Origin of the sequence: Streptomyces sp. NPDC093149 (assembly GCF_044754145.1) — a bacterium.
In the GTDB taxonomy this organism is placed as follows: domain Bacteria; phylum Actinomycetota; class Actinomycetes; order Streptomycetales; family Streptomycetaceae; genus Streptomyces.
This window is the reverse complement of the sequence record NZ_JBIVON010000013.1, coordinates 116,781-173,973: the sequence shown is the minus strand read 5'-3', so window position 1 is coordinate 173,973 and position 57,193 is coordinate 116,781. Positions and strand designations below refer to the sequence as shown.

Genomic DNA, 57,193 nt, shown 5'->3' with positions numbered 1-57,193 from the left:
GAACTTCCGGGCCTTCGCGATGCGGTCCGCGTACTTCGTGGCGTCCAGCGACAGGCCCTGTACTGCCAGAGCGGCGGAGTTCACGGAGTCGCCGGAGGCGCCGGGGAAGCCGCCGTCCGCCAGCTGCCGGTCGGCCAGCCAGGCGAGGGCCTTGTCCACGGCCGCCTGCGAGTCGGCGTCGGGCAGCAGGTCCAGGGTCATGGCCGCCATCGCGGTGGAGTCGACCTCGATGTCGCTCTTCTCGCCGATCAGGCTCGGCCAGGCCCCCGAGGGGTCCTGGAGGCCCTTGAGGTAGGCGATCGGTTCGGCCGCGGCGGTCGTCTCGCCCGCACGGACCTGGGCCATGACCCCGAGCGACTGGGAGAAGACGGACGTGGCATAGGTGTAATTTCCTTTGGCCGCGCAGGGCCGCGGCGTCGGCGTCTTCTCCGGGCAGATCGCCTTGGCCAGCGCGCCGATCAAGTCCTGCCCGCCGAAGTTGCGGGGATCGCGGCCCACGACCTCGGCCAGAACGGCCGTCTTGCCGATGAAGCCGCCGCCCGCGTACTTGGTCCCGATCAGGGTCCAGTCGTGGATTCCGCGGCCCTTGCCGTCCTTGCCGCCCTTGCCGAGGAAATCGACGATGCTGCGAAGGGCGGCGTTGTCGTGGCCGGTCGCGGCGAGCGCGTAGGCGCCGTCGATGGTCAGGCCGTAGTCGGCGAACCCGGATCCCTGCGCGTTCTCGTAGTAGTGGCCCTGGATCAGCCGTTTGTGATCGGTGAGATAGGCACTGCCCTTCTTCAGGTCGGGCCCTTCACCGGCCGGAGGAGCGGTCGTCGGGTCCGGGGTGGGCGTGGTCGGTGGGTCTGCCTTCTTGGCGGTGAGTGCGACCAGGTCGCTCTTGGCGCCCGCGACGACCACCGGGGTGGTGGCGAACAACCGAGGGTCGGTCTCGCCCTCCTCGAAGCCGAAGCCGCCCGCGGGCAGTTGCTGCTTGGAGAGCCAGGAGACACCTGCGTCGGCGCGGTCCGCGTTGCCCAGGGAGCGCAGGGCCTGTGCCGCCCAGCCGGTGGGGCCGGCGCTGCCGGTCGTCAGATACGAGGCGGAGGGCCAGGCGCCGGTCGGAAGCTGGGACTTCTTGAGGTAGGCCCGCGCCTTCTCGACCACCGCGCCGTGGCCGCCGGCCCGATTGAGGGCCAGGGCTATCAGCCCGGTGGAGCTCGCGTCGCTGTCGCACCACTCGCCGGCACGGACGAGGATGCCCGTGAAGCCGCCGTCCTCGCACTGGAGTCCGGTCAGCCGGGTCACGGCGTCGGCCGGGGGTGCCACATCGCCGTTCAGCAGGGCGATGACGGCCATGGCCTGGGCGTCGGCCTGTCCGGTGCTGCGGAAGTCGCCCTTCGTGAGGCAGCCGGGGATCGTCTCGCCGTCGCCGACGTCCCTCGGGCAGACGTACTTGACGAGGTCCCCGAGAAGGTCGTGGCCGCCGAAGTCGCGCGGGTCCTTGCCGGTGGCCTCGGCTACGAGCGCCAGACGGGCGGAGGCGGAGGCATCGGGAATCCCGTCCTTGTCGGCCGGGTATGCGTACGCGTCCGTCTGCGCCGGCAAGGCGAGGAACGAGGCGGCCTTCTGCGCCACCCGGCTCTTGGGGTCGGCGGCGGCCAGGGCGTAGACGACCTCGGTGGTGAGCATGTGGTCCACAGCGGTGGCGCCCTCGTCGACGACCCGCTCTCCGTCCGTCAGCAGCCCGGTGAGCCAGCGGGTGGCCGCAGCTACGTCGACCGAGGCCGGAGGGGTGGTCGGGTCTGTGGGATCGGTCGGGTCCGTGGCGGGGAGGCCGCCCTCGGCCCGTACGTCGTCGGGGGAGAAGGTGGGCTTGCCGGTGGTGCCGCCGACATCGGTGCCGCCGAACACCCAGGCGTCCACGTCGCCGTCCTTGGGGGTGCGGGACATGGCGCCGAGCGGGCTGTAGGTCCAGTTCTTCTGCCCGGGGGAGGCGATCCAGTACGACCAGTAGGCGGTGGCCTGCGGGGTGAGGAAGCAGTCCTCCTTGGCCGGAGTCGGGTACTGCGTAACGGAGTTGAAGGATTCGTTGCCAATGCGGCAGATGAATCCGTCGCCGTCGTGGACGGTACCGGTGGTGCTGAACCCGCCCTCGTGCAGCAGCTCGTAGCCGGTCGTGGGCGTGGTGTCGCAACCGCGCACAACCGGGCCGCCGAAGGGGCCGAAGTCAACGGCGACAATGGCGCCGGTCGTGGCGGTGCACTGCTCGACGGGGTCGGCGTTCGCCGGCGAAGCGGTGAAGAACGCCACTCCCGCACCGAACGTCAGAAAGGAAGCGGTCAGAAGGGACAGTAGCCGCCGTGCCCTGCTGATCCGCCGTTTCGCCTGCTGTTCGGTCCCCACCGCGGCCCCCTGTCTCTGCCGGGCGGCTGCGTACGTGGCGATTCGCCCCCACAGGGCTGCTGCGCCATGGGGAGGCCGGACGACCACGCCGTAGTCCGCGACGGCGTTCCTCGTGTTCTGTCCCAGCTCCAGGCATTCCGGCTCACCCGGAACGAGCCCGGGTCCACGGTTGCGGGTCAGCGCCGGAATTCGACCGGCTTCCCCTGCTGCTGAGTGCTTGTCAGCCGGAGTGCAACACGGATCCGTCCGGACCGTCAAGGTGGTGTGCGTCTCACCGGGCGGTTCCCGGACATCCGGGAACCGCCCTCGTCCGAACGGCTGGCGGAGCCCTGACTGCTCGGGTAGCGTCCTGGGCTGCCACATGGGGGAATCCGGTGTGAATCCGGAGCTGACGCGCAGCGGTATGGGACGGCGGGGGCCGTGTCCGAGCCCGAATGCCCATGCGGCGAGCAGTACAAGAAGCCGTACCACGCGATTCGGACGGCGGCTTTCGACCATGCCCGGCCGTGTCCCTGCACGGAGAAGTCCGGCCATGCACTGGAGGCCGGCGTCCGCCGATCCCAGGAGCAGGCCATGCCCCGTTTTCGTACGTCCCGCCGCCTCGCACTCGCCCTGCCCGCGGCGTTCAGCGCCCTCGCCCTCACCACGCTGCCCGCTTTCGCGACCTCCAGCCCCGCCCAGATAGCCACGTCCAGGACCAACGGCGTCAGCTATCTCAAGTCACTCCAGGCGGCGGACGGTTCGTACGCGGGTTCTGGTCTGTCCAACGAGTGGGCGTTCAGCGCCTTCGCGGCGTCCGGCACCGCCGTCGTCGATGTCGCCCCGGGCGGCGACACCACGAAGAACGCCCGCACCGTCTACCGCAATCTGCTGTCCACATCAGGCTGGCCCTCCGCCTCCCCGGTGGTCACCGACTACGAGCGGGGCACACTGAACGCGTACGCCGCCGGCATCGACCCGGCCCGCGTCTCGGCCTCCCGCAACCTCGTCGCCGACATCTACTCCTACTGGCAGACCACCGAGCCCGGTTACTTCGGCCCGTCCGGAAACTTCAACGGCACCGTTTTCGCGGCACTCGCGCTCGGCGGCGCCAAGACGCAGGCCGGCGGCGCCCGCGTCCCGCAAGCGCTGACCGACTCGATGGTCACCCGTATCCGGGCCAACCAGCACGTCGACGGCGGCTGGACCTACAGCAAGGCCGAGGGCGATCCCACCGCGCTCAACTCCGCGAGCGACGTCGACATGACCGGCGCCGCGATGGCCGCGCTCTGCGCCTCGGGCGTTCCCACCACCGACGCGGGTGTCGTCAGGGCCAAGAACTTCCTCAAAGGTAAACTGGCCGCCACCACCGGCGCGTTCAACTCCCTCTACGGGGTCAACACCAGCTCCAACGGCTGGAGCGTGGCAGGACTGAACGCCTGCGGAATCAACCCGCAGACCGGCGACTTCCTCACCGCCAACGGCAAGACTCCGATCGATTTCCTGATCGCCAACCAGTACAACCCGGGGGGTGGTTTTAAGTACCAGCCGTCCGACACCGCGCCGTCAAGCTACTCCTCGATCGACGCGCTTCGCGCGGTCGCCGGCGGCGGCTTCACGGCCGCCCCGCCGGTCCCGGTCACCCCGGGTGTCCCGCAGTGGGTCGCCCAGCCCACTTTCACCGCGGGCACTGCCGCCAGACTCGCGCTGACCCTTGACGACGGCACCGGCAGCCTCAAGGCGTGCTCAGTGACCTTCACCCCGACCGGGACGACCACGACCCTCGGTGACGTCCTGACCGCTGCGACGAGCGCCGCCACTCCGGCGGGCTGCGTCACGAGCGTGACCCCCTCGTCGGGCACCGGCATCGTCACCGCGGTCAACGGCAAGGCCAACAGCGGCTCCAACACCTGGAAAGCCAGCGTCGACGGCTCCGCCTTCGCCGGCGCTGTGCGCGAGAAGGTGATCAAGGTGGGCGACACCATCGCCCTGCGCTGGGGAGCCTGATCCCCACGGGTGAGGGCCTCGCCGCAGGGCCCTCACCCGCGCTCGGCCGCGAGGTGCTGACCGCACGTCGCGGTCGGTGAGACCGGAGACCGTCGGGGAGAGGGGTACGGCGATGTCGCACAAGCATGATGCGCAGCTGGTGGCTCGGCGCCGCGGGTCGCGTACCCGTGCCCGTATGTCCACACTGCCGACGAATCACTCGCGTCACATCTGAGGGACGTCCCGTACCACGACCGGCGCCGCCGCCGGGATTCGGGGCAGGGCCAGCTCTTCGCCGGTACCGGCGTCTTGGGCTCCCAGGAGCCCGCTGCTTCTACTTCGGCCTCGTGTAAGCCCGTAGTCGCTCCTCGCGGCTCGTCAGACAACAGCTCGCACAGCGGACCGCCTCCGCACTCGTGTAGTACAGACAGCAGGTGTTGCGCAGATAGACCAGCCGTTCCGGGCCGTCCGGCGCCCGTCGGATCCGCACCACCTCGCCCAGCGTTTCGAGTCCACCGGGTGCGGTGTCCACGAAATGCCGCCAGCGGGCGGCCAGCAGATCCACCCGGCTGCCGTACGCGCACAGCGCCGTGGCGCAGCCATGGGCGATCCCTCCGCTCAACTGTCTGGCCCCGGCGCGGGTACGACGGTGCAGCGCATCGGCGATGGGCAGCAGATGCCCGCCGAGCACGGTGCGGTGCAGCAGCCGTACGGCGTCCTCCCCGGCCCGGGGCAGCAGCAGCCGGGCCCTGCGCACCCGGACTCCGCCGATCCCGTGCGTGGCGGGGCGCACCAGGACATTGCCGGACCGCATGTCCGGGACCTCGTCGTGCAGCGCCCAATGGAGCACGGCGGCGGCAGTGACCCAGCCCGCGTACACCGCCATCAGGGTCAGCGCGGTCGCATGACCGGTGCGGTGGCCGCTGCCGGTGCGCTCGCTCTCCAGCAGACTGGACAGCTCCACGCCCGCCGGATCGGCCAGCCGGTCGGCTGCCAGCCACAGCCCTGCTTCGTTCGCTGGCGGTTCGCCTTCGGTGACCTGCCAGCGTGGTCCGTGCGGCAAGGGTGTCCAGACGGGGGAAGTCTTGCCGCTCATGAGAGCGGGAGGTAGACGACATTGGGGGAGCCGGTGACCGGGTGGACGCCGACCCGGGTTCGTATCCCGTAGACCTCGGCCAGCAGTTCTTCCGTCAGTACCGCGTGCGGGGAGCCGGATGCCACCAGTCGTCCGGCGCTGAGGACGAACAGCCGGTCGCAGTAGGAAGCGGCCAGGTTGAGGTCGTGCAGCACCAGAAGATTGGTGGTGCCCAGCGTTCTCACCAGGCCGAGGATCTCCAGCTGGTAGCGGATGTCCAGATGGTTCGTGGGTTCGTCGAGCGCCATCAGCCCCGGTTCCTGGACCAGGGCGCGGGCGATCAAGGCCCGTTGCCGTTCCCCGCCGGACAGCTCTTCGAACCGCCGGTCGGCCAGGGGCGCCGCCCCGACGCGCCGCAGCGACTCGTCGATGTGGCGGGCGTCGTCGGCGTCGTCCTGCTCCCAGAACCGTTTGTGTGGGCTTCGGCCCATCGCCACGACCTGGCGTACGGTCAGGCCGAAGGTGCCAGGGCTGTCCTGCGGTACGACGGCGACGCGGCGGGCCCGCTCCTTCACACCGAGGCCCGCGGCGTCCGCTCCGTCCAGCAGGATTCGACCCGCTGCGGGGCGCAGGGCGCCGTAGACGCAGCGCAGGAAGGTGGTCTTGCCGCTGCCGTTCGGCCCGACCAGGCCGACCGTCTCGCCGGGGGCGGCGTCCAGCGTGACCGCGTCGAGCAGGGTGTGACCGGCCACCTCGTAGCTGATCCCTTCGGCGGCGAGCGCCGTCGGGGACGGTGCCGGGCTCATCCGGTGATCCCTTCGGTACGGCTGGAGCGGCGCAGCAGCCAGAGGAAGAACGGGCCGCCCACCAGGGCGGTGATCACCCCGGCGGGAATCTCTTCGGGGGCTGCCACGGTCCGCGCCAGCAGATCGGCCAGCAGCAGGAAGGCGGCCCCGCCGAGCGCCGCCACCGGCAGCAGTCTGCGATGGGACGCGCCGACGATCATTCGGGCGGCGTGCGGAATCATCAGGCCGACGAAGCCGATCGCCCCGCTGTAGGCGACCAGTACGCCGATGATCAGTGACACCAGCACGAAGACCCCGCCCCGGAAGCGCCCGGGGTCCAGGCCGAGGCTGCGTGCCCCTTCCTCCCCGGTCAGCAGCAGATCCAGTGGACGGGCCAGGCTGATCAGGAGTACGGCCCCGAAGCCCAATATTGAGGCAGGAAGCGCCAGTTGGTCCCAGCGGGCGCCACCCAGCCCGCCCAGTGTCCAGAACAGGATCGCCCGCACATGCTCGGCCCGGGCGGACAGGACCAGGATCAGGCTGGTGAACGCGGACAGCACGTACTGGATCGCCACCCCGGCCAGAATCAGCCGGCCCGTTGTCATGGTGCCGCCGCGCCGGGCCATCGCGTAGACGGCGACCAGCGCGGCCATGGACCCGGCGAACGCAGCAATGGGCAGGGCCACGTCGGTGGCCGCCCCGGCGCCGACCCCCAGCACGACGACCACGGCAGCACCCGCTGATGCCCCGGACGAGGCGCCCAGCAGAAACGGATCGGCCAACGGGTTACGCACCAGCGCCTGGAGCACCGTGCCCGACAGGGCCAGCCCGGCGCCGACGACGGCCCCGAGCAGCACCCTCGGCAGTCGTACCTCCCACACGATCGTCGGGTACGCACCAGTGCGTTCACCACCCAGGACCGTACTCAGTACCTCGCCCGGCGGGATCCGTACCGGGCCGAGCGCCAGACCGGCCACCGCCGCAGCGAGCAGCAGCACCATGAGAACGCCGATCACGACGGGGGGCGAGCGGAGGACGGACTTCGGACCGGGGCGGGCGTACTCCGCGCTCACGGAGTGCCGGGGTGCAACTGCCCGGCCAGGTCCTGCACGGCGTCGGCGACGCGGACACCGAGCACGGCCGAGGACAGCGGGAGTACCGCGAACTTCTTGTTCTTGATCGCCGGCACGTCCGCGAGCGCCGGATCGTTCATCAGCCGCTTCTTCTTGGCCGCCACCGAGGTGCCTCCGTAGTCGTAGATCACGACCACCTCGGGCTTGCGCTTGATGACCTGCTCCCAGGCCACGTCGCCGAAGGTGGCGTCGAGGTCCGCGAAGACGTTCCTGCCCCCGGCGAGCCGGACGATCTCGTTGCCGATGCCCTTACCGCCAGCGGTGAACGCGGAGCTGTCGCCGGAGTCGTACACGAACACCGAGGGACGCGAGAAGCCCTTGAGATCTGCCTCGACCGCCGCGATCTTCTGCCGCTCCTCGGCAAGCAGCTTCTTGCCGCGCTCCGCTACGCCGAAGGTCCTGGCGACTTGGGTGATCTCGGTGGCGAGCTGATCGATACCGACCTTGCCCTGGGTGCAGTTCTCGATGTTCAGCCGGGTGTTGATGCCGTCCTTCTGGAGCCCCGCCCGGTCCTGGCCCTTGGCCTTGTCGAAGGCGCTGCTGTACCCGCCGTACACGAAGTCGGGGTTGGCGCCGAGCAGCACCTCCCGGGAGGGGTACTCCTTCGCGAGCACCTTGGTCCTGGCGTACGCGGACCGGTACTTCGGCAGGATTCTGTCGTCCAGGTAGGCCGTTCCGGCCAGCCGGTCCTGGAGCCCGAGGGCCAGCATGATCTCGGTGACGTGCTGGTTCATGGTGACGACTCGCTTCGGCGGGGCGTCGAAGGTTGTCTTCGTACCGCAGTTGGTGACCGTGTAGGGAAAACCGTTGGCGGCCGGTACGGCCTCTGCCTTGCCCTCACCGCCCGTGCCGGAACCGCAACCGGTGAGCGACAGCAGAAGCAGCGGTATGAACGCGAGTGGTACACGGCGGATCCGGGGCATGGCCGAGCCTTTCCGGGGGATGTCCTCGTCCCCTGGGTTGTACGAGAAGGCGGCGCGGCCAGTATCTGGCTTCCGGACTGCTGCAGCCCGGTCACAGTGGCGGGACCGTACCGGATTCACACCGGTTTCCTGACGCGCGTCGCCTGAGTTTCGGAGCCCATTCTGTCAGACCGCGTATTCAGGCAGGGCCTGCCCCTCGCACTGTTGGTCCCGATCCACCCCGGACGCCGATGTCCGCGACGACCGAGGGTACACAGCCAGAGGGGCTGGTAGCCGACCTCGTCGACCACAAGGACGCTCGGTCGCAAGCAGGTGCCGAGCTTGTTCGCCAGCCGCCCGGTGGTTTGGGCGCTGTCAGATCCCAACGGCCCATACAGCCACCCTGCCCCCAACACCCCACCCACGTCCGAAGATCCGAGAAACAGTGCCTCTAGCACTCCAGTCGTGCTTCTCCATTTGTCCTGGTCACAGGGACCCTTTTGAAGCCTATTGGGCTGACACTCTGTCAGGGTAGCGGTGGTTCGTGACTCACTCGATCACGGCGCGTTGAACCAGTCATGGAGACGGAGAGCGATGTCGAAGTTGGTCTGTGGGATGCCGAGTTGGACTCGCTGCTGCTGCGGGTGGGAGAGCGGTTCGGTCGGGCCGAGCCGCGGCGGCGGATGCGGGACCACGTGCGCGGCTTGCTGGGCTCGGTGGGCCGCAAGAACAGCTGGCAGATAGCCGAGCACGCGGGCCAGGACACTCCGTACGGGCTGCAGCGGCTGCTGTCGTGGCGCCAGTAGGACCCGGATGAGATCCGCGACGACCTGCGGGACAACATAGCCGAGCGGCTCGGTCGGCCGGACGGCGTGCTGATCGTCGACGACACCGGTTTCCTGAAGAAGGGCACCGTCTCCGCCGGGGTGCAACGGCAATAATCCGGCACCGTCGACCACACGGAGAACTGCCGGATCGCGGTATTCGCCGCCTATGCCTCCGCCAAGGGCCGGGCGCTGGTGGACCGCGAACTCTATCCGCCCAAGTCCTGGACCGAGGATCCCGCGGCACATCGGAGCTCCGGTGGTCGGGTGACCTGGGAGGTTCCCTTGATCACCGGAGCTTCGTTGCGTGCGCCGCCGTGGTGAAGGTTCGTCACATCCCTGTGACCTGCTGGTTCTCGGAGCCGCCAGGACTATGAATCAGCCCTGGGAGATGAGCGTCGGCGCGCCGTGGGGAGGGCTTGGCGCCGTCGATCGACGCGGAGCCAGGTGCTCGACTCATGCGGAACGCGGCCGTCTATACAACCTGCTTGTCTACGCGCATCATTGAGTTGCTTCGCTCGGACAGCCATCCTCGGCCGGAACGCGGTCGTCTCCCTTTGACGTGTTGCGGCGGCGGCCGAGCCAGAGATTGTCATGTACTCGTCAAATCAAAAGAAAGGCAACACGATGGCTTGCGGATCAACCAGCCTGTGGGCCGGTGAAACCAGCTGGTTCTGCTGCGGCAACGCCTGGGGCCCGTGCTCCAGCGCCGGCGGCGGCGCCTGCGGTAACTGCCAGTCCAGCGCGTACCACGGCGCGTGGCCCAACGCCTCACAGGCATGCTGGAACATCACCCGGCCCGACCTCTGTGGCGAGAACATACCCAGACGGGGCTGCGGTGCGGTGATGAACGTCAAGCACCAGTGTTCAGGCGCGACGGTGTGCATCACCATCACCGACTGCGGCCCGCGCACCAAGGACTGGTGCGGCGAGGCGACTTGCTGCAACGGCACCTGCCGCACCAACCGTGTCCTCGACCTCACCCCGGCAGCCTTCTCGGCGATCGGCAACCTGAGTTCGGGCAAGCTGCCGGTCTACATCTACGAGTGAGGAGCGCCGACATGACCGTACGACACGACCGGGCCGACGGGATGCGCAGGCGGCGCTTCCTCACCAACGCCGCGCTGGGTGGGGCGACCATCATCGGCGCGACCGCGCTCGGCGGACTTGACGCCGAGGCCGCCTTCGCCGCGGAACCCTCGCTCGACCCCGCGATAGCAACGTCCACCTTCGTGGAGGGGCGGATCACGGGCATCACCGGCAGCATTCTGGAGGTGGCCGGGTCCAACGGCGGCCATTCCCGGGTTCAGATGACCAACGTCACCAGCGTGTGGAAAGTCCGCGCCACCACGGCCGAAGTGATCGAGGTCGGCGACGGGCTCTACGCGCGCGGCGTCACGATGCCCGACGGCACCGTGGCCGCCGACGCGGTGTGGGTGAACATCGTCAATCTGGACACGCAGATCCGCGGCATCGCGAAGAACCGGCTGCACCTCGCCCACGGCCGGCACGAACTGGTCGGTCACGTCGCCCCGGACGCCAGCGCCTCCTACGCCGGCCGCGCGCTGACGTCCGACCTGTCCCGGCTGCGCATCGGACAGAGCGCCCAAGTGCTCGGCGCCTGGCGGCCGTCCGACAACTCCGTGGATGTCGTCCGCATCTCCGTCGGGCACTGATGCGGGCCCAAGGACACAGGGAGAGGAAGAGATGCTGTCACTGACAACGGGCCTGGCCCCGCTGGTCCTCGCGGGCCTGCTCGGGTGGACCGGAGCGGTCAAGATGTTCAGCCGAGGCACCGCACAGCAGGCGCCGAAGACGGCACTGGCTCGCATTCTGCGCAGCAGTGAGCGGGCTACGACAGTGCTGCGCGCGACCGGCGCGGGTGAACTCCTGATCGCCGCGGGTCTGCTGATGACGCCGGCGAACCCGGTGCCGGGGGCTGCCGCAGCGGTCCTCGGGGCGGGCTTCCTCGTCTACCTCGGCTATGGCCGGACCATGGCGCCGGAGTCCTCCTGCGGCTGTTCGGCAAGTGAGGACACCCCCATCACCTGGCGGGCGTTCGCACGGGCGGCGGTCGTGGTCATCGGCGGGGTCACGGTGGCGGTGACACAGGGCACCTGGTGGTCGGCGATCTCCGAGCGGCCTGCCGGCGCCCTGGTCCTCCTGGCCGGGGCGGCGGCGGTTCTGGTCGCCCTCTCGGCCGACCTCGACCGATGGTGGCTGCTGCCGCTGCGCCGGACGAGGCTGCGTGTCTTCGGCCACCCGCTCCTGGGAACCGTCGGCAGGGACCGGGTGCCGGTCGCGGCGAGTGTCGAACTCCTGGAGAACTCCCTCGCCTGGCAGGCCGCCGCACCAGTGGTCCGGTCCGCCTTGCTGGACCACTGGGAGGAGGACGGCTGGCGCATTCTCCAGTACTCGGGTGTGTACGGGGACCGGGAGAACGCGCGCCCGGTCGCCGTGGTGTTCGCACTCGACGCCACGGCCGGGCGGGACACCGGTGACGACCCGATCGTCCGTGTCAGTTACGTCGACATGGACAGCGGGGAGGCGGTGGCCATGGACGAACTTCACGCGGTGCCGTCGCGGAGGGCCCTGCCGATGGCGGGCTGACGCCACGTACGGTTGCCCCGGCCCGGTTCGGTCGTTCGGTCACCTCACGGCGGCACGGGTGCCCTGACCTGCTGATCCCGATCGCCGAGCACCACAGTGCCCGCGAGATCGCGGTCGGCGGCAGGTCCGGGCACGAGCAGGCAGGCACCTGGACCGGACGTGTGCCGGCGGCGGAGGACGGGAAGCGACCGCCCGTCCCGTCCCGTCCTCCGCACGTGTGCGGTGGGTGGCGTCCTTCGACCACGTGCGGGGAACCGGCGAAGGCGGTGTGGTCGCGGTTCGGGGTGCCGCATGCCGAAACGCACGCCCCGCTCGACCGGCATGGCGAGGTCGCCCTGCGGGTTTCGGACCAGCGGCCGTGATCCGGCCGAGGGGGTCGACGCGCTCCCGCGGTGACGCGCAGACTGCTGTCACCGCGGCGCCCTCAGGAACCACCACCGCCACTGGGCCACCACGACTACCGGCCGCGCCCGTCGCCGCCCACGGGAGCAGCCTCCCCTTCGGCAAAGACGACGACCGCGTCCTTCGAGCCGAACACGAGCGGGGCCGATTTCGACGGGTTGAGGAAGATGCCGTAGTTGGGAGGCTCCTCACCGCGCCTGGCGAGCCGATAGCCGATGGCGGTCTCCCCCCGTCGCCGTGCGGCCTCGATCACCGTGGCGAAATTGGCTTCGGCACCAGGGACCACATAGTCGGATGCCGGCTTGATGTAGATCTCCGAGCCTTCCGGGTTGAACAGATCGGTGAACACGGCGTGCAGATGGCGGTTCTCGGTGAGCTGGGTGAGCAGCAAGCTGATCACCTTGGTGCTCACGATGAAGTCGTCGGCCTTGGTGACCTGGGCGACCTCACGGTTGCCGTCGTCGTTCATCTCCGTGACGATCGAATACGGGTCACCGAGCGACTCCTCGATGTCCCGCAGATGGAGCAGGGTCACCAGGGTCCGGTCGTCTGCGGGGCCGGAGGCGATGGTGTCATCCGAGAGCACGACGATGTGCTGGTAGCCGCCCAAGTCCAGGGCCTCCAGCGAGGACCTCCGCGTCGGCTCGCAGGCCTTGAACCCCACCGTGAGATTGGCGAGCGTGTCGTTCAGGGCGGCCTCCGGCCGTCGTGGCGCGGCGATGTCCAGCGTCGAACCGGGTTGAACGAAGCTGTCCAGCAGCGTGACCAGCTTCGCCGTACGGGAGTTCTCGCCGATCAGGATGGTCCGGTCGAGCGTCGGTGACTGCGCCGGAGCCGATGTGATGGCCGACTCGACGATCGCCGGGCGGGCCTCGCACAGCCGGATGAGCAGATCGTCTTCGGCGACGACGAGTATCTGGTCTCCGGGGCCGATGACGGTGTCCATCGGCGGATTGACCAGTACGTCTCCCATGTCGACGCACAGCCCGACCGGGACACCGAGGTCGAAGGCGTTCAAGGCGTGCCCGTACGTCGAACCCACCAGGGCGGGCTCCTCGTGGAAGTAGAACTCGTTGCCGACGAAACTCAGCAGTTCGTTGAAGACGGTCGAAAGGCCCGTCTGCCGGTGTGCCTGCGCGATGAGGCGGACCGCGATGTCCTCGGCGTCAATCACCAGGGCGCTCCTGCCGGCGGCCAGTCGGGCCGCCGCCAGGTTCTCCGAGTCGTGGACGGCGGCGACGATTTGTGGGCGGCTCCCGGCCCACTGGCGGCTGTGCAGCAGGAGGAGGGCCTTGATGACGTCGACGTCACGGTCATCGCCCACAGGTGGCAGCACCATGATCGACTTCGCCGTGTCCGGGCTGACCAGTTCCAGGTCCGCCCGCACGAGAGGGTTTCCGGAGCGGCAGATGACGCGTGTGCTGCCGGTGTCGGGGATGCGGGCCCGGATCGCGTCCTCCATGGAAACCTTGTCCCGGTCCGCGAGGATCACCACGCACGAGCGGCGTTGGCTCTGATTCGCTTCGACGAGCTCGGAGATCACGGTGAAGACCTGGTCCGACCAGCCCAGAACGATGGTGTGCCCGCGCTCGATGAGCTGCGACTGGCCCTTGCGCAGCTCCTGGAGCTTCTGGTTCAGACCAGTGGTCAGGACACCGATGAGCGCGCTGACGATGAAGATGCCGCCGAGCGTCACCGCCAGCATCAGGCCGAGAAACACCGGGCCGCCGGTGTCCCCGCCCATGGTTCCGGCGTCGAGGGTCCGCAGGAGGCTCATCCATGCGACACCCAGCCAGCCGCCGTTGGCCTCCGCGTCCGTATCCGTGAACAGGACGACCAAGGTCGAGGCCAGCGCGATGAGCGCGACCGAGGAGAGCGCCAACCAGCTGATCAGGGCCGGCGTTCCCCGGTCCATGGTGCCGTCGAACCAATACCGGAACCGGGTCCGCAACCTGTCTCTCATCCCCTGCCCTCCCCTTCTCCCACGGCCTCCGGACGGGCCGTGAAATCCGTCGTCACGGCCATGACGAAGCACAGTTGATCATTCTCCCAGTCCGATCGGGGATCCCACTCAAGGGGCCGCGCATAAGGGCCGGTTCAGGCCATGCAGTCAAGGGAGCGAAAAGAGCCAGGAAGGAGCTGTCGGGTAGCGGAGGGCTTGGCTGTACGCCGACAATGCGGTCACCCTTCACCGTTCGGGGGCCACCGGGCTCCCGGATCGAACAGAGAGGACCGACCATCATCATGCGCAAGCCTCTCCTCGCCACCCTCGCCGCCATTGCCCTTGGTGCCGCCGTCTTGACAGGCGCAACGGGCACCGCAGCCGCAGCACCCAACCGAGTGAGCGGGGCGACCCCCACTGCTGCGTCGGCCGCCGCGCATCCTGACAGCGCGCTCGCCCCGGTGACGGCCTCCTCCTTCGCCGGTACCGTGGCGCTCAGTAACTGCTCAGGCTCCCTGATCCGCATGCCGAACTCGCAGGCGACGGACCCGGGGCTGGTCATGACGAACGGGCACTGCCTCGAAACCGGCTTCCCGAGCGCGGGCCAGGTCATCACCAACCAGCCCTCCACCCGCAGCTTCACGCTGCTCAATGCCTCGGCCGGCACCGCAGGAACGCTCAAGGCGAACAAAGTCGTCTACGCGACAATGACCGACACCGACGTCACGCTGTACCAACTGACCAAGACCTACGCCCAGATACAGCAGTCCACAGGAATCGCGCCGCTGACGCTGTCCGGGACCCACCCGGTGCAGGGGCACGCGATCGACGTGGTCTCCGGTTACTGGAAGCGGGTCTACTCCTGCTCCGTCGACGGATTTGCGTACCGTCTGAAGGAGGGCCAGTGGACATGGAAGGACGCCGTCCGCTACACCCCGGACTGCCAGGTCATCGGGGGCACATCGGGGTCCCCGGTCATCGACACCACGACAGGGCAGGTCACGGCGATCAACAACACCACCAACGAGAACGGCGAAAGCTGCACCCTTGACAATCCCTGCGAGGTATCTGAGCAGGGAGCCGTCACCATCCGCCAGGGAACCGGATACGCCCAGGAGACCTACGGCATTCCCGCCTGCTTCACGACGGGCAACAAGCTCAACCTGTCGGCCACAGGCTGCACGCTCGCGAAGCCGACAGCGTCAGCGGCACGCTGAGTTGACACCTGAGGGTGCAAGCAGCGCTCGTCCACGGGCGGTCGGGCCACCGCGCCGTGCGCAGCCGGCACACCGCCGGAAGGCGGCTGTTCCGGCTCAGTAGCGTCCCGCCACATCTTGTATGAGACGTGACCAACCATGCTGCAGCCCCTGACACCTCGGATCTCTGCCGATGTCTCCTTCCGGGCACAACGTGGGGCTGGTGGGGCACAGCGAGGATTCGGTGGTGTGCCCCACCAGCGTCAGTAGCCTGTCACGGCTTGGGAGCCGTGCAGGCCACGGTGCCTTGGACGCATCGGAGTGCGCGAAACGGGGGAGTCCACCCAGTATTGGTCCTTGTCCGGCACCCGGTACTCGGTCGAGAAGCTCGTCGAGCCGAACGCCCCACCCAGCGAGGTCGACGAGGATGCCGCCTGCGGGAGCGCAGACGTCGAAGACCTGATCGCCGCCATGCCGGACGACCGGACAAGCGCCCGGGCCGCTCCTACGTCGCCGACACCACGCACCGCCTCCGGCCGTCGGGTGCGATGCCCACCGTCCCTGGCAGCACGAAGATCCCTGCCAGGTCGTCGAGAGGGCAGCGCGGACCGACCTGCGTTGTCAGTGGCCCTCGTTAGTCTCCCTTCGTATCGCAGTTCAGGGGCTTTGTGGCCCATGGTTCGGGCTGCGCCGGCATCTGATGGACAGGCGGAGGGGCACAGCTGATGGCGTGGCTGACAGCGGGTGAGGGGTACGAGATCACCCTCGAGGATGGGCGTGTGGTCGCACGGCGCGCCGGGGGGCGGCAGTTGAAGGCGCTGCCGAAAATGTTGCGCGACAGTCCCGAGGTCGACCGGCTGAGGCAGTTGGCCGAGTGGCTGGACAGGCACGCCGCTTCGTGCGTGGCTCAGGTGGACGCCTGGATGGTGTCGTCACTTCCGGTTCCGACCGAGCTGATCGCGCGGGTGTGGCCGGACGAGGCGTGGCAGTCGGCGCTGCGTGACATGGCCGTCGTGGGTGACGATCCGGACGAGGTCGGCTTCCTGCGGGACGTCTCCGGCGACGGGGAGCTCAAGGTGGTCGACCTCGACGGTGAGACCGTGCGGCTTTCGCCGCGCACGGTGACGCTTCCCCACCCCGTGCTGCTGCCGGACCTGGACGACGTACGGGACTTCGCGGCCGACCTCGGCATCACCCAGAAGGTGGAGCAGATCCACCGGGCGACCTGGGCAAAGCCGGACGGGTCGGATGCCGGGCATCCGGAGACGGCGACGGAGATACGGGACTACGCGGGCGGGAAGTTCGCCTCGCGGTTCGGTCTCGCGGCGCGCGCCACGGGCCTCGGCTACCGGGTGTCCGGTGGCTACGCCACGTGCAAGGTGCGTGATGGGGGCCGCAGCACGCAGGCGTCGGTGTGGATCGGCGAGCCGTACTGGGACGGGGAGTCGGAGACCGGCGGGCTGAGCTGGCACGACGAGGACGGCCGCGCGGTGCGGCTGACCGAGGTCGGGCCGGTGGCCTGGTCCGAGGGGATGCGCATGGCCGCTGCGCTGTACGCCGGCCGCACGATCGAAAAGGGTGGGGACGCGTGACCAGGACGGGTGGAGACGACAACAAGGAGCTGCTCGCGGCAGGCGCGGTCCTCCCGGCCGACGCGCGGGGTGCGGGTCCTTCAGCGATCGAGCTGACCGCGCGGGCCTATCGCCACGCGGTGTTCGGCGAGGATCGGGTCGTCGTGCGGCTGGCCGCGGCCGAACTGGGCCCCGCCGAGGACCTCGCAGCCGGCTTCCTCGGTCTCGAGCCGCAGGGCGAGCCGGCCGTGGTAGGTCTCGGTCGGCGCCGGGAACTCGGCTTTCCCGAGTGGGTGCTGGTGCACCACCCCCAGGACGGGCACCACGCCCTGGCGGTCGTGCCGGAGCTGGACCGGCTGGCCCGGCAGGCCAGGACCAAGCCCAAGGCCGCCCTGGACGCCTGCCACGAGCTGGCCGGGCGGCTCGCCTCGGCCGTCCCGCACTTCCTGCCCGTCTTCTACGAGCAGGCCGCGCGGGTCTTCCTCGGCGTCGAGAACAGCACGTACGCCGGTCAGCTGTTCGGCCGTGCCCGCACGAGCGAGGCGCAACACGGGCTGACGGTCGACGAGGACCGGCTCGACGCCGTGTTCCTGGAGTTCGCCCTGGCCGGCGCGCTGCCGGTGAAGGTCCTGACCGGTTACGGCAAGGACCTGTCGACCCGGCTCGCACCCGTCGAGGCGTACGAGCGGTTCCGGCGGCTGTGTGTGCGCCGGACCGCCGGCGGCCTCGCGCCGTCCGCCCAGGCCGCGGTGGAGCTGAGGCGGCTCGCCCGCGCTGCGGCCATGTCCGGCAACGAGGCGGAGCAGGACTACCTCGCTGAGATCCTTCCGCTGCCGGCCACCTTGCGAGCCGCCGCCGGTTGGTGGAAGTCGCACCGCGCCGCGCTGGTCGCGCTGGCCCGGCGCGTTCCCTCCGTACGGGGCACGCTGCTGTCGATGATTCCGCCCGGCGACAGCGGGGAGATGACCGAGCTGTGGCTGGGGATCCTGGCGGAGTCGGGGGCCGACGCGGGTCTCGCTGACGCCGGCCTGCCGCAGGAGGAGCGGTGCTCCGACGGCGCGGCGGGCTGGCTGGAGCGTTTCCACAGTGCCCGGCATCGCGGTTGGGGGCCGCGCCCGACGCCGCCCGCCCTGCTGGAGCTGGTCGAGCGGGCGGCCGGCCGGCTGCGTGCCGATCTGGCGGCACGGCCCGAGGGCGAGCGGATACTGAGGATCGGTGTCGAGGACGTGAACCTGCTTGACCTCCTGCTCTCGCTGGAGATCGCGGTCGCCGACCCCGAGGAGAAGTCCGCCCACCACCAGCGCGGCAACGCCCTGAACCTGTCGGACTGGGCGCGTGGCGAGGAGCCGCGGGACCTGGTCGGACTGGCAGCCGACTCGCGCTTCCGGCCCGCCTTCGGGCGCGGGGCGAACAGCTACAACAACGCGTCCTCCGGTGCGGACGTGATGCGGCGGCTGGCCGCCTCGCCCGGCGGCCGCCCGATGCTCACCGAGTGGATGCGCGAGGTGGCCGCCTCGTCGGTGGCGGCCGGGCTGCCCGGACTGCCGAAGGCGATCGAGCGGCTTTCGTGGCTGCCCTCCGAGGCTCTCGTGCTCGCGCCGCAGGAGGTCGCGGCCGCGGCCGGTGCCGATCTCGGCGAAGCCGTGGCGCGCACGCTTCGGGGCGGTCTGTGGGAGGAACTGCGCTGGCCGGCATGGGAGGAGGCGCTGACGGAGCTGGCGCCGGGGCGCCACACCACCGAGGGTCTGACGGTCGTCGAGGCCTGGCCGTATCTGATCGTGGCCAACACGACGCAGGTGCGCGTCATCGACGCCGACTCCACCGTTCTCGTGCACGATCTGCGGGTGCCCACCACGAACGTGTGGCGGACGGGCTTCCACTACGTGGACGGTGAGCTGCTGGTGTTCTGGAGCACGTACGGTCGCGGCGAGCCGCAAGGCTACTGGCACACCGCGCCCGACACGGTGTTCGCTCTCGCCGGCGCCGACACCTGGGCCATGCGTTCGGATCACCCCAGCCTGCAACTGCCCGGCGGCGGCCGCACCACCGGCGGCGGGGTCCTCCACAGCGGCGACACGAAGCTGCCCGCAGAGCGCGCGCTGCTGTCCGACGGCACGTCGTACTGGGTGTGGCAGGACAAGGGCGGAGAGGACAAGGGCGGCTGGCTCGAGTACGACCCCGTGGGCGGCGCGTACGGCCGGCGCTCGCAGCCCGGTTTCCTCGCCGACGCGCTGCTGCGGCGCGCACCCGGGGCCGAGTTGGCGGCCGGCTCGTGCTGGCTGAGGCCCGCCCCGGCGGTGGCGGGCTCGGCCCAGGGGACGTCCGCGGACGGACTCCTCGGCTGGCGTGTCGTGCGCCTGCCCGACGGCAGCCACCACGGCGAGGACACCACCGGACGGGTCGTCACCCTTCCGAAGGGCGCCGACAGGCCGGTCGCCGCGCTGACGTTTCCCGGCGACGACCGGCCGCGGGCACTGACCCAGCAGTGGCGCGAGCTTTCGCTCAGCGACCCGGAGGGCATGGTCACGACGTCGACCCGGCGCGACCACCGCAACGAGCTGTACGGGACCGCGGCTCAGGCCCTGCCGCCGCTGCCGTACCTGCACATGCTGCGCCCGCGTGATCCGCAGGGGTCGGCGGCGCTGCGGGGCGCCGACTCGGAGTCGGCCGGCGTCCTGCTGAAGGCGGCCGTGCTCGCGGAGCGGGTGGCGGACCTGCCCGAGCTGGTGAGCGCCGCGCTGCCCCAGGTCTCGGCACCCGAGCTGATCGCCGGCGTGGTGAAGGTGCTGCGCTTCGCGGTGCGACAGCAGAAGGCGCTGGACGCCGTGGCCGCACGGCTCGACCCCGCCGCCGAGCCCACGGAGGTCCGGGGCCAGGGACCGAGCGACCACGTGCTTGCCCAGGCGCTGCACGGCATCGTCAATACCGACTACTACCGCTACGGCGCGGACACCGACGTGACTTGCCGTTACCTGGAGTCTTTGGCCTCCGCGCGCACGGACACCGCCGCCACGGCGCTGCCGGGCCGGCTGCACTTCGATCTGCCATCGCTGCCCTACTCGGGACTGCCGTTCGTCTCGCTCCTGGACGAGCCGGCCGCGATCGCCTACCGGACCGTCGCGCCCGGCAGCGACCCGGCACACCGGGCAGCCCTGCTCGAAGTCCTCGGCCGGGTGGACGCGCTGGGGCTGGCCTCGACGGCGGCCTCGGCCGGTCACTGGCGCCGGGTCCTGGTCCGCCTGGCGACGTCCCACCTGGACATGCCGGACGGCCAGCGGCGCAACGTCGCGCACCGCAGTGTGCTGCCCCTGGGCGGCGGAGCTGCGCTCGGCATCACCGAGCACAACTCCGGCGTCGACGACGGGTGGGAGTTCGGCGCGCTGCTCCACGACCCGAGCGGCCGTTTCGAGGTGCCCGGCCCCTACACCGTGAGCGGTGAAGCGCCGGTGGGCGACCGGGTGCGCGGCGCCGACTGGCTGACCGACTTCCTCGGGGAGGCGCGGTCCCATGAGGCGATGCCCTTCCTGCCGGAGGCCGCTGACGAGTTCAGCCGTCTCACCGGTGTGTCCCGGGCGCTGGCCCGGATCGTTCTCGCGGGCATGCCCGACGTGGACAGCTGGGAGAACAACTTCCTGCCGGCCGAACTGCGCAAGACGCTCGGGCTGAAGGTCGCCGAGGCGGGGCACGCCCGCGACGAACTGCGCGCGCTCCCGGTCGAGGTACGCCGGGCGCTGCTCGCGGCGCTCCTGCCCGACGACCCGGCACGGCTGTGGAACGAGGGCCCGGACGTGGCGTCGGCGGCAGCCGTGTGGAACGAGAAGGTGGGACGGCGCCGACAGGTGCCCGACTGGCTGGCGGTGGAGGCCGCGCGTGCCGTGAGCAGCGGCTGGCCCGTGCACCGGGCGCTCCTGGCGCTGCTGGAACCGGCGTCGTCGCCGGAGCTCGGCGTCGACGTGCCATGGCGCATCGAGGGCGATCACCCGGCGACGGCGTCCCCCGCCGATGCGCCGTTCACCTCGGCGGTGCTGGTCGGCTCGATGAGCCTGACGGCCTGGCTGGCCCACCGGCTGCCCGTCGGCGATCCGGTACGTGCGGCGCTGCCGAGTGCGCTGACCGCCGTGCGGCAGCGGCTTGCGGCACCCGAACTGCTGCTCTCCGCCGGGCACTACACGAGCCTTGCGGACTTCCGGAAGGTGGCCGGCGCCCCTACGGAGACGGCACCGGACCACGAGCGGTACGGCGCGGTGCTCATGGCCACGCAGGACGGCCAGCCCCAGCCGGCCGTACGGCCCGCCCTGCTGGACTCCACCGGCTCCGACCCATACCTGGTGGCACTGCGCGGCGCCGATCAGCAGCCGACCGGGGTCGAGGCGGCCCTGCGGCGGGCGCACGACCCGGCATTCGCACGGCTGCTGGCCGACCCGGGCGCACCTGCGGCCGGCGCGGCGGACGACGAGGGCCTGTGGTGGCCGCAGGATCCGTCCCGTTCGGTTCCCGAGCGAGTGGCCGAGGTCGCCGAGGCACGCGGTCTGACCGCCGACGCGGCGACGCTGTACCTGATGCTGCTGGCCATGCCCGACCCGACGGACCGCAACACCGCCCGATGGACGGGATGGAAGCCGGCCCGTCTCAAGGCGGCGCGGGCCGAACTGGCCGAGACCGACCTGGTGGTGTCGGCCGTACGGACCCGGGCGGGACGCTCGCTGTTCCTGCCGGGCGCCTGGGCGGAGCAGTCGGCGCCCGTCCTGCCCGTCGAGCAGTGGAAGCTGCCGATGTACGGGGTGGCCACGGGCGGCCGGCCGGTGCTGGGTGCCCTGGTACCGACCGAACCGGCCGCGGAGCTGTTCGCACGGGCCTGGCAGCGGATCCTCGACGGCGACCTCCCGCGCTTCGAGGAGCTGAAGGTGCGGCGTACGAGGCGCCGCCGCTGAGGCACCGTCACTGTGACGCCGCCGAACGGCACCTGAGCCGCCGCTGACCGGCCGCCCGTCGTCAGCGCGGCGCGGCGCCCCGCCCTCGGGTGCGCCGCGCCGGCCCCCCCGACCTGTACGCACACCTGTCGAACCATGACGAAGGAAACCCGCATGACCGTCACCGAACAGACCGCACCCGTCCGGCAGGGCCAGCCGGCCGAGGAGCGCCACGCCGCCGAACTCGCTTTCCTCGCTGCCCAGGACCCCGGGCCGCGGCCGCCCGGTTGGGCGCTCACTCCTCGCGCGGTGGTTACGTTCGTCTGCGGCAGCGACGGCGTGGAGCTGGCCCTGCCCCGGCGTCGCGCCGGTCTGCCGTCGAAGCTGGTGATCGCCCCGAAGTTCGTCGGCGAGCGCGCGTTGGTCGAACGCTGTGTGGTCACCCTCGCCGGAGAGCGCGGGCTGCTGCTCACCGGAGAGCCCGGTACGGCCAAGTCGATGCTGTCGGAGCTGCTCGCGGCCGCTGTCAGCGGGACCAGCGCCCTGACGGTGCAGGGCACGGCGGGCACCACCGAGGATGCGTTCCGCTACGGATGGAACTACGCCCTGCTGCTCGCCCAGGGCCCCTCCCCGCAGGCCCTGGTGGACTCCCCGGTCCTCGCCGCCATGCGGGCCGGACGGGTGGTGCGGGTCGAGGAGATCACCCGCTGCCTGCCCGAGGTTCAGGACGCCCTCGTCTCCATCCTGTCGGACCGGCGGATCAGCGTACCCGAGCTGACCTCCACCGAGGACGCGGTCGTCCGCGCCGCCCCCGGCTTCACCGTCATCGCCACCGCCAACCTGCGCGACCGGGGCGTCTCCGAGATGTCGGCCGCGCTGAAGCGCCGTTTCAACTTCGAGACCGTCGACCCGATCGCCGACGCCGACGCCGAGGCGGTCCTGATACGCCGCCAGGCTGTCGCCGCCGTGCAGCGGGCGGGCGCGGCCTTCGCCGTCGATGACGCCGTCCTCGACGCCCTCGTCACCGTCTTCCGCGATCTGCGCTCCGGACGCTCCAACGAGGGCTGGGACGTGGAGCGGCCGGGCACGGTCATGTCCACCGCCGAGGCCGTCCAGGTGGCGGCGTCGCTGGGGGTCGCGGCCGCCTACCTGCCCGGCGAGGACGTGCTCGACCTGCTGCCGGGACATCTGCTCGGCGTGGTCCGCAAGGACGACCCCGCCGACCACGCACGGCTGCTGGGCTACTGGGACGGCCCGGTGCGCCGCCGCGCCGAGAACGGCTCGGCGATGTGGCGCCGGCTCTGGGACCTGCGCGGGAGCCTGCGTTGACGACCGTCGATCCACGGACGGCAGTGGACGCACTGGCCGCATCGCGTGCGCCGTACCTGCTGGGAGTGCGCCACCACAGTCCGGCGCTGGCCGCGGTGGTACCCGCCCTGCTGGAAGAGGCGCGGGCCGAGGTGGTCTGCGTCGAGCTGCCGACCGACTTCCAGCCCTGGCTGGAACACCTGGCGGACCCCGAAACCGTCACCCCGGTCGCCCTGGCCGGGGCGGGCGAGGGAGGACAGCTTTCGTTCTACCCGTTCGCGGACTTCTCACCGGAGCTCGCCGCGGTCCGCTGGGCCAGAAGCCGCGGGGTGGAGGTCGTGTGCTGCGACCTTCCCCTCGGCGACCCGCGCTGGTCGGCGGGGGCACTCGGGCCGGTGCGCGAGCAGGACGGGAGCGAGGCCGTACGTCCGGAGGCCGATGCGCCCCTGGGGGCCACGGGTGCGCTCGACGCCAGTCCTGACCCTGCTCCCCGCGACGGGACGACGCGGGTGCGGCGCTCGTACGCCGAGGCGCTCGCCGCCGCCGGGACCGGCCGGGACGGTGACGATTTGTGGGACCGCGCGGTGGAGGTGCTGGCTCCGGGGTGCGCTCCGGACGCGGTGCGCCGAGCCGCACTGGGCGTGGGCTGGGCCCTGCGCGCCGACGCCGCCGTACCCGCCGCCGACCTGGCGCGGGAGGAACGGATGCGGCAGGTGATCGCCTCCGCCTCGGCGGACGGGCGCCAGGTGGCAGCCGTGGTCGGCGCGTTCCACGCACCCGCGCTTCTCGCGTCCACGGAGGCGGATGCCGGAGCGGATGCCGGGGCCGGGACGGCGGGTGTCTCCGGCGCTACGGGGCGGGCGGCCGTCCCGTCCGAGGCCGCGCCGCGCGGTGCGGGGCCCCGCACGTGGGGGCCCGGTACGGACGCGACAGGGGTTTGGGCGGCCGGCAGGGCCGGGGAAGACGGCGCCGCCGCGACCCAGGGCTCGGCGGTGACCTCCCTCGTGCCGTACTCCTTCGACCTGCTCGACTCCCGGTCCGGCTACCCGGCCGGAATCCGCGACCCGCTGTGGCAGCAGACGGTGCTCACCGCCGCCGGCGATCCGGAACGGATCCGGGAGGCGGCCGCCGACGCGGTGACCGGCCTGTGTCGAGAGATGCGCCGCAGCGGTCACACCGCAGGGACCGGCGAGGCCGCCGAGACGCTGCGCCTGGCCTGCGACCTGGCCGCCCTGCGCGGACTGCCCGCGCCCGGACGCGGCGAACTCCTGGAGGCCGTCACCACCGTCCTCGGCCAGGGCGAACCCCTCGGCCGGGGCCGGGCCCTGGCCCGCGCGCTGGAAGCCGTGTTCATCGGCACCGCACGCGGCCGGATCAGCCCGCACGCGCCCCGGTCCGGTCTCGGCCCCTCGGTCGAGGCCGAACTCGCGGAACTGCGGCTGCCCCGACCGGACGACCCCGACCGCCGCGACCTGCGCCTCGACCCGCTCCGTTCGCCGCTGGACGGTCGCCGAGAAGTGCTGCTCCAGCGGCTGTTGGTGATCGGCGCCTCGTACGGCGAACCCCTGGACGTGGCGAGCACGGGCGACGGCACCGCGCTCGGCACCAGGTGGCGTATGACGTGGACGCCGTCCGTGCCCGCGCGCCTCGACCTCGCGGGTGTGCGCGGGGTGACCGCGGCCCAGGCCGCCGCCGGCACGCTCGCCGCGACCGCGCGCCATGAGGCCGCCGAGGGCGGCCCCACCCCGGCCCAGATCCTCACCGGGCTGACCGCCGCCGCGCGCTGCTGCCTGCCCGAACTGGTCGACGCGCGCCTGCGCGAGGCCTCCGCCGTGCTGCCCGACAGCGCCGACCTGCCCGAGCTCCTCCAGGCCCTGGACCTGTTGGAGGGATTGCGGCGTGGCCACTACCCCGGCACGACGCAGGGCGCCCGCACGACGGCCGCCGCGCTCACGGAGGAACTCCTCGAGGCCGCGGTCCGGTCCCTGCCCGGCCTCGCCGGGAGCGACAGCGGCGCCGACGCCGGGGCGCTGGTGGCGCTGGCGGACAGGACGGCCGCCCGCCATCTGGGTCTGCGACTGGACCGGGCGCTCGCCGAGCTGGTCGCCGAGGGATCCCCGCTCATCCAGGGCGCGGCCCTGGCCGTACGCGTGCTGCTCGACCTGGACGACGCGGCCGGGCTGGGCGAGCGTGCGGCCGGCTGGATCGACGGGGCCACGGCTCCGGACACGCGCCGGGCGCTGGCGAAGCGCCTTGCCGGGCTGCTCACGGCCGCCGGACCCCTGCTCCAAGCGTCGCCGGACGCGCTCGGCCTGCTCATGGACCGGGTTGACGCGCTGGCCGACCAGGACTTCCTCGACCGGCTCCCGGCCCTGCGCGGCGGCTTCGACACGCTGGCCCCGGCCGCGCGCGACAGGCTGCTCACCACCGTGACGGAGCGGCTCGGCGACCGGCTCGACCTGTCGCTCGACGCCCCGCCCGAGCTGCTCGCCCTGTGGGCGGCCGCCGACGCGGCCGGATCGGCAGCGCTGAAGGCCATGGGGCTGCCGGGCGCGGACGCCGACGCGGGAACGGACCCGGGCCCGGACTCGGCCGACAAACCCCGTCCCGCATCCCCACCCGCAGCGAACAGCGCCGCCACGGACGACGCGGGCCGACGGCTCGGCCGTGCCGACCGCTGGCGGCTGCTGCTAGGGCGCCACAAGGATCGGCTCACCGGCGACGCGCGCCGCTACGCCCACGCCCTGGACGAGCTCTACGGCCGCGGGCGCGGCGAAGGCGCCCAGGACCTGGACAACAACACACCAGGTCAAGGCGGCGGTCAGGACCCGTCCTTCCCCACCGCGCGGGAGTGGGCGCAGGAGCTGGAGGCCCTCTTCGGCACCGACGTACGCGAGGAGGTCCTCGCGGAGGCCGCCGACGCGGGTCGCACCGATGTGCTCGCACAGCTCGATCCGGCGTCGGTACGCCCGTCCGTGGAGCTGCTCGGTTCGGTGCTGTCCCTGGCCGGAGGCATGCCCGAGGCTCAACTCGCCCGGCTGCGTCCGCTGGTGAAGCGGCTCGTCGACGAGCTGTCCCGGGAGCTGGCCACCCGCCTGCGCCCGGCGCTCACCGGTCTGGCCACCCCGCGCCCGACCCGACGGCCCGGCGGGCGCCTCGACCTCGCCCGTACCCTGCGGGCCAATCTCGCCCACACCCGCCGGACGGAGGACGGCCGGCTCGTCGTCGTACCGGAGCGCCCGCTGTTCAGCACGCGGGCGAGCAAGGAGGCGGACTGGCGCCTGGTCCTCGTCGTCGATGTCTCCGGCTCGATGGAGGCGTCGGTGATCTGGTCGGCGCTGACGGCCGCGGTCCTCGGCGGGGTTCCGACCCTGTCCACGCACTTTCTGGCCTTCTCCACGCAGGTGATCGACCTGACCGACCGGGTCGAGGATCCGCTGTCACTGCTGCTGGAGGTCCGGGTCGGCGGCGGTACACACATAGCGGCCGGTCTCGCGCACGCACGTTCGCTGATCACCGTGCCGAGCCGCACCCTCGTCGTCGTGGTCAGCGACTTCGAGGAGGGCGCACCGCTCGGCGGGCTGCTGGGTGAGGTGCGTGCCCTGGCGTCCTCCGGCGCCCACCTGCTGGGCTGCGCGGCGCTCGACGACACCGGCACGCCGCGCTACTCGGTGTCCGTGGCGCGCCGACTCGTCGCGGCCGGTATGCCGGTGGCCGCCCTCAGCCCGCTCGAACTCGCCCGCTGGGTGGGCGACCGCCTCCGTGGAGAACACCGTTGAGCAACGCACTCCTGCCTCCCGTCGCCCCTGACGTCCTCGCCGACGCCGTGGAGCAGCTCAGCGCACGGCTGCGCAAGAAACTCGACGCGGCGATCCCGGGTTGCGCCGACCAGGCCTCCGCCATGGCCGACGGGGCGGTCGAGGTCCACTTCGGCGAGGACACCACGGTCATGCTGCGCCCGGGCCCGTCCGGCGTGGTCACGAACGCGGAACAGGCCGTGTGCACCTGCCTGTTGGCCCCACGCTGCCTGCACCGGGCCGCGGTCCTGGGCGCGGCACCCATCGCCGACGGGGAGGGCGACGCGGGCGGGGGGCACGACTCGGGTACGAGTGAGGCCGCAGGCTCGGGCACAACATCCGACACGGGCGCGGCGCGCGAGGAGGCCGCGCCCGCTGCCCGCGCCGCCGACGTTGCGGCCACGGCGGTCGCGCCCGTCGGCCTCACCGCGGCGCAGGTCGTTGCCGGCACGGCGCTGTGGGAAGCCGCCGCCGAGGCCCTGTCCGCCGGCGTCACGGCGGGTGGCGCCGTGGTGCAGGCCGAGCTCCTGCGAGCCGCCCACACTGCGCGGCTGGCCGGGCTGCCGCGGGCCGAGGCGGCCGCGCTGCGAGTCGTACGGAGCCTGAGGGCCGCGCGGGAGCGGAGCGAGGGACAGGGTCTCGCCGACCTCACCGGAGCCTTCCGTGAGCTGCTGGCCGGCACCGCCCTGCTCGTCTCCGGGTCGGCCGACACGGAAGTGGCGGGTTCCACGCGCCGGCTCTACGAACAGGGCGGCAGCCTGCGGGTGTACGGCCTGTGCCGGGAGCCGGTGCTGTCCGCGACGGGGTACGGCGGAGTGACCACGCACCTGGTCGGTTCGGACGGCGCCGGCTACACCGTGTCCGACGTGCGCCCCGGTGGCCTCGCCCGCGTGAAGGGCGCGGGGTCCGCGTCCGTGGCGCTCGGCGGTGCCGTCCTCGACCACGCCGGTCTGGCGCGCGGGGGGCTGCGGATCGTCGGCGCCACCGTCTCCGCGGACGGGCGTCTCGGGGCAGGGCGGGGGGTAAGCGCTACGCCACTGCGCGGGGTGGACTGGTCCGAGGAACCCGCTGCCGCCCTCTTCACCCGACCGGTGCAGGAGGCGATGGCCGCCGTGCTCGCCGACGGCGCGCCCGAGACGGGCGGGCCCGGCAGCACGGCGCGGGGTCTGCTGGGCTGCGACGTCGAGGTGATCGGTGCGGCCGGCGACTCTGTCGTCGTCCGAGTCGCCGGTGAGGGACCGCTGCTGCGGCTCCGTCCCGCACACCCCCACCCGGAGTTGCCGCACGCCGCCAACCTGCGCCGGATCGCCGAACACCCGGGGCTCGCCCTGCGTGTGCTCGGCCGTCCCGACCTCGACCGGGCGGCGACGCTCCGGTCGCTGGCGGTCGGGCCGGTTCCGGGGGCGTCCGCCACGCTGCGGCTGCCGGAGGCGTGGATGGGCCGTGCCGACCTGGGCTACGACCGGCTCCAGGGCGAGCACTTCCCACGCGAAGCGGCGGGACCAGCGGCCTGCGGGCCGGTCGCCGCGGGCCCCGACCCGCTGGCGGAGGCACCGCTGTGGCGTGTCCGGCGCCTGCTGGAGACGGGCGTCGCGGGCGGTCGCCGTGCCGTGGCTGAGGCCGGCCGCGGGACGGATGCTGCCTCGCTCCTCGCCCGCCTGACCCGGGCGGAACTCGGCGGAGCGGCCCACCTCGCACGGGCCTTGACCACGGAGGCGGGCCGCCGCCCCCGCGACGCCTTCGGCCGCCTGGCCGACCCCTCGGCCGATGCCTACGCGAGGGCCTGGCTCGCCTCGGCCGTGCACCTGGCGGCCGCGGAACGTTCGCTGGTGGCCGCGTCCTGGTCGTGACCTGCCGCAGCCTCGACCTGCCGGGCCCGGACATCGCGTATCTGGCACGCGGCTTCGCCTGCAACGCGGTCGACGTGAAGGACGTGGAGGACGTGGAGCGGGAGTTCGTGGCCGCGCTGCGCGCGGACATGCCGACGGTCGTCGTCGTGCCGACCGCAGCAGGAAAGGCGATGTTGTGAGTCGGGGCTCGAGTATTTCGCCCTACTGCTTGATTGCGGGCGATGAAGGGCGCCCGGCTGGGAATTTCCCCAGCTCAGGCGCCCTTTTCCATGCCTTTTAGAAGAAGCCCAGCTTCTTCGGCGAGTAGCTCACCAGTAGATTCTTTGTCTGCTGGTAGTGCTCCAGCATCATCTTGTGGTTCTCGCGGCCGATCCCCGACTGCTTGTAGCCACCGAAGGCGGCGTGGGCCGGGTACGCGTGGTAGCAGTTCGTCCAGACCCTGCCTGCCTGGATGGCACGGCCGGCCCGGTACGCGGTGTTGATGTCGCGGGTCCACACGCCCGCGCCGAGCCCGTAGAGCGTGTCGTTCGCCGTTCTGATCGCGTCGTCGAAGTCCGAGAAGGATGTGACCGCCACGACCGGGCCGAAGATCTCCTCCTGGAAGACCCGCATCCGGTTGTCGCCCTCGAAGATGGTCGGCTGGACGTAGTAGCCGCCCGCCAGCTCCCCGTCGTACTCGATCCGCTGACCGCCCGTGAGGACCTTCGCCCCCTCCTGCTGGCCGATGTCCAGGTACGAGAGGATCTTCTGCAACTGGTCGTTGGAGGCCTGTGCCCCGATCATCGTGTCCGTGTCCAGCGGGTGCCCCGGCGCGATCTTCTCGGTGCGTGCGATGCCCGCCTCCAGGAATTCGCTGTAGTGGCCGCGCTGGATCAGTGCGCGTGACGGGCAGGTGCAGACCTCGCCCTGGTTGAGGGCGAACATGGTGAAGCCTTCGAGGGCCTTGTCGCGGAAGTCGTCGTCCGCGTTCCACACGTCGTCGAAGAAGATGTTGGGCGACTTGCCACCCAGTTCGAGCGTCACCGGCTTGATGTTCTCGGAGGCGTACTGCATGATCAGCCGCCCGGTCGTGGTCTCACCGGTGAAGGCGATCTTCGCGACGCGGGGGCTCGAGGCGAGTGGTTTGCCGGCCTCCGCGCCGAAGCCGTTGACGATGTTGACGACACCGGGCGGCAGGAGGTCGGCCACCAGCTTCAGCCATACGTGGATGGAGGCCGGGGTCTGTTCGGCCGGCTTGAGGACCACCGCGTTGCCCGCGGCGAGCGCCGGGGCCAGCTTCCAGGTCGCCATGAGGATGGGGAAGTTCCACGGGATGATCTGTGCGACGACGCCCAGCGGCTCGTGGAAGTGATAGGCGACCGTGTCGTCGTCGAGCTCGCTGAGCGACCCCTCCTGGGCGCGGAGCGCACCGGCGAAGTAGCGGAAGTGGTCGATGGCCAGGGGGATGTCGGCGGCGAGGGTCTCCCGCACCGGCTTGCCGTTGTCCCAGCTCTCCGCGACCGCCAGCTCCTCCAGGTGCGCCTCCATCCGGTCGGCGATCCTGTTCAGGACCGAGGCACGGTCTCCTGCCGCGGTGGCTCCCCAGGCAGGGGCCGCCGCGTGCGCCGCGTCCAGGGCCCGTTCGACGTCCTCGGCACTGCCACGGGCGATCTCGGTGAAGGGCCGGCCGTTGACGGGGCTGGGGTTCTCGAAGTACTGGCCACGGGCGGGCGGGACGTACGCGCCGCCGATCCAGTGGTCGTAGCGGGACTCGTACGTGACGATGGCGCCCTCGGTGCCCGGCGCAGCGTAACGGGTCATCTCTGTGGCCTTCCGGATCCGTGCCGTCCGCCCTTGGACGGCCCTTGGCGTGACGATAGACGGCGCCACGTTGCAACCCCGTTGCGGAGAAACGCGGCTATCGCTGCTCGGCGTCCAGTGCTCGCGCCCTGGCGAGGAGCGCGGGGCGCTGTCCTGCGGGCACGGCCGCCGCGAGCGCCCGCCAGGCCTGGAGGTCGTCCTCGCCCCAAGGACTGTACGCCCAGTCGGCCAGCAGGCCCGGGTCGGCGCGCGCGATCAGCGCCGCCCGCAGTTGTCCGTCGAGCCGGCCCCGCAGACGGACGACCGAGGGTGCCTGCGAGCCCGGCAGCAGCGGGCCCGTGTAGGCGCTGAGCGCCGCCGCGACCGCGCCGGACGCCAGCCTGCGCGCCACCATGTCGAAATCGGCGTCGACCGGGGCGGCGAGACGGTAGGGGCGGGAGGGCAGCAGCTCGGGGCCGAGCAGCCGCCGCAGCCGGGAGAGCTCGGCCCGCAGGGTCACCGGGGTCACCGACGAGTCCTCGTACAGCTCGACGAGGAGTTCGTCGCCACCCAGGCCCTCGGGATGGCGGGCCAGCGTCACCAGGATCTCACTGTGCCGTCTGCTGAGCCGGAACCTGCGGCCTCCCGCGACGAGCAGTGCCTCCTCCCGCCCGAGCGCACTGAGCTGGACGGTCCCGCCGTCGGGCGGGCGCGTCCGCAGCGCGAGTTGCGATTCGGCGGCGCGTGCCACCGCCTGCACGAACGCCAGGCTGTGCGGATGTGCCAGCCGGTCCCCACCGGTGATGTCCACGGCGCCCAGGACCCGCCCCGTGTGCGGGTCGTGGAGCGGTGCCGCCGCGCAGGTCCACTGCTGGACCGGTCGCAGGAAGTGCTCGGCGGCGAAGACCTGTACCGGCCGGTCCACGGCGATGGCCGTACCCGGTGCGTTCGTCCCGGCCACGGACTCGGCCCAGCAGGCGCCCTCCACGAAGTTCATCCGGTCCGCGGCCTGACGGGTCGACGTATGTCCTTCGACCCACAGCAGTCTGCCGTGCGCGTCGCACACCGCGAGGAGGTGTTCTCCGTCCATCGCGTACGCGCTCATCAGCTCACGGATCACCGGCATCGCGGGGGCCAGGGGATGCCCGTCCCGGTACGGCCCGAGATCGTCCGCGCCCAGCTCGACCAGGGCGACACCGTCCGGGCTGACCCGTGCCCGTGCCGAGCGCCGCCACGACTCGCCGACCACCGGTCGCACCGGCCGCTCCAGCCGTCCGGCCGTGGTGAACACCTCGTGCGCGTGCCGCAGTTGGCCGAGCCGTTCACCGGGGTCCGTATCGGCTGCCAGGGCCATCCAGGGGTCCGTCAACTCACTCTCCCGTCCAGGGGCGTCGTGCCCGTCCCATCGTGGCCGCAGTCGACGCCTGCGACAACCGGGGTGCGGGGAGTGAGCCGGACGTGGCGGCGAAGACGCGTCAGCCGGCGGAGTACAGATTGACGAGCCGGATGTAGCGCACCCAGTCCCAGTTCGGGCCGGGATCCGTGTGGTCGGTGCCCGGGACCTGGACATGACCGAGAATGTGCGCGCGGTCCTTGGGGATGTTGTAGCGGTCGCAGACCGAGGCGGTCAGCAGCGCCGACTTCTCGTACATGGCGTTGGTGAAGTAGGACGGCTGGTCCACCCAGCCCTCGTGCTCGATCCCGATGCTGCGCGTGTTGTAGTCCCAGTTGCCCGCGTGCCAGGCGATGTTCTGCTCCCGGACGCACTGGGCGACATAGCCGTCCCCCGAGCGCACCACATAGTGCGCGGACACCTGTTTCGCCGGATTCTGGAAGATTCCGATCGTGTTCGAAAAGGTTTCCTGGGTGACGTGGATGATCACATACTGGACCGGATAGGCCGAAGGGCGGCTCGAAGCGGTGTAGTTGGACGTCGATGCGGGGTTCCAGTGCGCGAGCGGATAGTCCGTGTCGCCTGCGGCCGTGGCGGCCGCGGCGCGGGCGGAGGCCGGGATCAGCGCGGCGGCAGCCGTCGCCGCGGCGCCCTGAAGAATCCTTCTGCGATGCATGAACACTCCTGTGCGTGGGGGGGGAGGGACGAGGGGCGGGTGGTGTGGTCACGGGCTGGACAGCGTCGTCGCCGTCTCCCGCAGATGGCGGTGGAGTCCGCGATGGGGGTCACCCGCGGGCAGCCACTCCTTGCGGATTTTCGCCACACAGGTGTAGTTGGTGTCGCACACATTGGCCAACGGCGCCTCGCCGGCCTGGCTGACCAGCTGATAGGCGTCGAGTTCGGAGAGGCCGTAGTCGCGCGCCAGCCACTGGACGAGATCCAACTGCGAGATCCGGAAGGCATCTTCGAGAGGACGGGCGGAACCGGTCGACATCAGATGGGTGTCGGACTCGATGCGCGGCCACGGAGTCGTGACGCCCTTGAGCAGTTCGACGAGCACCACCGTGTTCATCGCACACTCCACGGCGACCCCGCAGGTCTCGCCCTCACCCTGACGGGCGTGTCCGTCGCCGAGGCTCAGAAGCGCCCCTTCGACATTGACGCCCAGGTAGCAGGTGACGCCCGCCCTCATCTCCGGGGTGTCCATGTTGCCGCCATGCGCGTCGGGCACCAAGGCGGACCGTACCTCCAGATTCGCCGGTGCCACCCCGACCGTGCCGTGCATCGGATCCATCGGCAGCTCCACCTGGACGTCGCTGTCCCGGGCACTGAACAGACAGGTGCGGCGTGCCCGGTCGAGCTGCCACATCCACACCACCTCGGGCAGCGGATCCTGCAGCGACGCGGTGGTGTGCGTGGACGTGAGCGCCCCGAACAGCGGAACGGTCGTCGAGGCGGCCCAGTCCCTGGCCGGTTCGACGGACACGAAATGCACCGCGACGGTGTCACCGGGCTCCGCACCCACCACATGGAATGGACCCGTCTGCGGGTTGAGAAAGGGGAACTCGCAGACTTCGGAGACCAGGTCCTTCTCGGAACGCACCCGTCCCGCGAAGCAGTCCTCGGTGTACACGTCGAGGAACGTCCCCGGCTCGATGCGGGCGACCGGGGCCACTCCGCCGAAGGTCCAGGCGTACTCGCCCCGCTTGGGGCGGACGGTCAGGATTCGGGGGTCGTTCATCGCTGTACCGCTCCTGTCTCGGGTTCCCCGGCCGGCTCCGGGGCGTCGTCAAGATGGATCCGTCCGGTCTGTGCCACCCGCTCCGGATGTCTGCGCAGCAGCACCACCAGCACAACGATTCCGATCAGCATCCAGACACCGACGACGGGACCGGCGTACGAGACCGGCGCACTCAGCTCGGAGACGAAGTCGAAAGCGGGGATTCCGGCGGCTGTCAGCAGCGCGGGCACGAACGCCGCCGTGCCCAGCACAGGGAAGAGCAGATGGAGTACGGGATTGAACCTGTCCCGCCGCCTTCGCAGGAAGTACCCGGCGCAGGACAGGTTCACGATGATGTACACGCCGGTGATCACCGTGACGATCACAGTGGCCAGCAGCACGAAAGCCGTCACCGGGTCGTAGACGAACCCCAGTCCGAGCGTCACGCCCACCGCGATCACGAACTGCACGCCCACGCCGGTGACGGGGGAGCGGCGGCGAGGGTGCAGCCGTGCGAACGCCCGAGGGAAGACGCCGATCCGGCCCAGGGCGAACGCCGTCCGGGTCGAGACGGTGGCGCAGGCATTCGCGTTGGCCACCGTCGAGTTGACCACGGCGAGGAAGAGCAGCACCCAGAACAGCCCGAACGAGGCGCGTGCCACGCCTTCCCAGGACGCCGCTCCCGAAGCCCCGAATGCGGCGAACCTGTCGGGCCCGAAGTACACGGACATCGCATAGGTGGTGAGGACGTACACCAGGCCGATGGAGAGTGCCGCACCGAGCACCGCGCGCCGCATGGTGCGCCGCGGGTCCCTCGTCTCCTCGGCGAGCGGTGCCGCGGCCTCGAATCCGGCGAAGGCCAGCACGGTGTAGACCGATCCCGCGAAGATCCCGCTGACGCCGTCGAAGCCGTCGGCGGTGTGCGAAGTGCCGAACACCGAGAGCGTGTTGTCCGAGCCGGCCTGTCCGATGAGCAGGAGCGCGAAGGCGACGAAGACGAGCACCTCGAAGAGCCCGAGCACGGTTCCGAACCGGGCGGAGGCCCGTACGCCGAAGTACCCGGCGAGCGCGATGACCGCCGCGCCGAACAGTGACCAGGGCCACCACAGGTCCGCCGGGCAGGACGACCACGCCTGGTGCAGGGTGCCCGCCGTCGTGAAGCCGAGCTGGAGCAGCAGCAGTGCGGGGACCAGAGCCTCCACGAAGACGTAGCCCCAGCCGACGAGGAAGCCGATGGCCGGGTGCAAGCCTTGCGCGGAGTAGGTGGCGACCGAACCGGCGGCGGGCAGCTGACGGGCCAGTTCCGCGACGCACGACGCGGTGAACAGACAGGCGATCAGGGCGACGACCACGGAGAGCGGCAGGCTCCCGCCCGCGAACGCGGCCCCGGAAGGAATGGAGGCGGCGATGGCTGCGGCGGGCGCCATCGCCGTGATGCTCTGGAAGAGGACCTCGCGCAGCCCGACGGCATCACGTAACAGTCCGCTGCTCGCATCCCCCGACACCCTTGTGACTCCCTTTGTCCGATGACCGGAAGGCGTTGTCCGATGTACGGCTCGGCTTCTCGCGCGCCCTACCGTACGGGCGTCAGGCGGGCGGCGGAAGACGGCGGGAGCCCGGAATCGGGTACGCGCACCGGGAAGCGGGCGGAACGCACGGCGACGGCGGTACGGGGGAGAGCTTGTTCCCGTACCGCCGGGCCGTAGCGTGGTCAGCCGTGCAGTGGGCGCGGCAGCTTGAGCAGCGTCACCGACGTGTCGATGCCGCTGTCGATCAGCCGGCCGTTCGCGTCGAAGGCCTCGGCTCCGTCGGTCATCCCGAAGTCGTTGTCGTTGATCAGGGCGAGCGTGTCCGGGCCCGTCACGGCCACGCCCTCGATCTTCCCCGGCACCCCCGTGATCCTGCCCAGGTCGACGACCAGGCTCTTGCGGAGCGTCGGTACGCCCGACGCGTTGGGGTCGGAGAGCTCCTCGTAGGAGGGTGACGTCGCCGGGTCGTCCCATGCGGATCCAAGGATTCCGGAACCGCGGGGAAGTGTCACCCGGTGCAGTCGTGCCACCCTGTCCGTGCGCTCCTCGACCAGGAGTCCGTCGCGGCCGACCGCGACGACCGAGGAGATCTTCAGCTCGGAGGTGTCGTCCTCGCCGGGGTCCACGACATCGACCGGGTCGAACCGGTAGGCGTACTCCGCCGTGACCGTGCGCTTCTTCGTCGAGAAGCGCAGCAGTCGCACATTGCGCGACGACTCGCCCGCGTCCTGGTCGGGCAGCGAGAGCGGGCTCTGCACCGCCATCACCAGATCACCGTCCGGGAGCAGGGCCAGCCCCTCGAAGCCGCGGTTGATCCTGCGGTTCAGGAGCACGCCGGGCAGCGCCTCCACCACGGGGTAGTCGGCGCCCGTCAGCCCGAGCCCCCGAGGGACGTAGCGTGTCAGCACCCGGCCGCGGGCCGAGACATGCACCAGGGAGGGGCCGTACTCGTCCACGAGCCAGAACGTGCCGTCGGCGGCCCGGACGATTCCTTCGGTGTCCAGGCCGTTCGGGTCGTACGAGAGCGGCGTCTTCGCATCGTACGTGTACGGGGCCTCGTCACGGCCCTGCTGGTTCGGCAGACCGGTGACGGCGGCGCCGGAGCGGGTGGTCAGCGCAATGGACCGCAGCACCCGGATGTGCTTGCCTTCGACTCGGATCCTGACGATCGCCGGGTCGAAGCCCGGGACCGGGAAGGTGCGCCGCTTCTTTCCGTCGATCTTGATCTGGCCGTTGGGGCCACGGTCCGTCACCGTCCAGAACTCGCCCTTGCGGCCCGCCGGGTAGAGGTCACTGCCGATACCGCCGAGCATCACACCGCGGTCGTCGGCGACCGTCCCGGGGAGCAGCCCGTTGCTGAATCCGGCGAGCGTGATGTCAGGGAGTACGGCGCTCCCGGTGACACGAGCGGTGGGTTCCGGACGCTGGTGCCGGTCCGGCGCGCCCGTCGCCGTCCCTGCGGCACACACCGTTGCGAGCAGGGCGAGCGGCAGCCCGACGGTGAGCGGGCGACGGACAACACGCTTGGACATAAGGCCTCCTGAGGCACGAACAGCTCCGACGGCCGTCAGGTTCTGCCCTCACCCTCAACGGCCGGTGACTTCGAGCTGAACGCCAGGGCGGAACACGGCGACGGACGGGGGACGGGCGCCTCTGCCCGCCCGCCGCCTGCCCGGCATCGAGCGCCGAGTGGTCCTCGCGTGCGACGACCTCAGCCGTCCGTCATGTTCGAACCTCCCAGCGCCGCCGCCGGATCGTCGTCCGCCGGGCCTGCCGGAACCCAGCGTCCGCTCTCCGCACGGTAGGGCCACCAGCGTCGGTCCCGCCCGAAACGGAGCTGCACACCCTCCTCCACGGCCGTCCATCGGTTGCCCGCTGAAGAGAACCGTGGCCGCTCACCCTCGTCCCACGCCTCGGCGAGCCGGGTCCGGGCCCCGGCCAGGGTCTCCGCGTCCGGGGTCCATTCCTCGTCGAGCACGGCGAGCGCGGCCGCCCCGCCATAGCGCCACGCGCGCACCGCCGCATCGAGGTCGGGGCGCGAGCGCCTCGATCCGGCGGCCAGCCTGGCAGCGATCCACGGCTCCGGGCCGGCGTCCGCGATCAGACGTACGGCGTCCTGTCGCGGCGTCAGTTCCATCGGCAACGGCTGATGTTCATGGCCGGGGGAGAGCGCGTCCGCCAGCATTCGGCAGGCGCGCGCCGCGCTGTCCGCGACCAGCATCTCCAGGACCGCCGGTTCGACGCCGGGCTCCGGTCCGGTCTCCGTGTCCAGCGACGGAGCGGGGCCCGGTTCCAGCGGCAGCGGTGGAGGTGCGGGCAGCGGGGGCAGAATATCCCGCGCGTCGAACGCCTCGTCCGCCCGTACGCCCCGGTCCTGCGCCCCTGCTTCCGGAACATCGGATCCGTCGGAGGCGGCCGGACCCGACGGCGCCCGCCCTTCGGCGCGGTCCGCGATGCGCACCTGGAGTTCGTCCAGCAGCCGCCGCTCACCGCGCCCGCGCATGAGCAGCAGGACGAACGGATCCTGGTCCAGCAGCCGCGCGACCTGGTAGCACAGGGCGGCGGTGTGCGGGCAGTGGTCCCATGCCTCGCAGGTGCACTCCGGGTCCAGATCGCCGATTCCCGGCAGCAGATCCACGCCGGCCGCTGCCGCGTCCTCCACCAGGTGGGGCGGCATCTCCCGGTCGAGGAGCGCCGCGATGTGCCCGGCCCGGGAGGCGGCCATGTCCAGGAACCGTTCCCAGTCCGCCTCGCTCAGCTCCTGCAGGAGCACGTCACCGCGGTACGTGGACGCGTCCTGGTCCCGGACGACAGCGGTGATCCGGCCGGGCCGCACGGTCAGCGCGCCGACCCGTCCCTCGCGGGCGAACCTCCTTCCCTTCTTGAGCTGTTCGCCGTCCAGCGCGGTGTCCTCCAGGGCCTTCAGCCACGCCCGTCCCCACCAGGACTCCGCGAATCCGCGACCGCGCGCGGGCGGCAGCGCGGCGAATGTGCGCTCCTGCACCGGCGTCGGGGCGTCGCGCCGGTCGTCGGCGGCGGAAGCGGCCCTTCGACCGCCGAATCCGACGCCGTCGTACCGGTCGCCGTCGTCGTCGGTGTTGTCGTACGCGACGCGCTCATGTCCTCCGCCGACGTATCCGTCATTCATCGTGTGCCCCCTCGCAGCGTCACCAGATCGGCCAGTTCCGCATCCGTCAGTTCGGTCAGTGCCGTCTCGCCGGAGCTGAGCACCGCGTCCGCAAGCCCCTGTTTCCGGGCCAGCATGTCGGCGATCCGGTCCTCGATGGTGCCCTCGGCGACGAGGCGGTGCACCTGCACCGGCTGGGTCTGCCCGATCCGGTACGCGCGGTCGGTGGCCTGTGCCTCCACCGCCGGGTTCCACCAGCGGTCGAAGTGCACGACGTGGCCGGCCCGGGTGAGATTGAGCCCGGTGCCCGCGGCCTTCAGAGACAGCAGGAAGACCGGGGCCTCGCCCGACTGGAAGCGGTTCACCATGGCCTCCCGCTCGGCGACCGGCGTACCGCCGTGCAGGAACTGTGTGCGAATCCCGCGCGCAGCGAGGTGCTGTTCGAGCAGCCGGGCCATCTGCACGTACTGGGTGAACACCAGCACGCTCGCGTCCTCCGCCAGGATCGTGTCGAGCAGTTCGTCCAGGAGTTCCACCTTTCCCGAACGGTTCTCGATGCGCGGCTCCTGTTCCTTGAGGTACTGCGCCGGGTGGTTGCAGATCTGCTTGAGGGCCGTCAGCAGTTTCACGACGAGGCCCCGCCGCGCGAAGCCGTCGGCGTCGGAGATGGCGGTCAGGGTCTCCCGTACCACCGCTTCGTACAGGCCGGTCTGTTCCGCCGTCAGCGACACCGCGCGGTCCGTCTCGGTCTTCGGCGGCAGTTCGGGGGCGATGCCCGGATCCGACTTGCGCCGTCGCAGCAGGAAGGGCCGTACCAGAGAGGCGAGTCGCTCGGCCGCCGCCGGGTCGCCGCCCTCCGCGGTCCGCGCGTGCCGGGTACGGAACGTGCCGAGCCGGCCCAGCAGGCCGGGCGTCGTCCAGTCGAGGATCGCCCACAGCTCGGAGAGATTGTTCTCCACGGGGGTGCCGGTGAGCGCCACCCGTGCCCGCGCGCCGATCGTGCGCAACTGCTTGGCCGTCGCCGAGTACGGGTTCTTGACGTGCTGTGCCTCGTCGGCGACCACCATGCCCCACCGGATGTCGGCGAGTTTCGCCGAGTCGAGCCGCATCGTGCCGTACGTGGTGAGGACGAACTCGCCGTCCGCCAGGCCCGTGAGGCTGCGCGAACCGCCGTGGAAGCGGCGTACCGGCGTACCGGGCGCGAACTTCTCGATCTCCCGCTGCCAGTTCCCCATGAGTGATGTCGGACAGACCACGAGCGTCGGCCCGGCGGCGGATTCGATGCTCTGGCGGTGCAGGTGCAGAGCGATCAGCGTGATGGTCTTGCCCAGCCCCATGTCGTCGGCCAGGCAGCCGCCGAGGCCGAGCGATGTCATGGTGTGCAGCCAGTTCAGGCCGCGCAGCTGATAGTCGCGCAGAGTGGCCGCGAGCGCCGGCGGCTGACCGATCGTCTGTCCCGCGCTCGGTCCGTCGGACTCGGGATCGGCCAGCCGGCGGCGCAACTGCTCCAGCCAGCCGGTGGCGCGCACATCGATCCTGCGGCCGTCGACCTCGGTGGATCCGGTCAGTACGGCACCGAGCGCATCGATCGGACTGACCTTGCGGTCCTGTGTCGCGCGGGCGCGCCGAGCCTCCTCGGGGTCGATCAGCACCCACTGGTCGCGCAGCCGCACCACCGGCCTGTTGGCCTCGGCCAGGCGGTCCAGCTCGGCGCGGCTGAGCTTCTGGTCACCGAGGGCGAACCACCAGTCGAACGCCAGCAGCGCATCGGCCGACAGGAGCGGCGGCGTATCCGATCCATTGCGCCTGAACGCCTCCTGCTCCGGAGCCTCCCCGTCCTCGGCCGGACCGATCACCGCCCGCGCGGTGAGCTTGCGGGCCAGTTCCCGGGGCCAGTGCACCTGGACCCCGGTCGCGGCGAGTGCCCGCCCGGCGTGACCGAGGAGGTCGGCGATCTCCTCGTCGGCCGGTTCGACGAAGTCGGGCACCGCGGCCGACAGCAGCGGAGACAGCGGTGGCCAGGCACGCGCGGCCCGGCGCAGCGCCAGCAGGGCATCCATCCGGGCACGGGGGCCGAAGCCCGCAGTGGTCGGCGCGGTCCCCGCCCATACCTCGGAGGCATCGGCGACCAGTGTCGGATCGTTGACGCTGTGGATCTGCAGAACAGCGCGAAAGGACGGCCGGGCGTCCTCGTCCGGCACTGTCAGCCCCGACACCTCCACCCGCAGTGAGAGCCGGACACCGGCGTCGTGCCCGGCTGCGATGTCGACGGCCCAGGCCCGCTGGTCGGGCAGATGCTGTGGCGCGTCGACGGCGAACGCCGGGCCGCCGGTGGCGAAGGCCGCGGCAGGGGTGCGGGGGAGCCCGTCCGCAACCGCGTCGAGGAACGCGCGCAGCAGCCGCTCGGGTTCGGGCAGCAGAACGGGCCGTGCGGTCGCGTCGAGCGGCACCGCGTGGGCCAGGGGCGGCATCGAGGCCGCCAGCGTACGGATCCGGGACTGATCGTCGGCGGTCAGCGGCCCGGCCCGCCAGGCATCGTGATCGGTGCCGGACAGTCCGGGAAGCAGCAGCCCGCGGGCGGCGAGCTGGAGGGCGAGGAGCGCGGCGGCGCCCCAGAACGCGGCGGCGCCGGAGGCCTGAGCCGAAGCCCGGGCGCGCGTCAGTACGGGCAGCGCGTCGCGGACCGGAAGCAACAGCGCCGGCACGGCGTGGACCTGCGCATCGGCGCCCACGACGGTCAACTCCTCCACGGAGCCGGGAGCGTCGGGCGGACTACTGCCGTCCGGATGCCAGAAGGCGATGCGGCCGGTACGGGAAGGGTCCGCGGGCAGGAAGACCACGGAGCAGCCGGAGAGTGCGGAGATCTCGGAGAGCGTTGTCGCAGGGAGCCTGTGCACAGCGATGCCGAATTCCTCAAATTTGACTAGTCGGTGTCGAGCCGCCGAGGGTACTCCATCGGCGCGTGCGACCGTGAGCGCAATCCGCGTGATCCAGCTCACTTTCGAGCGCGTCGGCCGCCCCGCGAGGCTGCCGGGCACGACGGTGTGTCACGCCCGGAGGTGGGGCCAGCACCCCCTTGGAGGGAGGGGGCCTGCCCCCGCATGGCCCGGGTGGTGGCGCCATGGTCGCCGTGCCCCTGGTCACCGTACGTTTCAACAGGTCAGCGCAGCTTTCCAGAGACCGGAGACCTCATGCCACAGGCCGTAGCCACCGTTGTGGAAAGTACCCGTGACGGTGCGGGAACTGTCGTCAGTGCCCGCGGTGCCGGAGCCACCGCGAGCCAGGGGAGCGACTTCGCGCCCCTCCTGCGGGCGGTCAAGGGGCAGGGACTCCTGGAACGGCGCACCGGCTGGTACACGGCGGGCATCGTCACCAATCTGGCCGCCCTGGGCGCCGTGCTCGCCGGCATGTTCCTCCTCGGCGACAGCTGGTGGAACCTGCTGCTCGCGCTGCCACTGGCGATCTTCTGGTCCCGCACCGCGTTCGTCGGACACGACGCCGGACACGCTCAGATATCCGGCGATCGCAGGGCCGGCCGGGTCATCGGTCTGATCCACGCGAACCTGCTGCTCGGCATGAACGAAGCCTGGTGGAACGACAAGCACGTACGCCACCACGCCAATCCCAACCACATCGACAAAGACCCGGACGTCGGCGTCGGCGCCCTCGTCTGGACCCAGAAGCAGGCGGCCCAGCGCGAAGGATTCGCCCGCTGGCTGACCCGCAACCAGGCCCGGCTCTTCTTCCCGATGCTGCTCCTCGAAGGCATCGCGCTCAAGATCTCCGGCTTCCAGTACCTGCGGCGGCAGCCCGCCGGGGAGCGCGCCCTCTCGGCACTGCTCCTGGTCGCCCACCTCGGTCTCTACGCGACCCTGCTGCTCACCGTCATGTCCCCGGGCAAGGCCGTCGTCTTCGCGCTGGTGCACCACGCACTGTTCGGGCTCCACCTGGGCATGGCGTTCGCCCCGAACCACAAGGGTATGGAGATGCCCGACCCCGAAGGCGATCGTTGGGGTCACCTCCAGCGCCAGGTCCTCACCTCGCGCAACGTACGCGGCGGCGTTCTCACCGACTGGTTCCTCGGCGGGCTCAACTACCAGATCGAGCACCACCTCTTCCCGAGCATGCCCCGCCCGCATCTGCGCCTGGCGCAGCCCATGGTGCGCGCGCACTGCGAGGCACTCGGCATGCCGTACGCGGAGACCGGACTGATCGAGTCCTACCGGCAGGCACTCCAGCACATGCATGAGGTCGGCGCACCTCTGAGGTGAGGACTGCCGTCCGGCTGGAACCGATGGGCGCGTACAGGCGTTCTCATGTCAGGAGCGGCCTCGGGCCGCGAAGGAGGCGTGGACGATGTCGAACAGCGCGAAGATTGCCATCGGGGGAGTCGTCGCGGCAGTCATCCTGATCCCGTTCATCGGATTCTGGCTGTCGCTGCTGGTCTTGGTCGGAGTTCCGGCGATCGCCTATCTGATGCTGGATCCCGGCCAGCGGCGCAGGCTCCGCAGGATCACCCGCAAGGAAATAGGCCGCTGACGACGATGAGCGGCACAGTGACGGTGGTGAGCAGGAACGAGGCCTATTCGTTCACCAAGCCGAACAGGCAGAGCGTCACGCTGCTGGCCGGGCTCGGTGTGGAGGGAGACGTGCACGCGGGGGTCACGGTCAGGCACCGGTCCCGGGTCGCGCAGGATCCCACCCAGCCGAATCTGCGCCAGGTCCATCTCATCCACGAGGAGCTGTTCGGCGCATTGCGGGCAGCCGGATTCGAGGTGGCTCCTGGCGACCTCGGGGAGAACGTCACCACCAACGGTGTCGATCTCCTCGCGCTCCCCGTCGGCACCCTGCTGCACCTCGGCGACGAGGCGGTCGTCGAGGTCACCGGACTGCGCAACCCCTGTGTGCAGATCGACAACTTCCAGGACGGGCTCCTCAAGCAGCTCGTCGGGCGTGACGAATCGGGCCGGGTCGTGCGCAAGGCCGGGATCATGGGCATCGTCACGGTCGGAGGGGTGGTCCGTCCGGGAGACCCGATCGAGGTCGAACTGCCCGAGGGCCCGCATCGGGCGCTCGAACGCGTTTAGGGCCGTTCGTTCGGATCAGGCCGGGCTCGCCCCGGGCCCGGCCTGATCCAAACGCAGGACCCCGCCGAGACATGGGTGAGGCGAGGCAGGCCGCTCGGTCGACTCGGCGCTCCGTAGTCCGCCGACACCGGTCCGCCTCCTGCCGAGCGGGGTCGCGTCGCGCTCAGGCCGGTCGTACCGCGATCTCGTCCAGGGCCTTCAACAGGCCGGGCAGCTCCGGGCCTCGACCGACCGGCAGCACCTCGCCCGGTTCCTCGTCCAGCAGGACGAACGCGATGTCATCGGTTCTGGCGACCAGCGACCAGCCGGGGCCGTCGGCGCGCAGCATACGGGCCTCACCGGTGGCGAAGGAGGACCGGACACGGCCCGGGGGCGGTGGGGTGTCCACGTAGGCATGTGCCTCCGCGAGCGCTCGCCGTACACCGGGATGTGCCCCCGAGAGGGAGTCCGGCCCGGGGCTCTCGGCCGTGGCGTCGGGGCGGCCGCTCCGGGCTTCTCCCTCGGCCCCGGCTCCGGTCTCCGCCTCGTCCTGGGCCCCCGCACCCGATCCGCCCGGGAGTACGGCACGAGGCTCGGCCTCGGCTCCGCCGTCGGCCCCGACCCCGATCGTGACCGCGCCCCCATGCTCGCCCTCACCGTCGTCCTCGGTCCCGCCGCCGGTTCCGGTTCGACCGTCGGCGCCCTCCGCCTCGTCCTTCCCCGCAATGGCGCGCACCCGCGAGTCGTCGGCCGAGCCGCCTGCGCCCCCCGCGCCGTCCATGGCACCCGTCGTGGTGAAGGCCGTCTCGTCGTCGACCTGCTCGCGCCAGGCCGCCCACTGATGCGCTATCTCGTCCGCGCCCAAGCGCCTCTGGGCCGGGCCCCAGGAATCCGTGTCGGGTGGAGCCAGCGGCGCGGGATCAATACCCTCGGCCGCCGGATCCGGCAACGGATCGTGCGGGGCGGCCACCCCCGGGGCCGCGACCCCCACCGCGAGGGGCCAGCCGGGCAGCGCACAGACCACCGAACGGTCGTCGGGAGAGAGGTCGTACTCCATTCCGCAGTCCCACGACGCGATGGCCACGGCGACCAGCGACACGTCCTCGACGACGACGGTCCACCGCGCACCACTGCCGTCCTGTCCCAGGACCAGCCCGTACCCCTCGGCGTACGGTTCGAGGGCGAGCGCCGCACAGGCGGCCGGGTAGTCGTCGCCGAGCACGCTCGGGAACTGCGCCGGTGTCAGCAGTACCGCGGTCAGCACATACAGTGCGTCGTCGTCGGCGACCGTGTCGCTCGTCCCGGCCACGGCACCCTCCTCGTCCGTCATGGTTGTCCGTCGGCGCACCCTAACGAGTCGGTAACCCACTCGTCGAGGCCCTGACAAGCGAGGACACGACCGGGGATGACACGCGCCGCGCGGCCCGGCGGAGGAAGCGCTCTTCAGTCGGCAGGCAGACCGGGCAGCGAACGGGCCACTGCCCGCGGCGACTCGTCGCGCTCACGGGCCGGAGCGATCACGGCACGGCAGGCCGGCTCGCTGACACCGAAGGAGAGCGCCTCGGGCGACCCTCGGCCGCTCGCTTCGTCGGCCAGGGCCCGATCGTCGTCCACGGACGCCGCGACATGGGTGGCGGCAGCCTCGAAAGGACTGCGCTGCTTGCGTCGCCCTTCGTCGAGGGACCGAGCCTGCCGCGTGTCCTTCCGGTCCGGGGAGACCACCTTCCGCAAGCTGCCGATCATGTCGATCACGAGACCGCCTTTCCGAAAACCTTCGAGCGCCTTGCGCCTGCCATCTACGGTGTTCCCCTTCGACGTAGGGTTGGACCTTCGACCGAGAAGAGGGGGCGGTGCGGTGAAGCGGTACGACCGGCTGAAGGAGATCCAGCGTCTCGATCCGGAAAGGGACTTCCTCCGGATCTACCGGATCACGGCAACCTGCGAGTTTCCCTGGGACATCACCCGCGCTCTCGAACTGGCCCTGTACCGAACCTATGCCGTCCCCAGCATCGGACGACTCCTCGCGCAGACAGCGGAACTGACGGACCGTTCGCAAAAACGCTACGACGACACCGCACTGCTCCTCGACGCGGTCGTGGAGCACGGCTTCGACAGCGACCAGGGACGCGCGGCCATCCGCCGGATCAATCGGATGCACCGCAGTTACGACATCAGCGACGACGACATGCGCTATGTGCTGTGCACCTTCGTCGTCACTCCGAAGAGATGGCTCGACGACTACGGATGGCGTCGGCTGTCCGACCATGAACTGCGGGCGTGCGCCGCCTACTACCGCACCCTGGGCGCTCATATGGGCATCAAGGATCTGCCTCGGACATACGAGGACTTCGAGTGCGCCCTCGATTCCTACGAGGCCGAGCACTTCGGCTGGGACGAAGGCGGACGCCGTGTCTCCGACGCCACGCTGGACCTGATGAGCTCCTGGTATCCGCGCCCCCTGGCCTCCGTCGCGCGGAAGGCGGCCCTCGCACTTCTCGACGACTCGCTGCTGCGGGCATTCCGCTACGAACGTCCGAGCTCCGCGGCACGGGGTCTCACCCGCGGCGCCCTGCGACTGAGAGCACGAGCCGTGCGACTGCTGCCGCCGCGTGCAACCCCGCACTTCGCCCGGCAGAACCCGGAGATCAAGGGCTATCCCGGCGGCTACGAGATCTCCGGGCTCGGTACGTTCCCCGCCCCGGGCATCCGAGGCTGTCCGGTCGCGCACGAGCGCGGCCCCGCCGGCGCGGCAGAGTAAGGGCTGTCCCGTGATCCGCGGTGGATCAGCGCGCGGCGTCGGATGCGGTGCATCGCAAGGCGGAGGGGCGTCCGCATACTGGATGCATGTGGACGTTCCGACAACGCGGCGAGGTGCCGTGGCTGTCGTCGCGTGCCCGCCGGGGATCACGGGACAGCCCTTAGGCGTAGGAGAATCGAACCCGCAGGTCAGCGCGTCCGGACGGCCAGGGCGAGGAAGCGATCGTCCTCATCGGTGTACGTGTCGAGCCGCCAGCCCGAACGTGCCAGCAATGGGCGGAGGTTGCGCTCGGCGCGCAGGTCGTCATCGGTGACCGGACGGCCGTGGCGCGCTGCCAGTGCGGCTCGCCCGATGGGGTGGAAGAGAGCCAGCTGCCCGCCCGGCCGAACCACCCGAGCCAATTCCGCCAGGTCCGGTCCCGGATGCGACAGATGGGAGACGAGCCCGGCAGCGAACACCGCGTCGAGCGACCGCGACCGCAGGGGCAACCGGGCGACATCGGCGAGGATCAGTGCCCCGCTCCGGTCGCGTCCGGCCCGTATCGCCGAGTCCAGCATCGCTGCGGTGAGGTCCATGCCCAGCACCGTGCCCTGCGCTCCCACGGCGGCGCGCAGGGCGGGCAGCGCCCTCCCCGTGCCGCAGCCGGCGTCGAGCACGGTGTCACCCACCCCCAGTCCGAGGGCGTCCACCCCGGCGGCGTAGGCAGGCCCGTCGTCGGGGAACCGGGTGTCCCAGTCCGCCGCGCGAGCCGTGAAGAAGTTCTGGACGCGTGTGTGCTCATCGGCCATACGGACATGATCGCGCAGTTGCCGTCGGGGTTGAACGGGCCGTGACATCGGGCAGTGACCGTCGGCCGGCTCGAAGGGCTCCGTGACGACCCGTCGACTGTGGGCCGACCCGAGCGGCGCGGAGGCCGAGTGCGAGCAGTACACCGCGGCGCGATGCAGTGCGGTGACCACGAGGGCACGTACGCGGAACACGCAGGCCCTCCCCCTGCCCCGCCGACGGGGACAGGGGGAGAGGCCGGTGTTCATTGCCCGTGCAGGTCCATGAGGTCAGACATTGACCCCGTAGTCGGACGCGATGCCGGCCAGCCCCGAGGCGTACCCCTGGCCGACCGCGCGGAACTTCCATTCCGCGCCATGCCGGTACAGCTCGCCGAAGACCATGGCGGTCTCGGTCGAGGCGTCCTCGCTGAGGTCGTAACGCGCCAGTTCGACGCCGTTCGCCCGGTTGACCACGCGGATGAACGCGTTGCGGACCTGGCCGAAGCTCTGCCCGCGGCTCTGTGCGTCGTGAATGGAGACCGGGAAGACGATCTTCGCGACGTTCGCCGGGACAGCCGCGAGATCCACGTTGATGGACTCGTCGTCGCCCTCGCCCTCACCGGTCAGATTGTCCCCGGTGTGTTGCACCGAACCGTCCGGGCTCGTCAGGTTGTTGTAGAAGACGAAGTGCAGGTCGGAGAGCACCTTGCCGGTGTCCGAGCACAGCAGAGCACTCGCATCCAGGTCGTGATCCGCGCCCGTCGTCGTCCTCACGTCCCAGCCCAGGCCGACCGTCACTGCGGTCAGGCCGGGCGCCTCCTTCGACAAGGAGACGTTGCCGCCCTTGGCCAGGCTCACACCCATGAACTTCCTCCATTGATCCAGTGGTCCAGAGCTTCAGTGCTGTGATGATCGGCGCTTCTTCGGCCGTCACCCGGGTCAACGACGGTGCCGCGCTCCCGGTTCCCTTGATTGCGCAATTCCTGAAGTGAAGGCGGCGAGGGTCGCCGTACGTCGGCGAGCCGGTGTCTCAAGCGCGGGGCTCGGCTCCGGGGCCGCTGTCGGTCTCCTTCATGGCCTTCGCCTCACTCTTCAGGATCCGCATGGACTTGCCCAGGGCGCGGGCCGTGTCCGGCAGCTTCTTCGAGCCGAACAGCACGATCACCACAATCGCCACGATCAGCAGGTGCCAGGGTTCGAGACCGTTGCGCAACATCTACGTCCCGCCCTTCCTTTCGGTGTTTTGACCGCTGTTCTCGCTCGGCGTCGGCGGACGGTGCCTCAGGCTGGCCGTGGGCAGGTCCGGTGATCCAGTCGAGCAGCGATACTTGTCACATTGCGCAACTGTACAACCATGGGGTGGGCGGAGCGCGCTCTCCCCCATGGAAGCCGGATGGACGGGGTGGCCGATGACGGGGGATCGCTCGGTGGGAGCCGGCAGGGGAAGGGGCAGCCGCCTGCGGCGCACGGCCGTGTCGGGGCTGTCGTTGTTCGTGCTGGTCGTCGCGGGCATCGGGTGGGGCTGTCTGCAGGTGAATGGCAGCATCGGCACCTTCAGCGCGGACGGAATCTCCGGCGACCGGCCTCCGGACGCGTCGAAGGGGCAGAACGTCCTGGTCATCGGGTCGGACTCGCGCGCGGGCGAGAACGGCGGGCTGGGCGGCGGCACGGGTGCGGTGGGACGATCCGACACCGCATTCCTGCTTCATGTGTACGGTGACCACAGGCACGCCGTCGCCGTGTCCATCCCGCGTGATTCCCTGGTCGACATCCCGGCCTGCAAACTGCCGGGGGGCGAGTGGACCGCGCCGCAGCACGCGGCGATGTTCAACGGCGCGTTCTCGGTCGGGGAGACGGCCGAGGGAAACCCGGCCTGTACCCAGAACACCGTCGAACATCTCACCGATCTGCGCGTCGACCACACCGTCGTCGTCGATTTCGCCGGATTCTCCGCACTGACCTCGGCCGTCGGGGGCGTACCCGTGTGCCTTCCCCACGACATCTACCAGCGCGACCTCAGCCCGGAGCGGCCCACACGAGGCGCCCGGATCTTCGCGAAGGGACAGCAGACCGTCTCCGGGCAGCGGGCACTCGACTACGTCCGGCTCCGGCACGGCATCGGTGACGGCTCGGACATGGGGCGGATCAAGCGCCAGCAGGCCTTCGTGGCCTCCCTCATCAAGAAGGTCAAGTCCCAGGGGCTGAACCCCGGCACGCTGCTGCCGCTCGCCGACGCGGCCACCAGAGCGATGACCGTCGACCCCGGGCTCGGGTCGGCCGACCGGCTTCTGTCGTTCGCCATGTCAATGAAGAACATCGACCTGCACAACACCAAGTTCGTCACCGTCCCCTGGCGCTACGAGGGTGCACGCATCGCGATCGTCGAACCGGATGCCGACGCGCTGTGGGCAGCGCTGAAGGCCGACCGCACGGTCGACGGCCAGGACGTCGGCGGCAAGAGACCGGCCCGAGGAGACGGGGCGGAGGACCGCCCGGCATCCCCCAGGGCCGCCGCTCCGGTCTCCGGCACGGGCATCGCCGTCGCCGTCCACAACGGCACCAGGGTCGCAGGACTCGCGGCCCGAGCCGCAGAGCAGTTGCGCTCCCGAGGCTTCACGGTCACCACCACGGCCACGGCGAGCAACCAGGACCACGTCTCGACCGTCATCCAATTCGGACCGGGCCTGCGGGACGCGGCGGAGACCACCGCGCGGTTCTTCCCCGGCGCGCGGACGACGGCGTCCACAACCGCCGGAATCCGGGTGGTCCTCGGCAGTTCCCTCGTCCGGAATCCAGTGGTCGGCCCCGGGACGCCGACCGCCTCCGCAGTGCCGTCCGCCGTCTCCGGCGGGGTCAGGTCGGCCGACGACGACCCCTGCGCGGACCTCTCCTACGGCTGACCGCCGCCCGGGAGCGGGACCACGGTGCTCAGCGCGGTGCTCGTCCCGTCCGAAGCTGCAACGCCGGGTGCCGGGGAGCCGTGAAGCCGTACGACTCGTACAGCGCGGCACCGTCCCCCGTGGCGTTCAGATCGACGACCGTGGCCCGGGTCTCCTCACGGAACCAGGTGAGCAGGGCTTCGAGGCAGACACGGGCATGCCCGCGTCGGCGCCGACGCGGGTCGGTGCTGACATTGGACACATGCCCGCGCAGCCCGCTCGGATTGGCTGGGCTGGGGGCATGCGCATCGCACGCCCCGACCGCGCTGGAGACGGTGCCGAGCTCGGGGTCGTCGACGAGGAACGCCGCGAACATGTCAGGGCGGCGCATCTGCTCGGTGAACCACCGCGCGGAGGCCGCCCGCCATGGGGCGTCGGCACCCCCGGTCTCGATCCCCATGTCGGTCAGCATCAACCCCCGCAGCCGCACCAGCGCGGGCACATCGTCGATCGTGGCGCGGCGAGCATGCACCAGCTGCCCGCCACCGGCGCCTGGACGGGTGCCGGGCCCGGAGTGGTCGATGCCTGGCGAGGTCATGAGTATCTCCACTTCCGTTCGTAGCGGGCGCGGGCCGCCCACAATCCGTATGCGTACAGAGCCAGGACCGTTGCCAGCAACAGGTAATAGAGCGGTGGCAGCGCACTCATGCCCAGGAGCGGCCCGATCGGGGTGAGCGGCAGCACCAGGCCGACCACGGCAAGCCCGCACACGGCGGCCCGGAGCGGCCTCCCACTGCGCCCCTCGGCGGAGCGGCGGCCCGTACGGAGCAGCAGCATCACCAGGGCCTGGGTGAGCAGGTTCTCGGTGAACCACCCCGAGTGGAAGGCCTCCTGCCCGCCCGCCGTCGCCGAACCGTGCAAGGCGTAGGCCAGCACGGCGAATGTCGCCAGGTCGGCAGTGGCGTTCAGCAGACCGAACCCGGTGATGAAACGGAGGAAGTCGCGCGGCCGCAGCACCGTCGGCCGCCGCAGCACCGCGGGTGCCGGCCGGTCGAACGCGAACGCGAGCTGCGCCACGTCGAAGCACAGATTCTGCACCAGGACCTGCGCGGGAAGCATCGGCAGGAACGGCAGCATCAGCCCCGCGGCGAGCATCGCGATGACATTGCCGAGGTTCGACGAGAGCGTGATGCGCAGGTACGTGGAGATGTTGCCGCTGCAGTGCCGACCCGCCGTGATCGCGTGATCGATGGCCGCCAGATCCTTCTCGGCGAGCACCACATCGGCGGTCTCCCGTGCCACGTCGACCGCGTTGCGCGGGCAGATGCCGACATCGGCCGCGTGCATCGCGGGCAGATCGTTGACGCCGTCGCCGAGAAAACCGGTGGTGTGCCCGGAGGCACGCAGCGCAAAGACGATCCGGGCCTTGTGCTCCGGCGTGCAGCGGGCGAAGACCGTGGCCCGGTCGGCGGCATCCGCCAGCTCCTCGTCCGACAGCGCGTCGATCCGAGCCGCGGAGACGACTTCGCCCGGATCGAGGCCCAGGTCCCGGCAGGCGCGGGCGACCGTCCCGGGATCGTCGCCGGTGAGGACCTTCACACAGACGCCCCGGTGTTCCAGCACGCCCAGGGCCTCCGCGGCGCTCGGCGTGAGCGCGTCCCGCAGTGCGACGAAGCCGAGAAAGGTCAGCCCCCGCTCGTCGGCCGCCGTGTACGCGCCGAGCCGGGCGGGCCGCTCGGTCCGGGCCACCGCGAGCAGCCGCAGGCCGTTCGCGGACTCACGGGCGGCCAGGGCCCTCAGCCGGTCCCGTTCGTCGTCGTCCAGGGAACAGCGGTCGAGCACCGCCTCCACCGCCCCCTTCGTGACGAGGGTGTGGACACCGAGCTTCCCAGGACTTCGTACGACGGCGGTGCCCAGCCGCCGCACCGGATCGAACGGCAGCGCGGCCACACCGTCGTACGCGGACAGTGCCTCCTCCTGCTCCTCGGCCGCGTCCAGCACCGCCTCGTCGAGTGCGTCGGCTGCGGGCAGATCAGCGAGCTGCAGCGTCCACAGCGCATTGACCGCGGCCCAGTGCAGTACCTCTGGATCGGACCGGTCCGCTCCGTTCAGCGACCGTTCGACGACGGGCCGGTCCTGGGTGAGCGTTCCGGTCTTGTCCAGGCACAGCACATCGATCGCGCCGAGATCATGCAGGGCCGGCAGCCGTTTGACGATCACCCCGTGATTGCGGGCGAGCAGCGAAGCGCCCCGGGCCAGCGCCGTCGTCACGATCACCGGCAGCATCTCCGGAGTCAGACCCACCGCCACCGCGACGGCGAACGGCAACGTCTCCAGACCGCGGCCGCGCAGGGCCGCGTTGGCCATCAGCACCAGGGGCGGGGTGAGCAGCATGAACCGGATCAGCGTCCAGGAGATCCCCTGGACCGAACGGTCGAACGCACTCGTGCCGCGGTGGCGCGCCGAACGGTCGTACGCGGCGGCGAACCGGGTGTCCGCGCCCGTGGCCGTCACCACCGCCGTACCGCTGCCGGACGCCACGCTGCTGCCCTGGAAACACAGCTCCGGCCGCGCGAACAGTCCGGCCTCGCCACCGGGCCCGGCGCCGGGCGACCGGTCCCGGTCCGGAGCGTCGACGGGCTCTTTGGCGACCGGTGCCGACTCGCCGGTGAGGACCGACTGATGCACGGTCAGGCCGCTCGCGCGCAGCAGCCGTACGTCGGCCGGCACGAGATCTCCGGGACCGAGGCGGATCACGTCGCCCGGCACCAGCTCCCCGACCGGCAGCTCACGCGCCTGCGGCAGGGCATCCGGTCCGGTGCGGCGCAGCACGGTAGCGGTGGTCGCCACCAGTTCCCGCAGCGCGGCCGTGGAGCGGTCGGCCCTATGCTCCTCCGCGGAGCGCAACACACAGCTGACGACCACGAGCACCAGCGTCACCGAGGCCGTGCCCCACGAGGCCACCGCGGCGGAGACCAGGCCCAGGCACAGGAGAACCGAGGTGAACGGATCCCGCAGGCTGCGAATGAAACGGCGGGGCCAGGAGACCGGACGCCAGGCCGGCAAGGTGTTCTCGCCGAACCGGGCCAGCCGTTCCTCCGCCTGCGCCTCCTGCAGCCCCCGAGGGCCGCTGTCCAGTGAACGGAGAACCTGCAGGGAGGTCGGCCCGGCTACGGACGGCGTGGGCGGCGCCACATCGGCGGCGGCGCTCCGGCCGGCCGCCGCGCTCGCTATCGGCACGACGACGGCGGACGGGTCATCGGGGTCGGTGCTGCCGGGACCTGCGGCGGCACTGCTCTCAGGCACCGAGCTCACGGAGGCGTACGGGCTGCTCGGGCGTGTGTCCCGCGCGTGCGGCGAGCTGGCCGACCATCAACCGGACGACGGTCACCACATCGGGGTCGTCGACCAGATAGACCTGTCGGCGTCCTTCGCGCCGTGACCGTACGAGACCGGCCAGTTTCAGCTTCGTCAGATGCTGGCTCACCGACGGCAGAGTGCCGCCCACCCGGTCAGCGAGGCCGGTCACATCACTCTCGCCCTGGGAGAGGGCCCACACGATGTGCAACCGCGCAGGTGTCGCCAGCAGGCCGAAGGCGGCGGCCGCCTCCACCAGTACCTCCGCGGGCGGATCCGTGAAACCGCCGTCGGCAGCTGTCGACACTCTTGCTCTCCCTGTCAGCGTGGGCCGACTGCTCGCGCCCGAAGTCTCCAGTGTAGGCGCCGGACGTCTGCCGTCCGCGGGCCGTTCGCCGGAGAGGGAACAGGAGCGGACGGAAACCGACGGAGCGCGGGTGGGAGCAGGAGTACCGGAACGGCCGCGTCCGGCCACGACAGGGAACGAGAGACGTGTCCAGGAACGTGGGTCGGATGGGGGACCGGTCCGGTCAACGAGCGAGCGGAAGCGGCCGCACTGCTGCGCGGGCGCTCGTGTTCCGCGGGACGGCTTCCCCTTCGCCACTTCGCCACACTGACGCGGCATGCGTGCCGTCGGATGCGGGGGACCCGGAGGGTAGGCCGAGTACGTGCGTCGGATGCCGTCGGCCGGCCCCGGCTCCTCGACGGGGTGGACCGAGCGTTCCGTCCCCGGCCGGCCAGCCGACAGGCGCCCGGACCCGGCCACATGACGAAGGAGTGCTTGCCCGTACGTGACCAGTGCGCAAGGCTTACGTGAAACGTGGGGCACGGGGAACGCATGAGCGGGGAGGAGCGGGGAAATGGCGCTGGACAGGGGACTTGACTGGCTTCTTGACGATCTTACGAGCAGGGTCGAGCACATACGGCACGCGCTGGTGCTGTCGAACGACGGACTGGTGACCGGCGCGAGCACGGGCCTGGCACGTGAGGACGCCGAGCATCTCGCCGCGGTGTCGTCCGGCCTGCACAGCCTCGCGCGCGGTTCGGGGCGCCACTTCCGGGCCGGGAAGGCCCGGCAGACCATGGTGGAATTCGATGAGGCGCTGCTGTTCGTGACAGCCGCGGGCGAGGGCAGCTGCCTGTGTGTGCTGAGCGCGGCCGAGGCCGATGTGGGTCAGGTCGCGTACGAGATGACGCTGCTCGTCAACCGGGTCGGCGAACATCTGGGTGTCGCCGCGAGGCAGGCGGGAAGCGCAGGAAACAACCCTGCCTGACCTGCGGACGGGAGTTGTCCACAGGTCGTGCGGGCGGTGTCTCCCCCGAGTTACGGTACTCACAGAGAGTAACCAAATCTCACGGGGGAGTGCACCATGAGCGTTACCGAAACGGTGTGTCGGGAGACCGCGCGCACGATGGCTGTGGGCACGGCGGCTCAGGAGCTTCAGCTGAAGCGCGGCGAGTTCGCCGTCGCGGTCCACATGGGTCTGGTCCGTGTGCTGGTTCAGCAGGGCGGCGGAAGGCCCAGGGTCCGTCGGGAGGAGGTCGACCGGCTTCGGTCGCAGGACGGGTTCCCGGAGGTCCTGCGGGAGCGGGTGCGTACCGTCGGGACGGCGGAGGGGGCTCAGCTGCTGGGGATCAGTCCGGGCCGCTTCACCAGACTGGCCCGCGCGGGATGCTTCACGCCGATCACCTTCTATCTCAACCGGTACCGGACGGTGGTCTGGCTCTATCTCGCCCAGGAGCTCGCGGAGTTCGCCGTCCGCGAACCCCGGCTTCTGATGGGGAAGAGCCCGGACTGGGTGCGTGGTCGGCTGGAGGGAGGTGCCGACTTTCGTGCGCGCGACTGGCGCTCGCGCAGGGTCGAACGGCTGCTGAGTTCCCTGGAAGATCCCTGGGCCCGTGCCGCGGTGCTCGCCGGCACCCTGGATCCGGTGCAGCTGGCGGAGGTCGTCGATGATCCGTACGAGCGCGCCTACCTCGCGAGGATCCGGCCCGAACCGGCCTTCGGGCCAACGGGATCGCCCATGGCGCGGGAGACCCAGGCACGCCTGATGCAGGCGGACGAACCGGACGAGATGCTGTGGCGGCGGGTCGGTCTGATCATGGAGCTGGACCACGCCCGGGAAGCTCGACAGGCACCGCGGCCGGGTGCCGAACGGCGCCCCCGCTTCGACCGTGTGCATGGGCGAGGGCATGATGGCGTGCACGGGTTCGAGAGCGAGTACGGACCTGAACCGGGAGTCGGCGCCGGCGCCGACTCCTCTTCCGTGGCAGGCTGCGACGTCGAACCTGCCTCGGGGCGTGACCACGCCCCCACGTGTGACCCCACCCCGGTCACCGAGCCCGCCTCGGCGTTCGACACCGCACGGGTGACCGAGCGCGCATCCGTTCTTGACCCCGTGCGCGATTCCGATCCTGTGAATGAGCCCGATTCCGGGCCCGTTCCGGTGCCTGCGGCATTGCCGGAACACGCACTTGGGCTGCTCGCCCGGCTGGGGCTGCGCAGGCGCACGCCGCGACGGCCTCGCCGGTAAACGACTCGCGCCAGGAGTCCGGCGCCGACATCCTGGTCCCTATGCTGATCAGGGAAGCCACCAACGAGGACTGGCCTGCAATCTGGCCGTTCTTCCACGAAATCGTGGCCGCGGGCGAGACGTTCACCTATCCGCTCGATCTCGGTGAGGACGAGGCCCGCTCCTGGTGGCTCCTCAGGTCACCGAACCGAGCGGTGGTCGCGGTCGACGACGCCGGGACGGTCCTCGGCACCGCAAAGATGAACAACAACCACATGGGCAATGGTGCGCACATCGCCAGCGCGAGCTACATGGTCGATCCCCGGCATTCCGGGCAGGGTGTGGGCCGGGCCCTGTGCGTGTACACGCTCGACTGGGCCCGCTCGTCAGGATTTCGAGCCATGCAGTTCAACGCCGTGGTCGAGACGAACACCCACGCCGTAGGGCTCTACCGGTCGCTCGGCTTCGACATCCTGGGAACCCTGCCCGAGGGGTTCAACCATCCGACACGGGGATTCGTCGGACTGCACATCATGCACCGCACTCTGTGACACCGTACGGCGGTCCGCTCGGCAACCCTTGTGACCACCGACCGGCCAACGACGGAACCCTCCTGTCCACCCCTCAGACCACTCCGCGCAGGAGGCTGCTACTCGTCTCGCACCGCAACTCGCCTGCCCCCGTTCGCACGCCGTGTCCGCCATATCCCAACCCGTTGTGATGTGAGCCCGGTTGTGACCTCGGACGCCCCATGGGGCGGGTACGCGCACCGTCGGCAGGGGCAGTACTGTGCGCCCCACCGCCATTCGGGCGATGAAACATATGCGGAGGAAGAATTTCATGACCATACCCAGGAGATCGTTGCGTGCTGCGGGGACACTCGCGGCCGCTGCGGTGGTCGGCTTGACCGGCGCGGTCCTCTCCGCCGGTCCGGCCGCAGCTCACACACCCACCTGGGCCGTGACCTGTTCCGAGGTGAGCCTCGACCTGACCGCCTACAACAGCAACGTCGCCAACCAGGTGACCGTCACTGTCGACGGCAAGGACCTCCTGCCCACCGAGACCTTCGGCAGGGAGTTCCACAAGCAGCTCGAGCTGCCCGAGCACGACAAGGAACTGACGGTTCACCTCGTCGTCAAGGCGGGCGACGGCGAGAAATTCTCGCGCGACGAGACCAAGCAGGCACCGGTGTGCGAGGGCACGACCCCATCGCCCGCGCCCTCCGAGGACACCCCGTCGCCCGCACCGTCCGAGGGGACCCCGTCGCAGGCGCCCTCCTCGGAGGCACCCGTCGGCAGCGCCGCGCCCAGCGAGGCGGCTTCGGAGTCCGCCCCCGCGGCGGCCTCTTCGAGCCCCGGCTCGTCGGACCTGGCCGAGACGGGTTCCTCGTCCGCCACCCCGATCATCGCCGGAGCGGCTGTGGCCGTCCTGCTGGCCGGTGGCGGCATCATGTGGTCCGTGCGCAAGCGTCGCACCGCACAGCACTGACATAGGCCGACGGTCCTGCCGCGAGACCGTATCGGGACCGTCGGCCGGGGGTGGGGGGGCCCCGGGGGGGGGGGGGCCCCCCCCCCCCCGGGGGGGGGCCCCCCCGGGCGGGGGGGGGGGCCGGGGGGGGCGGGCGGGGGGGGGGGGGGTGGGGGAGGGGGC

At 71.0% G+C, this 57,193-nt stretch carries 45 protein-coding genes, 1 pseudogene and 3 riboswitches (1 of these 49 running past the window's edge); of the genes and pseudogenes, 22 read left to right on the top strand and 24 right to left on the bottom strand.

Annotation, left to right across the window (positions count from 1 at the left end; translation table 11 throughout):
• Positions 1-2,385: the 5' portion of a prenyltransferase/squalene oxidase repeat-containing protein gene (locus ACIQCZ_RS32245; protein ID WP_402287563.1), read on the bottom strand. It extends 393 nt beyond the left edge of the window; the window shows 2,385 of its 2,778 coding nt (coding positions 1-2,385); it begins with the start codon at positions 2,383-2,385; its stop codon lies beyond the left edge, outside the window.
• A gap of 109 nt (positions 2,386-2,494) precedes the next feature.
• Positions 2,495-2,634, bottom strand: a riboswitch (cobalamin riboswitch).
• A gap of 73 nt (positions 2,635-2,707) precedes the next feature.
• A riboswitch (cobalamin riboswitch) is annotated at positions 2,708-2,846 on the top strand.
• A gap of 112 nt (positions 2,847-2,958) precedes the next feature.
• On the opposite strand from ACIQCZ_RS32245, the gene ACIQCZ_RS32240 reads away from it, so the two are divergent.
• A complete protein-coding gene (locus ACIQCZ_RS32240) occupies positions 2,959-4,371 on the top strand; it encodes a hypothetical protein (protein ID WP_402287560.1) in 1,413 nt (470 codons plus the stop codon).
• 313 nt (positions 4,372-4,684) lie between these two features.
• Here ACIQCZ_RS32240 and ACIQCZ_RS32235 read toward each other — a convergent pair whose 3' ends face one another.
• The 5 genes and pseudogenes from ACIQCZ_RS32235 to ACIQCZ_RS32215 all read right to left on the bottom strand — a co-directional run.
• Positions 4,685-5,446, bottom strand: a complete 762-nt coding sequence (locus ACIQCZ_RS32235) for a (2Fe-2S)-binding protein (RefSeq protein ID WP_402287558.1) — start codon at positions 5,444-5,446, stop codon at positions 4,685-4,687.
• Positions 5,443-6,231 carry an ABC transporter ATP-binding protein gene (locus ACIQCZ_RS32230; protein WP_402287555.1) on the bottom strand — a complete coding sequence of 263 codons (789 nt, stop codon included), beginning with the start codon at positions 6,229-6,231 and terminating at the stop codon, positions 5,443-5,445. Before ACIQCZ_RS32230 ends, ACIQCZ_RS32235 begins: the two co-directional genes overlap by 4 nt.
• Entirely contained in the window at positions 6,228-7,211 is a 984-nt protein-coding gene (locus tag ACIQCZ_RS32225; protein ID WP_402287676.1) for a FecCD family ABC transporter permease, read from the bottom strand. Before ACIQCZ_RS32225 ends, ACIQCZ_RS32230 begins: the two co-directional genes overlap by 4 nt.
• A 68-nt stretch (positions 7,212-7,279) precedes the next feature.
• Complete coding sequence (locus ACIQCZ_RS32220; protein ID WP_402287552.1) at positions 7,280-8,266, bottom strand: ABC transporter substrate-binding protein; 987 nt, start codon at positions 8,264-8,266, stop codon at positions 7,280-7,282.
• A gap of 38 nt (positions 8,267-8,304) precedes the next feature.
• Positions 8,305-8,428: riboswitch (cobalamin riboswitch) on the bottom strand.
• Positions 8,429-8,526: 98 nt separating this feature from the next.
• A pseudogene (locus ACIQCZ_RS32215) lies at positions 8,527-8,619 on the bottom strand (ATP-binding protein); the annotation flags it as partial.
• Between the two features lie 204 nt (positions 8,620-8,823).
• Here ACIQCZ_RS32215 and ACIQCZ_RS32210 point away from each other — a divergent pair.
• Together ACIQCZ_RS32210 and ACIQCZ_RS32205 are read left to right on the top strand one after the other, a co-directional pair.
• Positions 8,824-9,051, top strand: a complete 228-nt coding sequence (locus ACIQCZ_RS32210) for a hypothetical protein (protein ID WP_402287550.1) — start codon at positions 8,824-8,826, stop codon at positions 9,049-9,051.
• Positions 9,052-9,063: 12 nt separating this feature from the next.
• Positions 9,064-9,186 carry a transposase gene (locus ACIQCZ_RS32205; protein ID WP_402287674.1) on the top strand — a complete coding sequence of 41 codons (123 nt, stop codon included), beginning with the start codon at positions 9,064-9,066 and terminating at the stop codon, positions 9,184-9,186.
• Positions 9,187-9,677: 491 nt separating this feature from the next.
• Here ACIQCZ_RS32205 and ACIQCZ_RS32200 read toward each other — a convergent pair whose 3' ends face one another.
• The gene (locus ACIQCZ_RS32200) at positions 9,678-9,926 is read right to left on the bottom strand and encodes a hypothetical protein (protein ID WP_402287547.1); all 249 of its coding nucleotides are present in this window, start codon (positions 9,924-9,926) and stop codon (positions 9,678-9,680) included.
• On the opposite strand from ACIQCZ_RS32200, the gene ACIQCZ_RS32195 reads away from it, so the two are divergent.
• From ACIQCZ_RS32195 to ACIQCZ_RS32185, 3 genes are read left to right on the top strand one after another with little or no spacing between them, the layout of a single operon-like run.
• A complete protein-coding gene (locus ACIQCZ_RS32195; RefSeq protein WP_326603381.1) occupies positions 9,916-10,119 on the top strand; it encodes an RlpA-like double-psi beta-barrel domain-containing protein in 204 nt (67 codons plus the stop codon). The genes ACIQCZ_RS32200 and ACIQCZ_RS32195 overlap by 11 nt on opposite strands.
• An 11-nt stretch (positions 10,120-10,130) precedes the next feature.
• Positions 10,131-10,745 (top strand): cell wall protein, encoded by a 615-nt coding sequence (locus ACIQCZ_RS32190; protein WP_402287544.1) that lies wholly within the window; start codon positions 10,131-10,133, stop codon positions 10,743-10,745.
• Positions 10,746-10,776: 31 nt separating this feature from the next.
• The gene (locus tag ACIQCZ_RS32185) at positions 10,777-11,679 is read left to right on the top strand and encodes a MauE/DoxX family redox-associated membrane protein (protein ID WP_402287542.1); all 903 of its coding nucleotides are present in this window, start codon (positions 10,777-10,779) and stop codon (positions 11,677-11,679) included.
• Positions 11,680-12,136: 457 nt separating this feature from the next.
• Here the strand turns inward: ACIQCZ_RS32185 and ACIQCZ_RS32180 are convergent, their stop codons facing one another.
• Positions 12,137-14,044 (bottom strand): potassium transporter TrkA, encoded by a 1,908-nt coding sequence (locus ACIQCZ_RS32180; RefSeq protein WP_402287539.1) that lies wholly within the window; start codon positions 14,042-14,044, stop codon positions 12,137-12,139.
• A 281-nt stretch (positions 14,045-14,325) separates the two neighbouring features.
• Between ACIQCZ_RS32180 and ACIQCZ_RS32175 the strand changes: the two genes are divergently transcribed.
• The 7 genes from ACIQCZ_RS32175 (at position 14,326) to ACIQCZ_RS32145 (ending at position 28,834) form a co-directional block, all read left to right on the top strand.
• Positions 14,326-15,240: a serine protease gene (locus tag ACIQCZ_RS32175; protein WP_402287536.1), complete on the top strand. Its 915-nt coding sequence runs from the start codon at positions 14,326-14,328 to the stop codon at positions 15,238-15,240.
• Between the two features lie 704 nt (positions 15,241-15,944).
• On the top strand, positions 15,945-16,811 hold the full coding sequence (locus tag ACIQCZ_RS32170; RefSeq protein ID WP_402287534.1) for a DUF4132 domain-containing protein: 867 nt from the start codon (positions 15,945-15,947) through the stop codon (positions 16,809-16,811).
• Complete coding sequence (locus ACIQCZ_RS32165) at positions 16,808-21,721, top strand: DNA-binding protein (protein WP_402287532.1); 4,914 nt, start codon at positions 16,808-16,810, stop codon at positions 21,719-21,721. Before ACIQCZ_RS32170 ends, ACIQCZ_RS32165 begins: the two co-directional genes overlap by 4 nt.
• Before the next feature lie 153 nt (positions 21,722-21,874).
• The gene (locus ACIQCZ_RS32160) at positions 21,875-23,029 is read left to right on the top strand and encodes an AAA family ATPase (RefSeq protein WP_351264568.1); all 1,155 of its coding nucleotides are present in this window, start codon (positions 21,875-21,877) and stop codon (positions 23,027-23,029) included.
• A complete protein-coding gene (locus ACIQCZ_RS32155) occupies positions 23,026-26,787 on the top strand; it encodes a DUF5682 family protein (RefSeq protein WP_402287530.1) in 3,762 nt (1,253 codons plus the stop codon). Before ACIQCZ_RS32160 ends, ACIQCZ_RS32155 begins: the two co-directional genes overlap by 4 nt.
• Positions 26,784-28,655: a hypothetical protein gene (locus tag ACIQCZ_RS32150; RefSeq protein WP_402287528.1), complete on the top strand. Its 1,872-nt coding sequence runs from the start codon at positions 26,784-26,786 to the stop codon at positions 28,653-28,655. Before ACIQCZ_RS32155 ends, ACIQCZ_RS32150 begins: the two co-directional genes overlap by 4 nt.
• Entirely contained in the window at positions 28,652-28,834 is a 183-nt protein-coding gene (locus ACIQCZ_RS32145; protein ID WP_402287526.1) for a hypothetical protein, read from the top strand. The genes ACIQCZ_RS32150 and ACIQCZ_RS32145 overlap by 4 nt, the downstream gene beginning before the upstream one ends.
• 97 nt (positions 28,835-28,931) lie before the next feature.
• Here ACIQCZ_RS32145 and ACIQCZ_RS32140 read toward each other — a convergent pair whose 3' ends face one another.
• The 8 genes from ACIQCZ_RS32140 to ACIQCZ_RS32105 all read right to left on the bottom strand — a co-directional run bounded on the left by ACIQCZ_RS32140 (position 28,932) and on the right by ACIQCZ_RS32105 (position 41,100).
• On the bottom strand, positions 28,932-30,455 hold the full coding sequence (locus ACIQCZ_RS32140) for an aldehyde dehydrogenase family protein (RefSeq protein WP_402287524.1): 1,524 nt from the start codon (positions 30,453-30,455) through the stop codon (positions 28,932-28,934).
• 97 nt (positions 30,456-30,552) lie between these two features.
• A complete protein-coding gene (locus ACIQCZ_RS32135; RefSeq protein WP_402287673.1) occupies positions 30,553-31,788 on the bottom strand; it encodes a GAF domain-containing protein in 1,236 nt (411 codons plus the stop codon).
• Between the two features lie 121 nt (positions 31,789-31,909).
• Complete coding sequence (locus tag ACIQCZ_RS32130) at positions 31,910-32,503, bottom strand: N-acetylmuramoyl-L-alanine amidase (RefSeq protein ID WP_402287522.1); 594 nt, start codon at positions 32,501-32,503, stop codon at positions 31,910-31,912.
• A 48-nt stretch (positions 32,504-32,551) separates the two neighbouring features.
• On the bottom strand, positions 32,552-33,568 hold the full coding sequence (locus ACIQCZ_RS32125) for an acetamidase/formamidase family protein (RefSeq protein ID WP_402287519.1): 1,017 nt from the start codon (positions 33,566-33,568) through the stop codon (positions 32,552-32,554).
• Positions 33,565-35,052, bottom strand: a complete 1,488-nt coding sequence (locus ACIQCZ_RS32120) for an APC family permease (RefSeq protein ID WP_402287517.1) — start codon at positions 35,050-35,052, stop codon at positions 33,565-33,567. The genes ACIQCZ_RS32125 and ACIQCZ_RS32120 overlap by 4 nt, the downstream gene beginning before the upstream one ends.
• A gap of 206 nt (positions 35,053-35,258) precedes the next feature.
• Positions 35,259-36,608, bottom strand: a complete 1,350-nt coding sequence (locus ACIQCZ_RS32115; RefSeq protein WP_402287514.1) for an esterase-like activity of phytase family protein — start codon at positions 36,606-36,608, stop codon at positions 35,259-35,261.
• 179 nt (positions 36,609-36,787) lie between these two features.
• Positions 36,788-38,224: an SWF or SNF family helicase gene (locus ACIQCZ_RS32110; protein ID WP_402287512.1), complete on the bottom strand. Its 1,437-nt coding sequence runs from the start codon at positions 38,222-38,224 to the stop codon at positions 36,788-36,790.
• The gene (locus ACIQCZ_RS32105) at positions 38,221-41,100 is read right to left on the bottom strand and encodes a DEAD/DEAH box helicase (RefSeq protein WP_402287510.1); all 2,880 of its coding nucleotides are present in this window, start codon (positions 41,098-41,100) and stop codon (positions 38,221-38,223) included. The genes ACIQCZ_RS32110 and ACIQCZ_RS32105 overlap by 4 nt, the downstream gene beginning before the upstream one ends.
• A 294-nt stretch (positions 41,101-41,394) precedes the next feature.
• Here ACIQCZ_RS32105 and ACIQCZ_RS32100 point away from each other — a divergent pair, with 294 nt between their 5' ends.
• The 3 genes from ACIQCZ_RS32100 to ACIQCZ_RS32090 all read left to right on the top strand — a co-directional run bounded on the left by ACIQCZ_RS32100 (position 41,395) and on the right by ACIQCZ_RS32090 (position 43,290).
• Entirely contained in the window at positions 41,395-42,474 is a 1,080-nt protein-coding gene (locus tag ACIQCZ_RS32100; RefSeq protein WP_402287508.1) for a fatty acid desaturase family protein, read from the top strand.
• An 85-nt stretch (positions 42,475-42,559) separates the two neighbouring features.
• Positions 42,560-42,742, top strand: a complete 183-nt coding sequence (locus ACIQCZ_RS32095) for a hypothetical protein (protein ID WP_376280610.1) — start codon at positions 42,560-42,562, stop codon at positions 42,740-42,742.
• Between the two features lie 5 nt (positions 42,743-42,747).
• Positions 42,748-43,290: an MOSC domain-containing protein gene (locus tag ACIQCZ_RS32090; protein ID WP_402287506.1), complete on the top strand. Its 543-nt coding sequence runs from the start codon at positions 42,748-42,750 to the stop codon at positions 43,288-43,290.
• 163 nt (positions 43,291-43,453) lie between these two features.
• Here ACIQCZ_RS32090 and ACIQCZ_RS32085 read toward each other — a convergent pair whose 3' ends face one another.
• Positions 43,454-44,599, bottom strand: a complete 1,146-nt coding sequence (locus ACIQCZ_RS32085) for a hypothetical protein (RefSeq protein WP_402287505.1) — start codon at positions 44,597-44,599, stop codon at positions 43,454-43,456.
• A gap of 113 nt (positions 44,600-44,712) precedes the next feature.
• A complete protein-coding gene (locus tag ACIQCZ_RS32080) occupies positions 44,713-45,012 on the bottom strand; it encodes a hypothetical protein (protein WP_402287670.1) in 300 nt (99 codons plus the stop codon).
• Positions 45,013-45,124: 112 nt separating this feature from the next.
• Between ACIQCZ_RS32080 and ACIQCZ_RS32075 the strand changes: the two genes are divergently transcribed.
• Positions 45,125-46,027: an oxygenase MpaB family protein gene (locus ACIQCZ_RS32075; protein WP_402287502.1), complete on the top strand. Its 903-nt coding sequence runs from the start codon at positions 45,125-45,127 to the stop codon at positions 46,025-46,027.
• A 188-nt stretch (positions 46,028-46,215) separates the two neighbouring features.
• On the opposite strand, the gene ACIQCZ_RS32070 is transcribed toward ACIQCZ_RS32075, so the two are convergent.
• From ACIQCZ_RS32070 to tatA, 3 genes are all read right to left on the bottom strand, one after another.
• On the bottom strand, positions 46,216-46,815 hold the full coding sequence (locus ACIQCZ_RS32070) for a class I SAM-dependent methyltransferase (RefSeq protein WP_402287500.1): 600 nt from the start codon (positions 46,813-46,815) through the stop codon (positions 46,216-46,218).
• 267 nt (positions 46,816-47,082) lie between these two features.
• The gene (locus ACIQCZ_RS32065) at positions 47,083-47,658 is read right to left on the bottom strand and encodes a TerD family protein (RefSeq protein WP_351082893.1); all 576 of its coding nucleotides are present in this window, start codon (positions 47,656-47,658) and stop codon (positions 47,083-47,085) included.
• A 166-nt stretch (positions 47,659-47,824) separates the two neighbouring features.
• Positions 47,825-48,010: a Sec-independent protein translocase subunit TatA gene (gene tatA / locus ACIQCZ_RS32060; RefSeq protein WP_402287497.1), complete on the bottom strand. Its 186-nt coding sequence runs from the start codon at positions 48,008-48,010 to the stop codon at positions 47,825-47,827.
• Between the two features lie 256 nt (positions 48,011-48,266).
• On the opposite strand from tatA, the gene ACIQCZ_RS32055 reads away from it, so the two are divergent.
• Positions 48,267-49,694: an LCP family protein gene (locus ACIQCZ_RS32055; RefSeq protein ID WP_402287667.1), complete on the top strand. Its 1,428-nt coding sequence runs from the start codon at positions 48,267-48,269 to the stop codon at positions 49,692-49,694.
• A gap of 28 nt (positions 49,695-49,722) precedes the next feature.
• Here the strand turns inward: ACIQCZ_RS32055 and ACIQCZ_RS32050 are convergent, their stop codons facing one another.
• Genes ACIQCZ_RS32050 through ACIQCZ_RS32040 form a run of 3 tightly spaced genes read right to left on the bottom strand, consistent with a single transcriptional unit; the run spans position 49,723 to position 53,337 of the window.
• The gene (locus ACIQCZ_RS32050; RefSeq protein ID WP_402287494.1) at positions 49,723-50,271 is read right to left on the bottom strand and encodes a GNAT family N-acetyltransferase; all 549 of its coding nucleotides are present in this window, start codon (positions 50,269-50,271) and stop codon (positions 49,723-49,725) included.
• The gene (gene mgtA, locus ACIQCZ_RS32045; protein ID WP_402287492.1) at positions 50,268-52,988 is read right to left on the bottom strand and encodes a magnesium-translocating P-type ATPase; all 2,721 of its coding nucleotides are present in this window, start codon (positions 52,986-52,988) and stop codon (positions 50,268-50,270) included. Before mgtA ends, ACIQCZ_RS32050 begins: the two co-directional genes overlap by 4 nt.
• Positions 52,972-53,337 (bottom strand): ArsR/SmtB family transcription factor, encoded by a 366-nt coding sequence (locus tag ACIQCZ_RS32040; RefSeq protein WP_391744379.1) that lies wholly within the window; start codon positions 53,335-53,337, stop codon positions 52,972-52,974. Before ACIQCZ_RS32040 ends, mgtA begins: the two co-directional genes overlap by 17 nt.
• Positions 53,338-53,890: 553 nt before the next feature.
• Here ACIQCZ_RS32040 and ACIQCZ_RS32035 point away from each other — a divergent pair.
• The 4 genes from ACIQCZ_RS32035 (at position 53,891) to ACIQCZ_RS32020 (ending at position 57,031) form a co-directional block, all read left to right on the top strand.
• A complete protein-coding gene (locus tag ACIQCZ_RS32035) occupies positions 53,891-54,304 on the top strand; it encodes a roadblock/LC7 domain-containing protein (protein WP_402287489.1) in 414 nt (137 codons plus the stop codon).
• A gap of 96 nt (positions 54,305-54,400) precedes the next feature.
• The gene (locus tag ACIQCZ_RS32030; protein WP_402287486.1) at positions 54,401-55,564 is read left to right on the top strand and encodes a DUF6397 family protein; all 1,164 of its coding nucleotides are present in this window, start codon (positions 54,401-54,403) and stop codon (positions 55,562-55,564) included.
• 41 nt (positions 55,565-55,605) lie between these two features.
• Complete coding sequence (locus ACIQCZ_RS32025) at positions 55,606-56,094, top strand: GNAT family N-acetyltransferase (protein ID WP_402287483.1); 489 nt, start codon at positions 55,606-55,608, stop codon at positions 56,092-56,094.
• A 289-nt stretch (positions 56,095-56,383) separates the two neighbouring features.
• Positions 56,384-57,031: an LAETG motif-containing sortase-dependent surface protein gene (locus tag ACIQCZ_RS32020; protein WP_402287480.1), complete on the top strand. Its 648-nt coding sequence runs from the start codon at positions 56,384-56,386 to the stop codon at positions 57,029-57,031.
• Positions 57,032-57,193: the final 162 nt, after the last annotated feature.

What these genes read in the sequence shown, in the direction of transcription:
- tatA (WP_402287497.1), bottom strand. Translation starts at nt 48,010, where the DNA reads ATGTTGCGCAACGGTCTCGAACCCTGGCACCTGCTGATCGTGGCGATT.
- ACIQCZ_RS32160 (WP_351264568.1), top strand. Translation starts at nt 21,875, where the DNA reads ATGACCGTCACCGAACAGACCGCACCCGTCCGGCAGGGCCAGCCGGCC.
- ACIQCZ_RS32230 (WP_402287555.1), bottom strand. Translation starts at nt 6,231, where the DNA reads ATGAGCCCGGCACCGTCCCCGACGGCGCTCGCCGCCGAAGGGATCAGC.
- ACIQCZ_RS32095 (WP_376280610.1), top strand. Translation starts at nt 42,560, where the DNA reads ATGTCGAACAGCGCGAAGATTGCCATCGGGGGAGTCGTCGCGGCAGTC.
- ACIQCZ_RS32140 (WP_402287524.1), bottom strand. Translation starts at nt 30,455, where the DNA reads ATGACCCGTTACGCTGCGCCGGGCACCGAGGGCGCCATCGTCACGTAC.
- ACIQCZ_RS32085 (WP_402287505.1), bottom strand. Translation starts at nt 44,599, where the DNA reads ATGACGGACGAGGAGGGTGCCGTGGCCGGGACGAGCGACACGGTCGCC.
- ACIQCZ_RS32130 (WP_402287522.1), bottom strand. Translation starts at nt 32,503, where the DNA reads ATGCATCGCAGAAGGATTCTTCAGGGCGCCGCGGCGACGGCTGCCGCC.
- ACIQCZ_RS32195 (WP_326603381.1), top strand. Translation starts at nt 9,916, where the DNA reads ATGAACGTCAAGCACCAGTGTTCAGGCGCGACGGTGTGCATCACCATC.
- ACIQCZ_RS32240 (WP_402287560.1), top strand. Translation starts at nt 2,959, where the DNA reads ATGCCCCGTTTTCGTACGTCCCGCCGCCTCGCACTCGCCCTGCCCGCG.
- ACIQCZ_RS32070 (WP_402287500.1), bottom strand. Translation starts at nt 46,815, where the DNA reads ATGGCCGATGAGCACACACGCGTCCAGAACTTCTTCACGGCTCGCGCG.
- ACIQCZ_RS32035 (WP_402287489.1), top strand. Translation starts at nt 53,891, where the DNA reads ATGGCGCTGGACAGGGGACTTGACTGGCTTCTTGACGATCTTACGAGC.
- ACIQCZ_RS32190 (WP_402287544.1), top strand. Translation starts at nt 10,131, where the DNA reads ATGACCGTACGACACGACCGGGCCGACGGGATGCGCAGGCGGCGCTTC.
- ACIQCZ_RS32110 (WP_402287512.1), bottom strand. Translation starts at nt 38,224, where the DNA reads ATGAATGACGGATACGTCGGCGGAGGACATGAGCGCGTCGCGTACGAC.
- ACIQCZ_RS32210 (WP_402287550.1), top strand. Translation starts at nt 8,824, where the DNA reads ATGGAGACGGAGAGCGATGTCGAAGTTGGTCTGTGGGATGCCGAGTTG.
- ACIQCZ_RS32030 (WP_402287486.1), top strand. Translation starts at nt 54,401, where the DNA reads ATGAGCGTTACCGAAACGGTGTGTCGGGAGACCGCGCGCACGATGGCT.
- ACIQCZ_RS32080 (WP_402287670.1), bottom strand. Translation starts at nt 45,012, where the DNA reads ATGATCGGCAGCTTGCGGAAGGTGGTCTCCCCGGACCGGAAGGACACG.
- ACIQCZ_RS32065 (WP_351082893.1), bottom strand. Translation starts at nt 47,658, where the DNA reads ATGGGTGTGAGCCTGGCCAAGGGCGGCAACGTCTCCTTGTCGAAGGAG.
- ACIQCZ_RS32235 (WP_402287558.1), bottom strand. Translation starts at nt 5,446, where the DNA reads ATGAGCGGCAAGACTTCCCCCGTCTGGACACCCTTGCCGCACGGACCA.
- ACIQCZ_RS32115 (WP_402287514.1), bottom strand. Translation starts at nt 36,608, where the DNA reads ATGTCCAAGCGTGTTGTCCGTCGCCCGCTCACCGTCGGGCTGCCGCTC.
- ACIQCZ_RS32225 (WP_402287676.1), bottom strand. Translation starts at nt 7,211, where the DNA reads ATGGTGCTGCTGCTCGCTGCGGCGGTGGCCGGTCTGGCGCTCGGCCCG.
- ACIQCZ_RS32180 (WP_402287539.1), bottom strand. Translation starts at nt 14,044, where the DNA reads ATGAGAGACAGGTTGCGGACCCGGTTCCGGTATTGGTTCGACGGCACC.
- ACIQCZ_RS32020 (WP_402287480.1), top strand. Translation starts at nt 56,384, where the DNA reads ATGACCATACCCAGGAGATCGTTGCGTGCTGCGGGGACACTCGCGGCC.
- ACIQCZ_RS32170 (WP_402287534.1), top strand. Translation starts at nt 15,945, where the DNA reads ATGGCGTGGCTGACAGCGGGTGAGGGGTACGAGATCACCCTCGAGGAT.
- ACIQCZ_RS32135 (WP_402287673.1), bottom strand. Translation starts at nt 31,788, where the DNA reads ATGGCCCTGGCAGCCGATACGGACCCCGGTGAACGGCTCGGCCAACTG.
- ACIQCZ_RS32100 (WP_402287508.1), top strand. Translation starts at nt 41,395, where the DNA reads ATGCCACAGGCCGTAGCCACCGTTGTGGAAAGTACCCGTGACGGTGCG.
- ACIQCZ_RS32025 (WP_402287483.1), top strand. Translation starts at nt 55,606, where the DNA reads ATGCTGATCAGGGAAGCCACCAACGAGGACTGGCCTGCAATCTGGCCG.
- ACIQCZ_RS32175 (WP_402287536.1), top strand. Translation starts at nt 14,326, where the DNA reads ATGCGCAAGCCTCTCCTCGCCACCCTCGCCGCCATTGCCCTTGGTGCC.
- ACIQCZ_RS32050 (WP_402287494.1), bottom strand. Translation starts at nt 50,271, where the DNA reads ATGACCTCGCCAGGCATCGACCACTCCGGGCCCGGCACCCGTCCAGGC.
- ACIQCZ_RS32090 (WP_402287506.1), top strand. Translation starts at nt 42,748, where the DNA reads ATGAGCGGCACAGTGACGGTGGTGAGCAGGAACGAGGCCTATTCGTTC.
- ACIQCZ_RS32125 (WP_402287519.1), bottom strand. Translation starts at nt 33,568, where the DNA reads ATGAACGACCCCCGAATCCTGACCGTCCGCCCCAAGCGGGGCGAGTAC.
- ACIQCZ_RS32185 (WP_402287542.1), top strand. Translation starts at nt 10,777, where the DNA reads ATGCTGTCACTGACAACGGGCCTGGCCCCGCTGGTCCTCGCGGGCCTG.
- ACIQCZ_RS32220 (WP_402287552.1), bottom strand. Translation starts at nt 8,266, where the DNA reads ATGCCCCGGATCCGCCGTGTACCACTCGCGTTCATACCGCTGCTTCTG.